Consider the following 57671-nt stretch of genomic DNA (forward strand, 5'->3'; position numbering starts at 1 on the left):
GGTGTTCTTCCTCAACGGCGCGCTGCTCCTCGTCGCACTGCGCCTGAACCCCGCCGAACGCGGCGCGGTCGAGCCGGAGACCGCGGTGGTGGTCGCCGCCGCGATGTCCGCCGTCGCCTCCGCCACCGGCGCCGCCCTCGCCGTCCGCGACGACGACGCCTACCGGCGCCGCCTGTACCGCCTCGCCGACCGGCGCCACCGCGCCCTGCCACCCGGCCCCGTCACGCCCGGCACCGTCTTCGTCCAGCTCGACGGCGTCGGGCACGACGTGCTGACGGCGGCCGTCGGCAAGGGGCTGATGCCGACCGTCGCCCGCTGGCTCGGCTACGCAACCGCCGACGGCCCCGGCCGCCCCACCCACCGCCTCACCCCCTGGCGCACCGACTGGTCCAGCCAGACCGGCGCCAGCCAGCTCGGCATTCTGCACGGCAGCACGTTCGACGTCCCCGCCTTCCGCTGGTACGAGAAGGACACCCAGGAGGTGATGGTCAGCAACCGGCCGACCAGCGCCGCCGAACTCCAGCGCCGCGCCGTCGAACGCACCGGCGACGGCGGACTGCTCACCGTCGACGGCGCCAGCCGCGGCAACCTGTTCAGCGGCGGCGCCGACGAACAGGCCCTCGTGCTGTCCATCGCCACCCGCCGCCGCAGCCGTGAGAACCGCTCCCGCGCGGGCTACTTCGCCTACTTCTCCGACCCGGCCAACGCCGTGCGCACCGCCCTGTCCTTCGTCGCCGAGGTCGGCCGCGAGATCTGCCAGTCCACCCGGGCCCGCCTGCACAAGGTCCGTCCGCGTGTCTCCCGCGGCGGCCTCTACCCGTTCGTCCGCGCCTTCGCGACCGTCGTCGAACGGGACGTCGTCGTCGCCGCGGTGATGGGCGACCTGCTCGCCGGGCGCACCGCCGTCTACGCCGACCTGGTCGCGTACGACGAGGTGGCGCACCACTCCGGGCCGACGAGCCGGGACGCCGAGAAGGTCCTCGAACGCCTCGACCGGGCGCTCGCGCTGATCGAGAAGGTCGCCGAGCACGCTCCCCGCCCGTACCGGATCGTCGTCCTGTCCGACCACGGCCAAAGCCCCGGCGAGACGTTCCGCGCCCGTTACGGCCTCACCCTCGGCGACCTGGTCCGGGCCGGCTGCGGGCTGCCCGTGCCACGCCGGGCCCGCCGCACCCGCAGCGGCGCCGAGGCCCGCGCGGCCGTCCGGGCCGCCCTGCACAGGCCGGTGGAGGAGGAGCACGAGCAGCGCCGCCCCGCGCGCCGCTCGGAGCCGATCGTGCTGGCCTCCGGCAATCTGGGCCTGATCTCCTTCCCGGACGTGCCCCACCGGATGAGCAGAGAGGAGATCGACGCCCGCCACCCTGCGCTGCTGCCGACCCTCGCCAACCACCCCGGCATCGGCTTCCTGCTCGTGCGCAGCGAGGAGCACGGCGGGGTGGTGCTCGGCGCGAACGGCGCCGAGGTCCCGGTCGACGAGCTCGACGACGAACACCCCGGGCCGCTCGCCGGGTTAGGGCCCGGTGCCGCCCGGGCCGTGCGCCGGACGCACTCCTTTCCGCACACCGCCGACATCATGGTCAACTCCTTCCACGACCCCGCCGACGGCGAAGTCCTCGCCTTCGAGGAGCAGATCGGCTCGCACGGCGGACTCGGCGGCGCCCAGGCCAAACCGTTCCTGCTGTCGCCGCTGGCCTGCTCCGCGCCCGTGGACGAGGGGGAGGAACTGGTGGGCGCCGAGCAGGTGCACCGCGTGCTGCGCCGCTGGCTGCGTGAGACGGCGGGGCCGCAGGTGCCGATCGAGGCGGAGCCGGAGGAGCGGGCGGCCTGAGAATCGGCTGCGCCGCCGCAGTCGTACTGAACCCCTGCTTTGCAGGCTGCCGTCACCGTCACACCCGCCCGCATACCCGAACTGCTGCTCGGTCTCGCGACCGTGCGGCCGGTGCGGGAGTTCGCGCGAGTCGCTGGGTCTGCAGTGCGTGGGCCTGCTCGGTACGCAGCCGGCGCCCGAGGACCTGATCGGCGTGCCGCAATCCGCGACGGACGGTCGGTGTTCTGCCCACCGGAGGCGATCGCCCGCGACGAGCCGTACTGCCTGTTCCTGACGAGCTGAACGCGGCCACACCGGATGCGCAGAAGGCGTTCTACTCGCTGATCCTGGACCGCCGGACCGGCCCCGAAGGACGGGCTGGTGTGGGCGGCCAACAACGGGATCCACCCGTGGATCCTGGACCACCTCACCGACCGGCCCGATCACTCGTACGCCGACGCCCGTGACGTACCGGCCGCGCGGGTCGTCCTCTGCGACGCGGTCGCACACGACGCGGGCCATCTGCCCGTCACCGGGATCGCCGGGAGGGTACGGGTGCACGGGCGCGGCGGTACGGTCCTGCAGCCCGGATCGATCTGCTGCACCGGGCGGAGGACTTCCCGCCGGGCGCGCCGGTGCTGGTGATCACCGACGGCTGGTGCGAGGCACTGCGAGTGCGGCGCGAGCACGCGTATCTGATTCCCCAAGGCGCCCGGCTCCCGTTCATCGCGCGTGGACCGGTGTTCCGCGTGCGGTGAGCCGGAATGTGATCGGATAGGGGCCGAGAACCCCGGAGACGGGGTCGCATCCAGAGCATGCGAAAGGAACAACCGTGGCAACCACGCGCTCCGCACACACCGTCTGGGAAGGCAACCTGCTCGAGGGCAGCGGCGTCGTCACCTTCGACTCCTCCGGCATCGGCCAGCAGCCGGTGTCATGGCCGTCGCGCGCCGAGCAGGCCAACGGCAAGACCAGCCCCGAGGAGCTGATCGCCGCCGCCCACTCCAGCTGCTTCTCCATGGCGCTGTCGCACGGTCTGACCGGCGCCGGCAACCCGCCCACCAAGCTCGTCACCTCGGCCGACGTGACGTTCCAGCCCGGTGAGGGCATCACCGGCATCCACCTCACCGTCGAGGGCACGGTTCCCGGCCTGGACAACGACGCGTTCGTCGCCGCCGCCGAGGACGCCAAGGCGAACTGCCCGGTCAGCCAGGCCCTGAAGGCCGTCCCGATCACCTTGTCGGCGAAGCTCGCCTAGGCGCTCCGCTGGGGTGCGGCGATGAAAGTGCCGCCCAGGGCCCGTCTCTGGTCCGCCGCACCCCTTCCGCCCGGCAGCCTCCACGGACTGATCGGGCCCTGCCCGGGTATGTACCTGAATGACCAAGGGCCCCATTGACAAGAGCCCACTCAAGTTTTGTGCTGGACATCGAGAGGCTCCCTGGCGGAAGGGGACAGCGATGGCACGCGCGGTCGGTATCGATCTCGGGACCACGAACTCGGTGGTGGCCGTCCTGGAGGGCGGCGAACCCACGGTCGTCGCCAACGCGGAGGGGGCCAGGACCACACCATCGGTCGTGGCCTTCGCCAAGAACGGCGAGGTACTCGTCGGCGAGGTCGCCAAACGGCAGGCCGTGACGAACGTCGAGCGCACCGCGCGCTCCGTCAAGCGGCACATGGGCGACCCGAACTGGCGGTTCCCCGAGGAGGGCTCCATCGACGGCACCCGCTACCGGGCCCAGGAGCTGTCGGCACGGGTGCTGCAGAAGCTGAAGCGGGACGCCGAGGCCTATCTCGGCGAGGACGTCACGGACGCGGTGATCACCGTGCCCGCCTACTTCGACGACGCCCAGCGGCAGGCGACGAAGGAGGCCGGGGAGATCGCGGGCCTGAAGGTGCTGCGGATCATCAACGAGCCCACCGCCGCCGCCCTCGCCTACGGCCTCGACCGGGGTGAGGAGCAGACCGTCCTCGTCTTCGACCTCGGCGGCGGCACCTTCGACGTCTCGCTCCTGGAAATCGGCGACGGCGTGATCGAGGTGAAGGCCACCAACGGCGACACCCACCTGGGCGGCGACGACTGGGACCAGCGGATCGTCGAGTACCTCGTCAAGCGCTTCAAGGGGCAGTACGGCATCGATCTCGGCAACGACAAGATGGCGCTCCAGCGGCTCCGCGAGGGCGCCGAGAAGGCCAAGATCGAGCTGTCCAGCTCGTCGGAGACGTCGATCAACCTGCCGTACATCACCGCCTCCGCCGAAGGCCCCCTGCACCTGGAGGAGAAGCTCACCCGCGCCCAGTTCCAGGAGCTCACCGCCGACCTCCTCGACCGCTGCAAGACCCCCTTCCACCAGGCGGTCAAGGACGCCGGCATCAAGCTCTCCGCGATCGACCACGTCATCCTCGTCGGCGGCTCCACCCGGATGCCCGCCGTCACCGACCTCGTCAAGGAACTCACCGGCAAGGACCCGCACAAGGGCGTCAACCCGGACGAGGTGGTCGCCGTGGGCGCCGCCCTGCAGGCCGGCGTCATCCGCGGCGACGTCAAGGACGTGCTGCTCCTCGACGTGACCCCGCTGTCCCTGGGCATCGAGACCAAGGGCGGCATCATGACGAAGCTCATCGAACGCAACACCACGATCCCGACCCGGCGTTCGGAGATCTTCACCACCGCCACCGACAACCAGCCCTCGGTCGGCATCCAGGTCTACCAGGGCGAACGCGAGATCGCCGCGTACAACAAGAAGCTCGGCACCTTCGACCTCACCGGCCTGCCGCCCGCACCGCGGGGCGTGCCGCAGATCGAGGTGGCGTTCGACATCGACGCCAACGGGATCATGCACGTCTCCGCGAAGGACCTGGCCACGGGCCGCGAACAGAAGATGACGGTGACCGGCGGCTCGGCCCTGCCGAAGGAGGACATCGACCGCATGATGCGGGAGGCCGAGCAGTACGCCGAGGAGGACCGCAAACGCCGCGAGGCCGCCGAGACCCGCAACCAGGCCGAGCAACTCGTCTACCAGACGGAGAAGTTCCTCCGCGAGAACGAGGAGCGCGTCCCGGCCGACACCAAGTCGGAGGTCGAGTCGGCGATCACGGACCTCAAGCAGTCGCTGGAGCGCAACGCCGAGACCAGCGAACTGCGCACCGGCGTCGAGAAACTCGCCACCGTCAGCCAGAAGATGGGCCAGGCCATGTACGCGCAGGCCCAGCAGCCCCCGACGGAGGGAACCACCGGGGAGCGCACCGCACCGCAGGACGAGGAGGGCGTGGTCGACGCGGAGATCGTCGACGACGAGAAGGACACCAAGGGCGGGGCGGCGTAGACCCCGCCCACCGGTCGGGGCTTGCGTTCCGCCTGGCGGCCGGGCCTGCGGGCGCCGCTTGCGCGTCCCGCCTGCCGGTCAGGGCGTGTGGGCCCGCGCCCGCGGCTTCCGGCTGGCGGTCAGGCCTGGGTGTGCTGCGCGTCCCGCCTGCCGGTCAGGGCGTGTGGGCCCGCGCCCGCAGGTCCCGCCTGGCGGTCGGGGCGTGCGAGCGTCGCCCTCAGGTCGGGGCTTGTGAGTGATGCTCGCGGGCCCCGCCCACCGATCGAGGCTTGGGGCCACTTCCGCGAGCCCTGCCCACCGTCAGAGCTTGCGGGCCACGCCCGCGTACACCGGTACGATGCCCTCCGCCTGCGTGGCGACATCCTCCGGCTCCGGTCGCCAGCCGTGGACGGGGATGATGCCGGGGCCGAGCAGTTCGAGGCCGTGGAAGAAGCGCGCGAACTCGGCGAGTGAGCGGGGGAAGAACGGCGTGCCGGCGCGCCGGGTCTCCTCGTCCTGTGTCAGGGGGTGCTGAGGGTGTGCGTCAGAAGTTCCCGCGGCACTCCCGCAGGATCTTCTTGGTGCGCTGCGCCGACGCGGCGTGCGCGGTCATGTGGTCCAGCACCTCCAGATGCGCGGAGACCTCGCTGCGGGAGTCGAGGTACAGCGCGCCGGTCAGGTACTCGGTGAAGACCATGTCCGGCAGTTCCGGCTCGGCGAAGCGGAACAGGCAGAAGGGCGCGTACGTCCCCGGATGCGGGCCCCTGGCGAACTCGGCGACCTGGAGCGTGACCCGGTCGCTCTCGGCGGCCTCCAGCAGCCGGTCCAACTGGGCGCCCATGACCTCGGGGCGGGTGCTGACCGGGCGGCGCACGACCGTCTCGTCCATGATCACCCACAGGTGCGGCGGGTTGGGGCGGCGCAGCAGCTCCTGCCGGGCCATGCGCAGGGAGACGTGCCGTTCGATCATCTCCTGGCCGCCCGACTGCCCGATCGTCCCCGCCTCCAGTACGGCACGGGCGTAGTCCTCGGTCTGGAGCAGTCCGGGCACGAAGTGCGGCTCGTAGGAACGGATCAGCCGGGCGGCGCCCTCCAGGCTGACGAACAGGCTGAACCAGTCCGGCAGCACATCGCTGAACCGCTGCCACCAGCCCGGCTGGTTCGCCTCCTCGGCCAGCGCGACGAACGCCGCCACCTCGTCCTCGGGGACGCCGTAGGCGGGCAGCAGGATCTGCAGGTACGGAATCCTCAGCGTGACCTCGGCCGTCTCCATACGCCGTACGGTCGCCGGGGCCACCCGCAGGACCCGTGCGGCCTGCTCCCGCTTGAGACCGGCTGCCTCCCGGAGCTCCTGCAGCCGCTTTCCGAGCACCACCTGCCCCACGGTGGGCGCGGCCCGCCGTTCACTCACGCCACGCCTCCCCTACGCGCCGAAAGCACGCGTGCAGTGTGTCATGTTCCGCTTACGGTCTCACGGGTTCGGCGATGCGGCCTGCGCCACTCGAGTCAGGGCAGCAGTGAGTGAAGTACTCGGCCGTCGCCGGGTCGGCCGGGAGCAGCGTCTCGATGGCCGGCTCGGCGACGGTCACGTCCATGGGGGTGTCGAACGTGGCGACCGACGAGATGAAGGACAGCGTGCGGCCCCGTGCTCGACCCGCATCGGCAGCGCGAAGTAGGGGATGCGCTCGACCGGTTCGCCGCCGGCGCCGACTCGGGAACCGGGTACGCGGCAACCTCCTCGTACCACTCCCGCAGCGCCGCCGAGCGGTGGAGCGCGAGCTGCCGCTCCATCTGGGCGCGCAGGTGATGGAGCGCGTCCCGCTGCCGTGGGCCGAGCTCGGTCCGCCCGGGCCGGTCAACCCCGACTCCAAGGGGTGCGGTGCCGTCGTGCGGTCGGCGCCCTTCGGGCTGACCGGTGCGCCCGCCGACCGGGCCTTCGGGCTCGCCGCGCGCTGTGCCCAGATCACCCACGGTCACCCGACCGGCTACTACGCGGCCGGTGCGCTGGCCGCGATCGTGACGTACGTCGTGGCGGGCGACTCCGTCGAGGGCGCCGTGCTCCGCGCCCTGCGCCTGCCCGCCCGCCACCCCGGCCACGAGGAGACCACGGCCGCCCTGGAGGGCGCGCTCACCCTGGCCGACGAGGGCAGTCCGAGCGCGGAGACGGTGGAGCGGCTCGGCGCGGGCTGGGTCGCCGAGGAGGCCCCGGCCACCGGCGTCTGCTGCGCGCTGGCCGCGCACCGCGTCGAGGACGCCCTGCTGCTCGCCGTCAACCGCTCGGGCGACAGCGACTCCACCGGCTCTCTCTGCGGCAACATCCTCGGCGCCCGGTACGGCGACGTGGGCCTGCCGCACGCGTGGGTGCGGCGGATCGAGGGCCGGGACCGGATCGCGGTGCTCGCGGACGACCTCGCGGCCGGTGCGTCCCCCTCCGGGGGACATGTCCTCTTTTGGCCGCTCCCGATCAGGGACCCTTCTGACCAGCGCCGCGCCGCCCGCCTGTGGCACGCTGAGCGGGTACGCGACATCCACGAAGGGAGCGAGCTCATGCCCGTCGAACCGCTGTCGCAGAAGGAGGTCGAGGACCGGCTGGCGGGGCTGCCCGGCTGGTCGCTCGACGGGGACCGGCTCACCCGCTCCTACCGGCTCGGCTCGCACCTCGCGGCGACGGCCCTGGTCGTGCACATCGCCCAGGTCCAGGAGGAGCTCAACCACCACTCCGACCTGACCCTCGGCTACAACACCGTCTCCCTCACCGTCACCACGCACAGCGTCGGCGGCAAGGTGACGGAGCTGGACCTCGGGCTCGCCGAGCGGGTGGAGGCCCTCGCCCCGGCGCACGGCGCCGGCTGAGCGCACGGTGCTGGACTACACCGCCGAGGCCGAGTGCTACGACGCCTCCCGGGGCGGCGAGCCCAGGGCGGCGGCCGCCGCGGAGGGCGTGCTGAGCCTCGTACCGCGGCAGACGCGCAGACTGCTCGACGTGGCCTGCGGGACCGGCATCGTGACCCGGCGGCTCGCGGCGGCCCGGGCCGGGATGCGGGTGACGGGCGTCGACCTGACGTACGCCATGGCCCGGCACGCCGCCGCCCGGCTGCCCGGTGCCGTCGTCCTCGCCGACTGCCGCCGACTGCCCTTCCGCGACGGGGAGTTCGACGCCGTCACCAGCGTGTGGCTGCTGCATCTGCTGCAACGGCCGGAGCACGTCAGGGCCGCCGTCGGCGAGTGCGCCCGCGTGCTGCGCCCCGGTGGCGTCTATGTCACGACGGTCGACAAGGCCGCCGCCCACAACGTCGGCAGTGACATCGACGCCATCCTCGCCTCCCGCCCCCGCAGCCCCGCGGTGGACACGTCGTCGGCCGTCGAGTCGTACGCCGCCGCACACGGCCTGCTGCCCGCCGGGCTGACCCGCTTCCCCGGCCGGGGCCAGGGCCGCAGCCCCCGCCGCACCATCGCCGACCTGCGCCGCGGCTGGTTCGTCACCCTGCCGCCCGGCCACCCCCTCGCCGACGGCTTCGCCACCCGCCTCGCCGAACTCCCCGACCAGGACCGCCCGCGCCCGGACCCGTGGTTCACGCTCCGCGCCTTCCGGAAGGCCGCCTGAGTACGCCTCCAAGTCCGGCACGTGAGCTGCCAACAGGACGACGAAGGCCCCGGGCGCGGCGCGGTCCGGCATCGAGGTCCTGGCGCCCGCCGAACCGCGCGACAGGATCGCCCGGACCCACGGCAACGCACGACCCCCCGGCGGCGACTGAAAGACGACAACCCGTCCGCCCTCACCGGGAGGCATGGCGCATGACGCACCCGCACAGGCACCGCAGACGCCGTACCACCGCCGCCCTCGCCACCACGGCCGCCGCCCTCACCCTGGTCGGCGGTGGACTGACCGTCCTCGGCACGGACTCCGCCGAGGCCGCCACCGCCCGTCAGGTGGAGCAGCTCGACCGGGGCGTGGTCAGCGTCCACACCGGCAGCGGCAACCTGGTCAGCTGGCGCTGGCTCGGAACCGATCCCGGCAACGTCTCCTTCAACGTCTACCGCGCCGGTACCAAGGTCAACGCGACCCCGATCACCGGCTCCACCAACTTCTTCCACTCCGGCGCCCCGTCCCACGCCGACTACACGGTCCGCGCGGTGGTGAACGGCGTCGAGCAGGGCGACTCCGTGCACGCCGTCCAGTTCCGCGGCGGCTACAAGGACGTGCCCCTGACCCCACCCGCCGGCGGCACGACCCCCGACGGGGTCGCCTACACCTACGAGGCCAACGACGCCTCGGTCGCCGACCTCGACGGCGACGGCGCCCTCGACTTCGTCCTCAAGTGGCAGCCCACCAACGCCAAGGACAACTCCCAGTCCGGCTACACCGGCAACACCATCGTCGACGGCATCAAGCTCGACGGCACCCGGCTGTGGCGCATCGACCTGGGCCGCAACATCCGCTCCGGCGCGCACTACACGCAGTTCCAGGCGTACGACTACGACGGCGACGGCAAGGCCGAGGTCGCCATGAAGACCGCCGACGGCACGCGGGACGGCACGGGCGCGGTGATCGGCAGTTCCTCGGCCGACCACCGCAACTCGTCGGGCTACGTGCTGTCCGGGCCCGAGTACCTGACCATGTTCAACGGCCAGACCGGCAAGGCCATGCAGACCGTCGGCTACGTCCCGGCCCGCGGCAATGTCTCCTCCTGGGGCGACTCCTACGGCAACCGCGTCGACCGTTTCCTCGCCGGAACCGCCTACCTGGACGGCGCCCGGCCGTCGCTGATCATGGCACGGGGCTACTACACGCGTACCGTCATCGCCGCCTGGGACTGGCGCGACGGGTCCTTCACCCGTCGCTGGACCTTCGACACCAACTCCTCCACCAACGCGGGCAAGGGCTACGACGGCCAGGGCAACCACAGCCTGTCCGTCGCCGATGTGGACGCCGACGGCAGGGACGAGATCGTCTACGGCGCGATGACCGTCGACGACAACGGCTGGGGCCTGTGGACGACGAAGCTCGGCCACGGCGACGCGGGCCACGTCGGCGACCTCAACCCGGCCCGCCCGGGCCTGGAGTACTTCAAGGTCTCCGAGGACTCCTCCAAGCCCGGCTCCTGGATGGCCGACGCCCGCACCGGCCAGATCCTGTGGCAGACCGCGTCCGGCGGCGACAACGGCCGCGGTGTCTCCGCCGACGTCCACGCGGGCTCGGCGGGCGCCGAGTCCTGGTCGGCCAGGGACACCACCCTGCGCTCGGCGACCGGCGCCTCGCTCGGCCGCGAGCCGTCCAGCATCAACTTCGTCAGCTGGTGGGACGCCGACCCGGTCCGCGAGCTCCTCGACGGCACCCGCATCGACAAGTACGGCACCTCCTCCGACACCCGCCTGCTGACCGGCTCCGGCGTCTCGTCGAACAACGGCACCAAGTCGACCCCGGCCCTCTCCGGCGACATCCTGGGCGACTGGCGTGAGGAGGTCGTCTGGCGCACCAGCGACAACCGGGCGCTCCGGATCTACTCCACCCCGCACCACACGAACACCAGGATCACGACCCTGCTGCACGACACCCAGTACCGCGTGGCCCTGGCGTGGCAGAACACCGCCTACAACCAGCCGCCCCACCCGAGCTTCTTCATCGGGAGCGGGATGCCGACGGCGCCGAGGCCTGCCGTCCATACGCCCTGACCCGGCGGGGTGCACGGACGGCGACCTCGGGTGAGTTGGACGAACGCTGTCCGTTCGCTGTGTCTGCGCTGGGCGTGCGCTGCACCTGGCTTCGGCAGGTTGGACACGTCGAAAGACGGACAACCTGAAGGTGGAGGACGCCATGAAGCGCACCATCGTCGCTGCTGCTGTCGCGGCCGCCCTTGTGGGCGGGCTGACCGCCTGCGGCGGGACTGCCGACGAGCAGGAGCCGCAGGTGGTACCGACGACCAGTGTGGGCTCCGGCACGGACGACGATGCCCAGGAGGACGAGCAGGACGTCGACCTGACCGACGATCAGGAGAACACGCCCAACGGCCAGGAGTGCGCCGACGACGACGCGCAGGACGACCGCGACGACCGGGACGACAGCAACGACGACCGCGACGACAGCAACGACGACCGCGACGACAGCAACGACGACCGGGACGACCGGGACGACGACCGGGGCGGCGAGTGCGACGACCGGGACGACGACCAGGACGACCAGGACGACCGCGACGACGACCGGGACGACCGTGCCGGAACCGTGCCGGCGATGCCCCAGCTGATCAGGGGCTGAGCTCGGGCAGAGAGCCCGGAGGGCGCGTGCGGTATGCACGCGCCCTCCGGTTCGCCCTGCGCGGAGCGTCAGACCACCGTGCAGGAGCTTTCACCGAGCTGGAAAGCCGTCGGATTGCCGTTCGTGCCCGACCAGCTCCCCGTGAAGCCGAAGCTCACCGACGAACCGGGCGCCACGTTGGCGTTCCAGCCGACGTTCTTCACCGTCACGGCCGCTCCCGACTGTGTGAAGTCGGCGTTCCACAGCTGCGAGATCTTCTGCCCGTCCGCGAAGGACCAGCCCAGTGACCAGCCACTCCAGCCGCTCGATCCCGAGTTGGTGAGCTGCACGTCCGCCTGGAAGCCGCCCGACCACTGGTTGGTGACCTTGTACGTCACCGTGCACGCGCCGGTCGGCGCCGGCGGGGGGTCGGTACCGCCGCCGCTGTCGGAGGTGTCGCCGTAGATCACCCCACGGCCGTTGGTCGCCACGTACACCCGGCCGTACACCCGCGGATCACCCGTGATCGCCGCACCGGTCCAACCCCACTGATGGGCGTCGTCGTTGATCCGGGTCCAGGACGCGCCCTGGTCGGTCGACCGGAAGATGCCCCGCACGCCGCCGATCTTCGCGCTGGTGTAGAGCGTCTGGTACGAGGCTCCGGGCGCCGCCTTGCCGAAGCCGACGGTGTCGGCCTGCTCGACGTTCGGCAGCTTGGTGAAGCTCGCCCCGCCGTCGGTGGACCGCCACAGTCCGTACGCCCCGTCCAGTGCGCCGCCCGCCAGCCAGATGTCGCCCTCGGTGCCGGGCAGCGCCTTGAAGCGGACGCTGTCACCGCTGGGCAGGCCACTGGCCGACGACGCCGTGAAGGTCGCGCCGCCGTCCGTGCTGACGTAGAACTTCCCGGACTTGAAGCCGTAGAAGGTCTTCGGGTCCACCCGGTCGGACTCGACGATCGCGCCCGCCGGGATGCCGCTGGACGCGGCCCAGGACGAGCCGAATCCGGTCGCGTAGTGCACGCCCGCACCCTCCGGGCTCCACACGAACCGGCTCCCGTCGGCCGCCGCCGCGACCGTGCCGCCGCCGCTCACGCCCGAAGGGTCGGTCCCGGCGAACCAGTTGGCCCCGTTGTCCGTCGAGAAGGCGACGTGCGGCCCGGAGTCCAGGTTGCCGACCCGCACGACCGTGTTCGGGTTGCTCTCGGCGAAGTCCAGGCTGGTCGTCGAGGTGAAGTTGGGGGAGGTGTACATCATCGGCGGGACCTTGGTGAGATCCGTGTGCCGGAAGCCGCCGATGTCGCCCAGGGCGCTGAGCAGGGGTGCGCCCGACGGGGGAGAGGCGAGGTCGAGGACCGCCGTCTCCTCCAGCCCCTGCACCATGGGTTTGATGGTGAAGGTGCTGCCGCTGTCCCAGTTCGTGAGGTTCTCCGTGCCGTAGATCGTCGCACCCGTGCCGTACATCATGCGGTCGGAGTCGAACGGGTCGATCTCCAGCGCCTCGGTCATCCAGCCGAGTTTCGGCGTCTGTTCCGGCGGCGAGGGGTTCGCGCCCCAGGTCAGCCACGGGGAGGACGAGACGTCCATCGTGTAGCGGTTCGAGCGGTTGGGGTACGACGTGTAGTCCCAGGCCCTGGTCCAGGTGCCGCCGCTGTCGGTGGAGCGGAAGATCTGGGTGTCCGGCCACCAGGAGCTGTACGCCGTCGCCATCACCGTGCCCGGGTTCTGCCGGTCGACGGTCAGACCGCTGAAGCCGTAGTACGTGTCGGCCTCCGCGACCGGGCTGATGTCGGTCCAGGCGCCGGTCGCGGTGGCGTACCGCCAGAGTCGGCCCTTGCCGCCGTCGTAGGGGCCGCCCTTGTCGCTGTAGGCGAGATACAGGTAACCGTTCTCGGCGTCCAGGACGCCCTTGTGCGCCAGATACCCGGTCGGCTGACCGGCGAGCCGCTGCCAGGTCGCGCCCGCGTCCGTCGAGCGGTACACGGCGTTGTCCTTGTCGGCGACGCCGACGTAGACGGTCCGGGTGGCGTTGCCCGCCGTACCGGTCGACTCGTCGAACGTGACCCAGGCGATGCCCTGGTTGTCCGACGCGTAACCGCTGGTGTCACTCGGGTCCTGCACATAGTTCCCGGGGTTCGGGAAGCTCGTCACCTGCGACCAGGTCACCCCGGAGTCCGTCGACCGCCACAAGCCCTTTCCGCTGGGCGCGCCCAGGTACAGCACGCTGTTCCGGTTCGGGTCGATCGCGAGGCGCTCACCCATGCCCCGGCCGGGCATGTTGCCGCCCAGCTTGAACGGCAGGTCGGTCTTCTGCCAGCTGGCGCCCCGGTCCGAGGAGCGCAGCACCGCCCCGTTTCCGGGATCCCAGCTGTTGGTGTACGTGCCGACCGCCGCGTACACCCTGTCCGGATCGACGGAGTCGGACGCGAGACTCACCACGCCCGTGTGGCCCCAGTCGTCCCAGCCGACATGGTCCAGCAGCGGGGTCCAGGTCTTCGACGACTCGGCCCAGCGATAGGCGCCGCCGATGTCCGTGCGGGCGTAGGCGAGGTTCTTCTCGGTCCGGTTGAACACGATGCCGGGGACGAAGCCGCCGCCGTCGATACGAGCGTTCTTCCAGGTGTAGGTGTCGGCGGACAGGGCGACCTTTTCGCTCTCGGCCGCGAGTGCGGGCGGGCCGCCCGCGAGGAGCCCGGCCGTGAGCGCAAGCACGGCCGTGAGGATACGGGTTCTGCGCACGAAGGGTCCCTTCTTCAAAAGGGGTGGTGACAACGCCCCTGAAGGGGCGCGGGAACTGCGCGACCAGCCACAAACAACCCGCAGCCGCCGTACGCCCCGCGCCCCCACAACGCTCTGCGAACCGCTACTCCAGCAACTCCGCATACGAGCCCATGGCCAGCGCGATGTCCGCCTGAGCCCAGAACCGGTGGTACGTGAACGAGGGCGCCGCACCACCCGCCAGATAACTCTCGATCTTCGACCACGCAGGATCGTCCTCGTAGAACGACCGGATCGACTCGAAGGTCGACGACGAGTTGATCACGTCACCGTTCGGCATGGTGCCGCTCCACCCGCTCGGGACGTACACGGCGTCGTCGAAGCGGTTGTAGTCGGCGCGGGTCTCCGGCACGGCGATGCCGAGCGCGTCCTGGTGGTTGTCCCACATGCCGTCGAGCAGCGCCTTCGCCGTTGCCGCCGCCTCGGTGTCGCCGGAGCGGTCGGCGTAGTACGTCAGGGTCTTGGCGTACGCGGCCGCCACACCGACGTCGTTGGTGTAGTCGGCGACGGTGACGTGCAGCCCGTTGTTGGCGCCCGGGTTGGCCGCGTTCCAGGTGTCGGGCTGGCCCGACCACTGGAGGGTGGACGGGATCAGGTAGGTGCCGTCCGGGTTGACGGTCGTCTCGGACAGCGCCCAGTCGACCCACTTGTCGAGCACCTCCTTGGCGTCCGCGTCACCCGACTGCTGGTAGTACTCGGCGACGCGTTCCATCGACCACGCCTGGAAGCCGAACCACTGGTTGGACGGCGGGTCGTGGTAGACGGGCTTGTCGTCGTAGTACATGCCGTAGAAGGTCGACTTGCCGGCCGGTGGGGTGGCGTACCGCCCCTGCCAGCTGTTGGTCGCCCCGCCCGCGATGGCGCCCTCCGCCGACTGCAGCCAGCGGTAGAACTCCAGCTGCCGGTCGAGGGACTTCGCCCAGTCCGCCTGCCCGGTCGCCGACTTGGGCTTCAGGTCGGGATACTCGCTGAGCGCGTACGCGGCCATCGGGTTCTGGTAGCCGCCGTGCGCGTGGCTGGAGCCGATGCGCCAGGCCCAGCCCGCCGAGGTGTCGGTGGCGCCGCCCCAGGCGTAGTACCAGGACAGCAGGTAGTGCGAGGAGTCCTTGCCGGTGCCCGCAGGGCAGGCCGAGGCCCCCACGCAGTTGCCGATCTTCTTGAAGTACTTGTCGTACATGGCGTAGCGCAGGTAGTCGCCCATCTTCGCGGCCTTGGCGACGGTCCCCGCCACCGCGGAGCCCTGCCCCTGCTCCTCGGCCCACAGGTCCGCCCAGTACGCCGCCTGCACCGCGCGCGCGTCGGCGTCCGGGGCGTTGGTGAACTTCCACTGCTTGGCGTAGGAGGCGTCACGGGTGAACAGGTCGAGGTACCCGTTCGGGCCGCCGTACTTGAAGGCGTCGCAGGTCGGCTGCGGGATGGTCTCCCACACCGACTCCTGCGGGCCGCGCTGGAAGGTGTTGATGTACGACGGTCCGGTGTCCGCCGGGCCCGCCTCGCACTTGCCGGGCGAGTTGCCGTACCCGTAGACGTTGTCGACGTCCTGCAGCCAGTGCATGCCGTAGACGTCGTCGGTGCCGTACGCGCTCTCCAGCTCGGCCGCGATCGGGTCCTGGCCGACGGAGACGCCGGCGTCGAGCTGGGCCGGGTACTGGCTCGGCAGATCGTGCTCGGGCGCGTAGGTGGCCGGCTTGGACGGGGTGTAGAAGGAGTTGGTCGGCTGGTCGGCGTGGGTCGGGATCATGTACGTCTCCATCAGATCCCAGGCGCCGTTGAAGCGGGACCAGTCGCCCGTCACCTTGCCGTACATGGCCTGCAGCCACAGCAGGTAGCTGTATGCCTCCGACGTGGTCTCGTGGCCGTGGTCCGGCGCCTCGACGATCAGTGTCTCCACCGAGTGGTAGGGGATGCCCTCGGGGGAGAAGTAGCCGTTCGCCGGGTCGGTGATCTTCCCGTAGAGCTCCAGGAAGCGGGCGTCGTACTCCTTGGTCGCGGCGATCTGCGTGGCCGTGACCGTGGCCTTGCCGTGCCCGGGCGCCGTCGACTCGAAGGTGGCCGCGCCGGTGCCGGAGGAGTCGGCGGTGATGGTCACCTTCTGCGCGGTGTCCCAGTTCGACGGCGTGAAGGTGAGCGAGGCTCCGCCGGTGACCGACAGGCCGGTGTTCCCGTCCGTCCGCGCGGTCGTGACGGTGACGTTCGACGACGGCTGGGTCGACAGCTTCACGTCGAACGTCGCCGACTGGCCCTGCCGCACGGGCAGTTGGGCCGGTGTGGCGACCACGGCCGGTCCCGAGGCGACCGTGATGCCGACCGGTGTCGACGACGCCGAGGCGCCCAGGCTGTCGTACGCCTTGGCCACCAGGGAATGACTGCCCACGGTCAAACTTGAGACCGAGAGCGAGTACGGCGAGGTGGTGTCCGTGCCGAGCAGGGTGGTGTCGTCGTAGAACTCCACCTTGGTGATGGTGGCGTCGTCGGCCGCGGCGGCGGTGGCCGCGAGCGGCACCGCGCTGCCCTGCGTGTACACGGCGCCCGGCTCGGGGCTGGTCAGCACCGTGATGGGTGGCTGGTGCGCGCCCGTGCAGGTGGTGCCGTTGATCGCGAAGGAGGTGGGGGCGGCGTTGGTGCCGCTGTAAGCGAACTGGGCGCCGGTCGAGACGGCGGCGCCCGCGGCGATCCGGCCGTTGTACGAGGCGTTGTGCACGGTGACCGTCGGGCCGGACTGGGACCAGGTGCCGTTCCAGCCGTTCGTCAGCTTCTGGTTGCCCGCGTAGGAGTACGTCAGGGTCCAGCCGTCGATGACGTCCGTGCCGCGGTTGGTGATCGTGAGGTCGGCCGTGAAGCCGGAACCCCAGTCATTGGTCTTGTAATCCACACTGCACTGAACTGACGCTGCCTGCGCGGGAGTCGGATTCGCCGCCAGCATCGACAAGGGGACCGCGAGGGCCGCCACGACAGCGGTCCACAACCGCCGCGCTGGGCGTCTGTTTCTCGGGGGCATCGTGCTGGTTCCTCCTTGCGGCTCGGAGAAGTCAAGGCTTGAACCAGTGGGAGCGCTCCCATAGTGAGGACGGGCTCGAAGGGGGTCAAGATGCTTGAAGAGTCGAAAAGATTCGACGAAGAATCGTTGAGGAAAAGTCAGCGACTCCCCTGTTCTTTACCATCACTTGGCGCTACCTTCGGCAACACCAGTGGGAGCGATTCCATCAGTCGACGCGTCCGTCACGACGCGCCCGAACTGCAAGGAGTCGCTCATGCGACACCCCTCGCGTTCAGCTCTTTTACTCGCCGGTGCCGCCGCGCTCGCCCTCGTGGGCACCGCGGTCGCACCGGTCGTCACGGCGTCCGGGGCCACTCCGGCCTGCGTGGTGGAGTACTCCGTCACCAGCCAGTGGGACACCGGCTTCCAGGGCGGCGTGCGCATCACCAACAACTCGGCCGCGCTGACCGGCTGGACCCTCACCTTCGACTTCGCCGACGGCCAGCGGGTCAGCCAGGGCTGGAACGCCAAGTGGACCCAGTCCGGTACGACGGTGACCGCCGGCAACGAAAGCTGGAACGGCTCGCTCGCCACCGGTGCGAGCGTCAGCGCCGGGTTCCTCGCCTCCTGGTCCGGGAGCAACGCCGTACCGACGTCGTTCAAGCTCAACGGCACCACGTGCAATGTCGACAGCGAGCCGACCCCGACGCCCACCGAACCGACGAATCCGCCGGACCCGGGTGACGGGCCACCCGCGCTGAGCGTGTCCGGGAACAAGCTGGTGGACGCGTCCGGCACCACCCGGCGGCTGCTGGGCGTGAACCGCTCCGGCGGCGAGTTCGCGTGTGTGCAGGGCTACGGCATCTGGGACGGCCCGGTCGACGACGCGTCCGTCAAGGCGATCGCCGACTGGAACGCCAACACCGTCCGCATCCCGCTCAACGAGGAGTGCTGGCTCGGCACCTCCAACATCAAGCCCGAGTACGCCGGCGCCAACTACATCGCCGCCGTGCAGGACCTGGTGGCCAAGGTGAAGGCGCACGGCATGACGCCGATGCTCGAACTGCACTGGTCCTGGGGCCAGTACACCGGCAACTCGGCCGGCTGCGCCGACGTGCACGCCACCTGCCAGAAGCCGATGCCCAACATGCAGTACACCCCGTCCTTCTGGACATCGGTGGCGAGCACCTTCAAGGACGACCCGACCGTCGTCTTCGACCTGTTCAACGAGCCCTACCCGGACCGCGCCACCTCCACGGCCGCCCAGGCCTGGACCTGCTGGCGCGACGGCGGCACCTGCCCCGGCATCGGCTACGAGGTCGCCGGTATGCAGGACCTGATCGACGCGATCCGGGCCACCGGCGCAAAGAACGTGATCCTGGCCGGTGGGCTCGCGTACTCCAACGACCTCAGCCAGTGGCTGACGTACCAGCCCGACGACCCGACGGGCAATCTCGCCGCCGCCTGGCACGTCTACAACTTCAACACCTGCTCCAACGAGAGCTGCTGGGACTCCACGCTCGCACCTGTCGCCGCGCAAGTGCCGCTGGTCGCGGGCGAGATCGGCGAGAACACCTGCGCGCACTCCTTCATCGACCGCGTCATGGCGTGGTTCGACGCCCGCGCGCTCTCGTACCTCGGCTGGACCTGGAACACCTGGAACTGCTCCTCCGGTCCGGCCCTGATCAGCAGTTACGACGGGACTCCCACGTCGTACGGAATCGGGCTGCGTGATCACCTGCGCGCCCTCGACGGATAACCCACCTGTGAGAAGAGATGAGGAACCCGCACTCATGAGCCGTACCAGAACGAGAACGGCACTGCTCGCCGCGCTGGCGCTCGTGGCCGGTGCGACCGGGACCGCCATGGCGGCGGTGCCCGGCGACGCAGGCGCCGCCGCCGTCCCCTGCACCGTCGACTACCAGGTGCAGAACCAGTGGGACACCGGCTTCACCGCGTCCGTGACGGTCACCAACAACAGCGCCGCGAAGTCCGGTTGGTCGGTGGCGTGGTCGTACGCCGGCAACCAGCGGATCACCAACGCCTGGAACGCCAAGGTCACCCAGAGCGGGGCCGCCGTCACGGCCGTCAACGAGAGCTACAACGGGACGCTGGCGACCGGCGGTTCGGTGAGCTTCGGCTTCAACGGCAGCTACAGCGGCACCAACGCCCCGCCGACCACGTTCACCCTCGACGGGGTGACCTGCAACGTCGACGACGGCGGCGGCGGGCCGACCGACCCGCCGGGCCCCGGCGGCCCGGGCACGCGGGTCGACAACCCGTACACCGGCGCCAAGGTGTACGTGAACCCGGAGTGGTCCGCGAAGGCCGCCGCCGAGCCGGGCGGCAGCCGCATCTCCGACCAGCCGACCGGTGTGTGGCTGGACCGGATCGCCGCGATCAACGGCGTGAACGGCGGCATGGGCCTGCGGGACCACCTCGACGAGGCGCTCAGCCAGAAGGGCTCCGACGAACTGGTCGTGCAGCTGGTCATCTACAACCTGCCCGGCCGTGACTGCGCGGCCCTCGCCTCCAACGGCGAGCTGGGCCCGACGGAGATCGACCGGTACAAGACCGAGTACATCGACCCGATCGCCGCGATCCTCGCCGACCCGAAGTACGCCTCGCTGCGGATCGTCACCACCGTCGAGATCGACTCGCTGCCGAACCTCGTCACCAACACCGGCAGCCGCCCGACGGCCACCCCGCAGTGCGATGTGATGAAGGCCAACGGCAACTACGTCAAGGGCGTCGGCTACGCCCTGAACAAGCTCGGCGACGTGCCCAACGTCTACAACTACGTGGACGCCGGACACCACGGCTGGATCGGCTGGGACGACAACTTCGGCGCCTCGGCCAACACCTTCAAGGAGGCGGCGACCGCCGAGGGCGCCACCGTCAACGACGTGCACGGGTTCATCACCAACACGGCGAACTACAGCGCCCTGAAGGAGGACCACTTCAGCATCAACGACAACGTCGCGGGCAAGTCGGTCCGCGAGTCGACGTGGGTGGACTGGAACCGGTACGTGGACGAGCTGTCGTTCGCGCAGGCCTTCCGCAACCAGCTGGTCTCGGTCGGCTTCAACTCCTCCATCGGCATGCTGATCGACACCTCCCGCAACGGCTGGGGCGGCAGCGCCCGGCCCACCGGCCCGGGCGCCACGACCACCGTGGACACCTATGTCGACGGCGGCCGCTACGACCGCCGGATCCACGTCGGCAACTGGTGCAACCAGTCCGGTGCCGGGCTCGGCGAACGCCCGCAGGCCGCTCCCGCCGCCGGGATCGACGCCTACGTGTGGATGAAGCCGCCGGGCGAGTCCGACGGGGCCAGCCGGGAGATCCCGAACGACGAGGGCAAGGGCTTCGACCGGATGTGCGACCCGACCTACGAGGGCAACGCCCGCAACGGCTTCAACATGTCCGGTGCGCTGCCGGACGCGCCGCTGTCCGGGCACTGGTTCTCCGCGCAGTTCCAGCAGCTGATGGCGAACGCCTACCCGCCGCTGTCCTGAGCTGAGCCGCCTCCGCCGGGGTCAGGCGTCGTGCGACTCCAGACCCCGGCGGATCGCGAACTCCACCGCCGAGTAGTCCCCGTCGGCCCGCTCCAACCGGAGCTGCTCGGCGGGGTGCAGCGGCGGCTGCGCCATGAATCGGGGGCGCGTGCCGTGATGCGGCTGGGCGGCATGGACCAGGAACGGATGACAGAGGTAGACGTCACCGGGACGGCCGGTGGCGTACGCGAGCGGGCGGTGCGCGGAGGCCGCGTCGACCTTCGGGCCGAGCTCGATGAAGGAGGCGCCCTCCTCGCCGTACGGCTCCAGGACCGGCGGTACGTCGAGATGCGAGCCGACCCTGATCCGGGTCGGGGCGTCCGCCTCGGTCACCTCGCTGAACAGGAACAGCATCAGCAGGGCCCGGTCCCTCGACCGCAGGTTGGTGTGCGGCAGCGTGGCGCCCTCCGGGACGTAGCTGCCCTCGATGTGCCAGCCCGCGTCGTCCGGCTCGTCCTCGTGCGGGAACCGCAGCGGGAAGCTGCCCAGCGAGTAGCGTGACATCCAGCGGTCCGCGCCGACCAGCGCGTCGAACGCCGCATGCAGCACAGGCGAGTTGACCGCGGCGGCGAACGGCCCCTGCGCCATGTCGTACACCCAGTGCACGGGGTCCTTCCAGGTGCCGGGGTCGGCGGGGTCGTACCCCGTCTCCCGCCACAGCAGCCGCGCGCAGTGCTCGGCGACGCGGGGCGGGAAGGCGCCCTCGATCCTCACGAACCCGTCCTTGAGGAAGCGCTCCACCAGCTCGTCGTCCATGGGGCCCATCGTGGGACAGCGGACCCGTTCCGGGCACCTCATTTTCGACGGCCTCGGTTTGCCGCTTCGGCAACGTCTCTTGCTCCTCCCCGGTGTCCCGTCGCACGCTGGCCGCACCCGGAGGAGAGGCTGACCATGGCACACGACCACCACCACACCCACCAGCACGAGCACCACCACGACCACACCGGGATCGACTGGACCGAGATGGCCCCGCTGCTGGAGGCGGGCGCCGAGCTGTTCGCGCCCCTGTACGAGCGGGCCCTGGCCTGGCTGGCGAAGCAGCAGACCGACCCCGGCCTGGTCGTCGACGCGGGCAGCGGACCCGGCGTCGTCTCCTGTCTGCTCGCCGAGACCTTCCCGGCCGCCCGGATCGTCGCCGTCGACGGCTCCGAGCCGCTCCTCGCCCGGGCCCGCGACCGCGCCGCCCGCCTCGGCCTCGCCGACCGGTTCAGCACCCTCGCCGGTGACCTGCCCGACGTCCTCGGCGACCTCGACTACCCCGCCGACCTGCTGTGGGCCAGCCGCAGCCTGCACCACCTCGGCGACCAGCGCGCCGCCCTGGCCGCCTTCGCCGAACGACTCGCCCCCGGCGGCACGCTGGCGATCGTGGAGGGCGGCCTGCCCACGCGGTTCCTGCCGCGCGACATCGGCATCGGCCGCCCGGGGCTCCAGGCCCGGCTGAACGCGGTCGAGGAGGAGCGGTTCGCCGAGATGCGCGCGGCGCTGCCCGGCACGGTCGACGAGACGGAGGACTGGCCCGCGCTGCTGACCGCCGCGGGCCTGGCCCACACCCGCACCCGCAGCTTCCTGCTCGACCTGCCCGCTCCGGCCCCCGACCGGGCCCGCGCCTACGTCGCCGCCACCCTCTCCCGCATCCGCGAGGCCCTCGCCGACCGCCTCGACGCGACCGACCGCGCCACCCTCGACCGCCTCCTCGACCCCGAGGACAAGGCGAGCGTCCACCACCGCCCGGACCTCTTCCTGCTGGCGGCGCAGACGGTGCATACGGCGAGCAGGGCCCTCTGAGGTGACGTGCCTCAGCAGCGCCCCGGCCGCGCGGACACCGCGATCCGCGCCCCCTGCACCCGCCACACCCGGCACTCCTCGAAGTACGTGTCCAGCACCCGCCGTTTGACCAGCTCCGGCCCGGTCCGGTCCAGCGGCTGCCCCTCCGGGTCGCCCACGGCGACGATGCGCGGAGTCGTCAGCACGCGGGCCCGGACCACGGAAGCGGTCACCTCCGTGCCGTACAGGGCGTGCGAGTCGGCCGGGGTGCGGTCCAGGGCGATGTCCCGCAGCCCGCGCACGGCCGTCGGGTCCGGCAGCGACCACACCCGCCGTCGCCGCGGCAGATAGAGGACCCCGTCGGCGTCGCGCCCGGCCTCGCGCACCGCCTGTGCGATGGCGGTGAGGTCGTCGGTGCGGCTGATGGGCGTGCGCAGGTGCGCCGAGCAGGGCAGCAGCGCGACGGCGGCGGCTCCGGCCGCGAGCAGCGCGGCGGCCCGGGCCCGGCCCAGACGGTCCAGCGCGGCGCCGATCAGCAGGGCGGTACCCGCATGGCCGTAGAGCACAGAGCGGTCCACGGACAGCGGCTCGACCAGCGACACCAGCATCAGCAGCAGCGCGGGCAGCGCCAGCAGGGCCAGCGCGAGCACCGGCAGCCGTACCGGCCCACCACCTCCCCGCAGCGGCGCGGCGCAGCACACGCCGAGCACCACCACCCCGGCAAAGCTCCCGACGGCACCCGCGCCGGGGCCGCCGACGACGGCCACGGGGTCTGCACACCATGACTGCACCGTGACCAGGGACGCACGCGAAACGCCCCGGGAACTGCTGTGGTTCCCGGGGCGCTTGCGTACGATCTTGAGGTTACGGCCCTGAGGTCAGCCCATCTCGAACGTGGCCGGGTCCGGGCCCAGGCGGCGGTCCTCGTTCAGGGCGCTGATCGCCGCGAGGTCCTCGGTGTCCAGGCTGAAGTCGAAGACGTCGATGTTCTCCTTGATCCGGGACGGCGTCACGGACTTCGGGATCACCACGTTGCCGAGCTGGAGGTGCCAGCGCAGCACGACCTGGGCGGGCGTGCGGTTGTGCTTCTGGGCGATGGCCACGATCGCCGGGACCTCCAGCAGGCCCTTGCCCTGACCGAGCGGGGACCAGGCCTCGGTGGCGATGCCCTGCTCCGCGTGGTACTCCCGGGCGGCGTGCTGCTGCAGGTGCGGGTGCAGCTCGATCTGGTTGACGGCCGGGATGACGGACGTCTCGGCGATCAGGCGCTCAAGGTGCTCCGGCAGGAAGTTGGAGACGCCGATCGCCTTGATCCGGCCGTCGGCGTGGAGCTTCTCGAACGCCTTGTACGTGTCGACGTACTTGCCCTTCGACGGGATCGGCCAGTGGATCAGGTACAGGTCCACGTAGTCCAGGCCGAGCTTGCCGAGGGAGACGTCGAAGGCGCGGAGGGTGGAGTCGTACCCCTGGTCGCTGTTCCAGAGCTTGGTGGTGACGAAGAGCTCCTCGCGGGGGAGGCCGGAGGCGGCGATGGCCTTGCCGGTGCCCTCTTCGTTGCCGTAGATCGCCGCTGTGTCGATGCTGCGGTACCCGGCCTCCAGCGCCGTGGCGACCGCCCGCTCCGCCTCGTCGTCCGGCACCTGCCAGACGCCGAAGCCCAGCTGGGGCATCTCGACGCCGTTGTTGAGGATGATCGGGGGGACCTTGCTGCTCACGAGCTCTTGATCCTTCGGTTGTCGTCAGGTGGTACTCCCATCGTCAACGATCACGGGCCCCGATGCATTCCTGACCGGAAAATGGGCCGGATGCGGCCTCACGTCCGGTACAGCGCCTCGACCTCTTTGGCGTACGCCTTCTCGATCGCCTTCCGCTTCAGCTTCAGCGACGGCGTGAGCAGGCCGTGCTCCTCGGTGAACGGCTGCGCCAGGATGCGGAAGGTGCGGATCGACTCGGCCTGCGACACGAGCGTGTTCGCGGCGACCACCGCCCGCCGCACCTCCGTTTCCAGGTCCGGGTCGCGCACCAGCTCGGCGGGGGCGAGCCGGGGCTTGTTACGCATCTGGAGCCAGTGCTCGACGGCTTCCTGGTCGAGGGTGACCAGGGCGGCGACATAGGGGCGGTCGTTGCCGACGAGGAGGCACTGGGCGATCAGCGGGTGGTCCCGGACGCGTTCCTCCAGGAGGCCCGGTGCCACGCTCTTGCCGCTCGATGTGACGAGGATCTCCTTCTTGCGGCCGGTGATGGTGAGGTAGCCGTCCTCGTCGAGGGAGCCCAGGTCGCCGGTGGCCAGCCAGCCGTCGTGCAGCGTCTCGTCGGTCGCCTTCGGGTTGTTGAGGTAGCCCTGGAAGACGTTCGGGCCACGCAGCCAGATCTCGCCGTCGTCCGCGATGTGCACGGTGACACCGGGGATGGGCTGCCCGACCGTGCCGTAGCGGGTGCGCTCGGGCGGGTTGGCCGTCGCGGCCGCCGTGGACTCCGTCAGGCCGTACCCCTCGTAGATCCGCACGCCCGCGCCCGCGAAGAACAGGCCGAGCCGCCGGTCCATCGCCGAGCCGCCGGACATGGCGTGCCGCACCCGGCCGCCCATCGCCTCGCGCACCTTGGCGTAGACGAGCTTGTCGAACAGCTGGTGCTGCACCCGCAGCGCCGCCGACGGGCCGGCCCCGATGCCCCACGCCTTCTCCTCCACCGCGTCCGCGTACCGCACGGCGATGTCGACGGCCTTCTCGAAGGGGCCCGCTCTGCCCTCCCGCTCGGCCTTGCGGCGGGCCGCGTTGAAGACCTTCTCGAAGATGTACGGCACGGCCAGGAAGAACGTCGGTTTGAACGCGGCCAGGTCGGGCAGGAGGGCGGCCGCGTTGAGCTGCGGCTGGTGGCCGAAGCGGACCTTGCCGCGGATCGCGGCCACCTCCACCATCCGCCCGAACACGTGCGCGAGTGGCAGGAAGAGCAGGGTGGCCGCCTCGTCGCCCTTCTTGGAGTGGAACACCGGCTCCCAGCGCTCGATGACGGTGTCCGCCTCGTACATGAAGTTGCCGTGCGAGAGGACACAGCCCTTGGGGCGGCCGGTGGTGCCGGAGGTGTAGAGGACCGTGGCGACCGAGTCCGGGGTGACGGCCTTGCGGTGCCGGTGCACCACCTCGTCGTCGAGGTGGGCGCCGGCGTCGTACAGCTCCTGGACCGCGCCCGCGTCGAGCTGCCACAGCCGGCTCAGTCTCGGCAGCCGGTCGACGACGGTGGCGACGGTCATCGCGTGGTCCTCGTGCTCCACGATCGCGGCCGTCACCTCCGCGTCGTAGAGCATCCAGTAGCACTGCTCGGCCGAGGAGGTCGGGTAGACCGGCACCACCTGGGCGCCGATCGTCCACAGCGCGAAGTCGAACAGCGTCCACTCGTAGCGGGTGCGGGACATGATGGCGACCCGGTCGCCGAACCGGACGCCCTCGGCGAGCAGGCCCTTGGCGAGGGCGAGCACCTCGTCGCGGAACTCGGCGCAGGTCACGTCCCGCCAGCGCCCGGCGTCGTCCTTGCGGCCGAGCGCGATGTGCAGCGGGTCGTCCTGGGCGTGCTCGAAGACGACGTCGGCCAGACCGCCCACCGGGGGTGCCAACGTCAACGGAGGATTGGTGAACTCGCGCAAACCCGTTCCCCGCTCTCTGTGACGGCTCCCTGTGATGCCCGCACAGGCCGTGAAAGCTACCCCACGGGCAGTCGTGACGGGAGGGGTGCGAAAGCGGAGCGGCGCTCAGGGATGCGCTGGTCAGCGGGGAAAATGCGCGCACATGGGGAAGGGTCGGACAGATTCCTGACGGTGGAGTAAGTTTCGGCGCCGTAATCTCCACCGAATCTGTACGACCCGGTCACCCTAACGCCGGTGCAGCCGGTCGCCCGCCGCCAGGATGGCCGTCGCCAGGGCGTCCGCCGGGCCCTGGGCGGCGGGGCGGCGGCGGCCGTGCACCAGGACGAAGTCGACCTGGCCGAGTTCGGGCAGGCCGAAGCGGTCCGGGACACGGACCAGGCCCGGCGGGATGAAGCCCCGGGAGTGGGCCATCACGCCCAGGCCCGCACGGGCGGCGGCGATCAGGCCGTTGAGGCTGCCGCTGGTGCAGGCGATGCGCCACTCGCGGCCCTGACGCTCCAGTGCCTCCAGGGCGAGGGCGCGGGTGATGCCCGGCGGGGGATAGACGATCAGCGGGACCGGACGGTCGGGGTCGAGGCGGAGGCGTTCCGCGCCGATCCACACCAGGCGGTCGTGCCACACCAGTTCGCCGTGCGGGTCCTCGGGGCGCCGTTTCGCCAGGACCAGGTCCAGATTTCCGGCGGCCAGGTGTTCGTGCAGGGTGCCGGACAGCTCGACCGTGAGCTCCAGGTCGACCTCGGGGTGGTCGTGCCGGAAGCCCTCCAGGATCTCCGGGAGCCGGGTGAGCACGAAGTCCTCCGAGGCGCCGAAGCGGAGCCGGCCGCGCAGCCGGGTGCCGGTGAAGAACGCCGTGGCCTGCTCGTGCACCTCCAGGATCCGGCGCGCGAAACCGAGCATCGCCTCACCGTCCTCCGTCAGCTCCACGGAGTGCGTGTCCCGGCTGAACAGCTGGCGTCCGGTGGCGTCCTCCAGCCGCCGTACGTGCTGGCTGACCGTCGACTGGCGCAGCCCGAGCCGCCGCGCGGCCTGCGTGAAGCTCAGCGTCTGGGCGACCGCCAGAAACGTGCGCAGGTGGGAGGGGTCGTACACGAGGGCCAGGCTATCGCGATCCGTGATGGCAGTCAGAGTGGTATGCCGGATTCACGATCGGCGGGTGAGGGAGCAGGATGGAGCGGGGACTCGTGACCCCGTACAGGCCCTCAGATCCGAGCCTCATGTTCCAGCCTCATGTTCAAGCAAGTGGAGCACCGTGAAACGCCTGCGTTGGCCCTCCTGGATGCCGATCGACCCGTACATCCTGCTGTTGCTCGGGACGGTGGGCCTCGCGGCGCTCCTCCCGGCCCGGGGTACGGCCGCCGACGTGGCCTCCGGCGCCTCCACCGCGGCGATCGCCTTCCTCTTCTTCCTCTACGGCGCCCGGCTGTCCACGCGTGAGGCGCTGGACGGACTCAGGCACTGGCGGCTCCACGTCACCGTCCTGGCCTGCACCTTCGTCGTCTTCCCGCTGCTCGGGCTGGCCGCCCGCGGACTGGTCCCGGTGTTCCTGACCCACTCCCTGTGGACCGGCCTGCTCTTCCTCACCCTGGTCCCCTCGACCATCCAGTCGTCGATCGCGTTCACCTCGATCGCCCGCGGCAACGTGCCCGCCGCGATCTGCGCCGGCTCCTTCTCCTCCCTCGCGGGCATCGTCATCACCCCGCTGCTCGCGGCGTCGCTGCTGGGCGGCGGCGCGGGCGGGTTCAAGGCCGACTCGATCATCAAGATCGTGCTGCAGCTGCTGGTGCCGTTCCTGGCCGGGCAGCTGCTGCGCCGCTGGATCGGCGGTTTCGTCGCCCGCCACAAGAAGGGCCTCGGGTACGTCGACCGCGGCTCGATCCTCCTCGTCGTGTACACCGCATTCAGCGAGGGCATGGTCCACGGCGTCTGGCACCAGGTCAGCCCCGCCCGGCTGGCCGGGCTGCTCGGCGTGGAGGCGGTGCTGCTCGCCGTGATGCTCGCTCTGACCTGGTACGGCGCCAAGGTCCTCGGCTTCAGCCGGGAGGACCGTATCGCCATCCAGTTCGCCGGGTCGAAGAAGTCGCTGGCTTCCGGGCTGCCGATGGCGAGTGTGCTGTTCGGCGCGCAGGCCTCGCTGGCCGTGCTGCCGCTGATGCTCTTCCACCAGATGCAGCTGATGGTGTGCGCGGTGATCGCCAAGCGCCGCTCCCACGACCCGCGCGAGCAACTCACTCCACCGGCCTCAGCCGCAGCGTCACAAACCGCGGTCGGTACAGGGCCACGTTCCCGCTGATCGCCGCCGCCGCGCCCGTCGTCTCCAGCCAGTTGACGTCGTAGCTGAGGACCAGGCGCCGGTCGCCGCCGACGGCGGGGTGCGCCTGCGGGTTGTACGCGGCCACCCCGCCGGACGGCAGGGGCGGGCTGAAGCCGCGCGCCGGTCCGTGCCACGGCCCGGTGGGGGAGCAGGCCCAGTACGACGTCACCGTGCTCAGCCCGGCCGCGCCCGCCGCCATGGTGAACAGCACGTACGTGTCCCCGTCCCGCACCACCGAGAACGCGCTGCCCACCCCGGTGCGCCGCTCGTCGCCGAGCACCGCGGCCGGGCGGGTCCCGGTGACCCAGGCGGAGCCGTTCCAGAACTCCCAGGCGGCCGGATCCGCGAGCCCGCCGTCCGGCACCCGCGCCACATACGCCGACGAGGCCGGGCGGGACACGGCCTGCCCGTCGTCGCCGCCGAAGACGTAGGTCCAGCCGTCCTCGGCCACCAGCGTCGTACCGAACAGCACCCGCCGGGACGGATCCGGCACCGACTGCTGGTCGAACACCTTGGTGATGGACTCGACCCGCAGCTCCGGCAGCGAGAGCGTGGCGACCTCGGTGGCGAGCGGCACCCCGTAGATCCACGGCGACTGGCCGGCCGCGCGCGTCCACAGCAGCACCCGCACGACCTGTTCCGCCGAGCCGGGGGAGCGCGGCTCGACCCGGGCCGCGACGGGCCAGCGCCACTGGCTGGGGGCGGGGTCGGGGAAGAGGGGCGCCGGGAGCGTCGAGCGCAGACGGCCCCCGGCCATCACCACCGCCGAGTTGCGCACCATCGGGGCGGTGGTGTCGCGCCAGGCGTACGACTCGCCGGACGGGTTGGGCGGGGGATGCACGGGGCCGAGGAAGGTGTCGGAGAACAGCCACAGCACCCGGCCGTCCGGCAGCCTCAGCGAGTGGGTGCCGTCGCCGCCGGTCCAGTCGTCGGTGCGCGTGGCGTCGTCGCCGTAGCGGGCGAACTCGCCGGTGAGCGCGTCGGCGGCCGACCAGGAGGCGACGGTGCGGCCCGTGCACGCGCCGCCGCCCTCCCGGTCGCCGTCCGGGAGGGCGGTGAGCAGCACGGCCGCGAGAACCAGGGCCAGCAGCAGTCCGACCCCGGTTCCCGTGCGCTGTCGTGCTCGTCGCTCGTCGGGCACGCTCCGGGACGTTAGCGGGCGGCGGTCACCTGGTCCATGGGGAGCCACAGGACGTTGTTGGACCGGGGGCCGGTGTGGGTGGTGCGGACCTGGTCGATCTCCGCGTCGGACAGGGCCATGTCCCAGACGCGGACCTCGTCGATCGCGCCGGTGAAGAAGGCCCGGCTGTCCACGCGCTGGCCGATGTGCACCCCGAACGGCGAGTTGCGGCTCACCGAGCCGGGCACGTCCTCGGTGCTGACCGCCGTGCCGTCGAGGAACAGGGTCAGCTGTCCGCCGCCGCGGCGCAGCGCGAGGTGGTGCCACCTGCCGTCGTTGTGGGCGCCGGTCGCCTGCACGATGGCCGTGTTGACGGTCCGGACGCCCTCCCGGGCGGTGATCAGGCCGCGCACCCGGTTGCTCGCGGGCTCGGCGCGCAGCCAGACCTGCGGCTGGCTGGTGCCCACCCCGCCCATCCACAGCAGCGGCTGCTCACCGCTCGCGGCGGTGTAGCGGAACCACAGGGAGGCGGTGAAGTCCCCGCTGCCCAGCAGGAGTTCGTCGCGGTACGGCAGGCGTACGGCGTCGTCGCCGCCGTCGAGGGCGAGGGCGTTGTCGAGCACGCCGGTGGTGGTCGAGGCGCCGCCCAGGACGTTCGCCCCGGGGGCGAGCAGGGCGCGGTCGGGTGTGGTCGGGTCGGCGCCGCGGCGGGGCGTGAGCCACTCCTCGTTGAAGCGGGCGAAGCGGATCTCGTCACGGGCGTCGGCCGTGCCGCCCTCGTACATCAGGCCGACGGTGGTGCCGGAGATGTGCACCAGGTCGGAGTAGCCGGACCAGTCGCGGGTGACGACCGTGCCGCGGTCCACGCTGTCCCAGGTCTCCCCGCCGTCGTAGGAGGAGCGGATCATCATGGTCCGGCGGCGGTCGGGGTCGCCCGGGCAGGACAGCAGGATGCGGTCGCCGAGGCGCAGGGTGGAGCCCTGGACCTGGGGGGCGTAGAGGTCGGGGAGGGCCGCGAAGGGCGCCGCGAAGCTCTGGCCGCCGTCGCGGCTGACGGCCTGGGAGCGGTGGCCGATGTCGGTGCCCTCCTGCTCGCGGCCACTGACCAGGATCGTGCCGTCGGAGCGCTCGGTCATGGAGATCTCGGACGGCTTCTGGCGGAAGGTGCCGTCGGCCGCGAGGGGCCAGGCGTCGGTGGCGCCGACCCGCCAGGTGGTGCCGCCGTCGTCGCTGAGGATGAGGGCGGCGTGGTTCGCGGTGACCCGGTTGCCGTCCCAGGTCTCGGCGTTGACGCCGAAGACCAGCCGTCCGGCGTGGGCGCCCTGGGTGAGCTGGATGCCGTGCACCGGGCCGGTGGCGTACCAGGAGTTCCAGTGCGAAGGCAGGATCTGCGGGCTGAGGTCGCGCGGGGCGGACCAGGTGACGCCGTCGTCGTCGCTGTACTGCAGATGGGGGGTGCGGTCGCAGGGGACGTCACAGTGCTCGCTGTCGGCACGGCCCGTGTTGTACGTCTGCGCCAGCAGGATCCGGCCGGTGTCGCGGTCGACGACCGGGGTCGGGTTGCCGTGGGTGTCACCGCCGCCGTCGTTGACCACCTGCAACGGGCCCCAGGTGCGGCCGCCGTCGGTGGAGCGCTTCAGCACGATGTCGATGTCGGTCGCGTCGCCGCAGTTGAGGACCCGCCCCTCGGCGAACGCGAGCAGGGTGCCGTTCGTGCTCTGCACGACCGCCGGGATCCGGAAGCAGGCGTAGCCCGGGTCCTGCGAGGCCTTGAAGAGGACCTGCTCCTCGAACAGGGGTGCGGCCAAGGCGGGTTGGGCGCGGGCGGGGGCCGGTAGGACGGCGGCGGCCGTCAGGACGACGCCCGCGGTGAGGGTGTTTCTCAGACGTGCGCGGAGTCTTGACGGCATATATGATCCCCATTTTGTCAGAACATCTGGACATCCCACGTCCAACGTATGCGCCACAGACGGTAGTTGGCGGCAGCGACACACCGCAAGAAGCGTGCGGGGACAACAGGGGTGGTGGTGCTCCAGCGGCCTGACGTGTTGTCACGGGATCGTTTGAAGGATCCAATGACAAATCAGGTGATGATAAATCAGGTCATAGGGAAAGTTGCGCAGCGGCCCGCGGGCGATGTGAGAGGGCGGCCCGCTGAGGCGGGGCCCCCGCGGCGCAGGGGGCGCTCCCCGCCGGTCGGGGCCCCGCCGCCGTGCCGCGGGGAACCGTCAGCCCTGGGCGGCCGCGGCCCGCAGGGCGATCCGGTCCTCGCCCGCGTACACGTTCATGGAGCTGCCCCGCAGGAAGCCCACCAGGGTCAGCCCGGTCTCCTGGGCCAGGTCCACCGCCAGCGACGAGGGCGCCGAGACCGCCGCCAGCACCGGGATGCCCGCCATCACGGCCTTCTGTGCGAGCTCGAAGGACGCCCGGCCCGAGACGAGGAGGATCGTCCGGGACAGCGGCAGGCCGCCGTTCTGCAGGGCGCGGCCGACCAGCTTGTCGACCGCGTTGTGCCGGCCCACGTCCTCCCGTACGTCCAGCAGCTCGCCGTCCTCGGCGAACAGCGCCGCCGCGTGCAGCCCCCCGGTCCGGTCGAAGACCCGCTGGGCCGCGCGCAGCCGGTCGGGGAGGCTCGCGAGCAGCTCGGGCTTCACCCGGACCGGGGGAGTGTCGGCGATGGGCCAGCGGGCCGTCGTGCGCACCGCGTCCAGGCTCGCCTTGCCGCACAGTCCGCAGGACGAGGTGGTGTAGACGTTGCGTTCGAGGGTGATGTCCGGGATCACCACCCCGGGGGCCGTCTGCACGTCCACCACGTTGTACGTGTTCGAGCCGTCCACGGTGGCGCCCGCGCAGTACACGATGTTCCGCAGGTCGCCCCGCTCGCCCAGCACCCCCTCGCTCACCAGGAACCCGGCCGCGAGCGCGAAGTCGTCGCCGGGGGTGCGCATGGTGATCGCGAGCGGTTTGCCGTTCAGGCGGATCTCCAGGGGTTCCTCGGCGACGAGCGTGTCCGGGCGGGTGGAGACCGCGCCGTCCCGGACGCGGATCACCTTGCGTCGTTCCGTGACTCGTCCCATGTCCTGATCAGCCCCGGTTCTGTACGTGCTGGTAGCCGAAACGGCCCTTGATGCAGAGGTTGCCGTGGGTCACCGGGTTGTCGTGCGGCGAGGTGACCTTGACGATCTCATTGTCCTGCACATGGAGCGTGACGTTGCAGCCCACTCCGCAGTAGGCGCACACCGTCGTCGTCTCCGTCTGCTGCGACTCGTCCCACGTACCCGCCGCCCGCATGTCGAACTCCGACTTGAACGACAGTGCCCCCGTCGGACAGACCTCGATGCAGTTGCCGCAGTACACACACGCCGAGTCGGTGAGCGGGGCGTCGTGCTCGACCGCGATCCGGGCGTCGAAGCCCCGGCCCGCGACGGAGATCGCGAAGGTGTTCTGCCACTGGTCGCCACAGGCGTCGACGCACTGGTAACAGAGGATGCACTTGGCGTAGTCGCGGACGTAGAGGTCGTTGTCGATCTTCGGTTCCTCGTTGATGCGGGCGGCCTCGGGGCCGAAGCGGTCCGGTTTCGCCTCGTACTCCTTAATCCACCCGGCGACCTGGGGCGTGGTCGACAAGTCGACCGAGGAGGCGAGGAGTTCGAGGACGACCTTGCGGCTGTGCCGGGCGCGTTCCGTGTCCGTGCGGACGGTCATGCCCGGTTCCGCCGTGCGGGAGCAGGCCGGGACCAGGGTGCGCGAGCCCTCGACCTCCACCACGCAGACCCGGCAGGCGTTCTTCGGGGTGAGGGTGTCGCCGTGACACAGGGTCGGGATGTCCTTTCCGGCGGCCCGGCAGGCGTCGAGGACGGTCGAGCCCTCCGGGACCCTGGCCTCCTGCCCGTCGATGGTGAACTCGACCAGCCGGCGCGGCACGCCCAGCGGTATCGCGGTCATTCGTACGCCCCCAGACGGTCGATGGCGGATTCCACGGCATTCCACGCGGTCTGCCCCAGACCGCAGATCGAGGCGTCCCGCATCGCGCGGCCGACCTCCCTCAGCAGGGCGATGTCGTCGGCGGCAGCGGCACCCGTGCGCTCCACGATCCGGTGCAGCGCCTCCTCCTGCCGCACGGTCCCGACCCGGCACGGCACGCACTGCCCGCACGACTCGTCACGGAAGAACTCGGCGATCCGCAGCAGCAGCCGGGGCAGCGCAACGGTGTCGTCGAAGGCCATCACGACGCCCGAGCCGAGCGTCGTACCGGCCTCGCGGGTGCCCTCGAAGGTGAGCGGGATGTCCACCTCGTCCGGCCGTACGAAACCGCCCGCCGCGCCGCCGAGCAGCACCGCCCGCAGACCCCTGCGCACCCCCGCCAGCTCCAGCAGCTCCCCCAGCGTCGCGCCGAACGGCAGCTCGTAGATGCCGGGACGCGCCACGCTCCCCGACACGCAGAACAGCTTCGGACCGGTCGATGCCGCCGTGCCGATCGCCGCGTACGCCGGGGCGCCCATCGTCAGGATCGGCAGCACGTTGACCAGCGTCTCGACGTTGTTCTCCACGGTGGGCTTGCCGAACAGGCCCTTCTCCACGGGGAAGGGCGGTTTCGAACGCGGCTCGCCCCGGTAGCCCTCGATCGAGTTGAACAGGGCCGTCTCCTCGCCGCAGATGTACGCGCCCGCACCCCGCCGGACCTCGATGTCGAAGGCGTAGCCCTGCCCCAGGACGTCGTCGCCGAGCAGGCCACGCGCGCGTGCCTGGCCGATGGCGTGCTCCAGACGGCGCTGGGCGCGCGGGTACTCGCCGCGCAGGTAGAGATAGCCCAGGTGCGCGCCGGTCGCGTATGCCGCGATGGTCATGGCCTCGATCAGCGCGTACGGGTCGCCCTCCATGAGCACCCGGTCCTTGAAGGTGCCCGGCTCGGACTCGTCGGCGTTGCAGACGACGTAGTGCGGGTGGTCGGGCTGGGACGCCGTGGCCTGCCACTTGCGGCCGGTGGGGAACGCCGCGCCGCCGCGCCCGACCAGGCCGGAGTCGGTGACCTCGCGGATGACTCCGGCGGGGCCGAGCTCGAAGGCCCGGCGGAGGGCGGTGTAACCGCCGTGGGCGCGGTAGTCGTCGAGGCTGGAGGGGTCCACCACGCCGACGCGACGCAGGAGGATCAGGTCGTCGCCGCCCGCCTGGGGGACCGCCAGCACGGCCGGGGGCTCCTCGGGCGCGGAGTCCGGTGCGGTCGCGGCGAGCAGGGCCGCTTCGACGGTCGCCGGTGCCGAGACCGCCGTACGGACCGGATCCCCCGCCTTGACGGCGAGCGCGGCAGGGGCGCGTTCGCACAGGCCGAGGCAGGGGCTGCGCTCGATGTGGGCAGCGGGGCCGCGTGCCTCGATGCCCGCGCACAGTTCCGCCGCCCCCGCCGCCTGGCACGCCAGGTCCGTGCAGACATGGAGCACGGTCGCCGGGCGCGGCCTCACCGAGAACATCGCGTAGAACGTGGCCACCCCGTACGCCTCCGCCGGTGGCACGGTCAGCCGCCGGCACAGGTAGTCCAGGGCGCCCTCGCTGATCCAGCCGACCCGGTCGTTGATCGCGTGCAGCCCCGGCAACAGCAGGTCACGGCGGTCCCGGGCCTGACGCCCGCCGCGCGCCCACCTCAGATCGGCGGCCCTCATTTCATCGCGGGCGGCACCCTCCCACGAGGATTCCGGGGGGCCGAGCAGCGCGTCGACGGCCGCCCGCTCGTCGTCCGTCGGTTTGCTGTCGCCGAAGTGCAGGTCCACTTGCGTCACCTCACGATGGTCGCGACGGGAAGCTTCTCGATCCGGATCGCCGACGCCTTGAACTCCGCCGTTCCGGCGATCGGGCAGTTCGCCTCGATCGTCAGCTGGTTGGTGTCCACCTCGTCGGGAAAGTGCATGGTCATGAAGGCGAGCCCGGGCCGCAGCGCCGGGTCGATCCACACGGGTGCGACCACGGACCCGCGCCGGGAGGTCACCTGCACCTCCTCGCCCACCACGACCCCGTACCGCTCGGCGTCCTCCGGGCACAGCTCGACGTACTCGCCGCGCCTGAGCGGGGAGGCGAAACTGCCGCTCTGCACACCGGTGTTGTAGGAGTCGAGCCGACGGCCGGTGGTGAGCCGGATCGGGTACTGCTCGTCGGTGAGGTCCACCGGCGGATCGTGCTGCACCAGCCCGAAGGGCGCGAGCCTGCCCCGCCGGGCCGGGTCCGTCTCCCACAACCGGCCGTGCAGATAGGTCGGTTCGAGCCGCTCGGTGCTCGGGCACGGCCACTGGATGCCCTGGTGCTCCTCCAGACGGTCGTACGTCATCCCGTAGTGGTCCGGCGAGACCGAGCGCAGCTCGTTCCAGACGGCCTCGGCGTCGGCGTACTTCCAGTCGTGACCGAGGCGTGCCGCGAGATCGCAGATGATGTCGATGTCCTCGCGGGCCTCGCCGGGCGGGGCCACGGCCTTGCGCACCCGCTGGACCCGCCGCTCGCTGTTGGTCGTCGTGCCGTCGGTCTCGGCCCATCCGGCGGTCGCGGGCAGCACGACGTCCGCCAGCTCGGCGGTCTTCGTCAGGAAGATGTCCTGCACGACGAGGAAGTCGAGGGCCTTCAGCCGTCGTACCGCCTGTTCGCTGTCCGCCTCCGACTGGGCCGGGTTCTCGCCGACGCAGTAGACGGCCCTGAGGGTGCCCTCCTCCATCGCCTCGAACATCTCCGTCAGGTTCAGCCCGTAGTGCGGCAGGATGACGGTGTCCCAGGCCGACTCGAACTTCAGCCGGACGTCCGCGTCGAGGATGTCCTGGAAACCGGGGAGGCGGTTGGGGATCGCGCCCATGTCGCCGCCGCCCTGCACGTTGTTCTGGCCGCGCAGGGGTTGCAGGCCCGAGCCGTAGCGGCCGACGTGGCCGGTCAGCAGGGCCAGGTTGATGAGCGCGCGGACGTTGTCCGTGCCGTTGTGGTGCTCGGTGATGCCGAGGGTCCAGCACAGCTGGGCGCGCTCGGCGCGGGCGTAGGCGTGGGCCAGGTCCTTGATGGCGGCGGCCGGTACGCCCGTCACCTTCTCGGCGAGCGACAGCGTCCACGGCTCGACGAGCGCCCGGTACTCCTCGAAGCCGGTCGTCGCCCGCTCGATGAACACCTCGTTGGCGAGCCCCGCGCGGATGATCTCGCGGCCGATCGCGTGCGCCATCGGGATGTCGGTGCCGACGTCGAGGCCGAGCCAGCTCTCCGCCCACTCGGCGGTGGAGGTGCGGCGCGGGTCGACGGCGTACATCCGGGCGCCGTTCCTGATCCCCTTCAGCACGTGCTGGAAGAAGATCGGGTGGGCGAAGCGGGCGTTGGAGCCCCACATCACGATGACGTCGGTGTGCTCGATCTCCTCGTACGAGGACGTGCCGCCGCCGGAGCCGAAGGCGGCGGACAGGCCCGCGACGCTCGGGGCGTGGCAGGTGCGGTTGCAGGAGTCGACGTTGTTGGTGCCCATGACCACGCGGGAGAACTTCTGGGCGACGTAGTTCATCTCGTTGGTCGCGCGGGCGCAGGAGAACATGCCGAACGCACCCCGGTTGCGCTCCAGGCCGCGGGCGGCCCGGTCCAGGGCCTCGTCCCAGCTCGCCGGGCGGAACGGCTCGTCGCGGGAGTCCCTGACGAGGGGACGCGTCAGCCTGGTGTAGGTCTTCGGTTCACGTTTCCTCATGCGGCGCTCCTCAGCGCGAGCAGGTCCGAGATGGCGTGCACGGTGCGCAGGGTGGGCACGTCGACGCCGGTGATCTCCGCCAGCTCGACGACGGCGGCGAGCAGGACGTCGAGTTCGAGCGGTTTGCCGCGCTCCAGGTCCTGGAGCGTGGAGGTGCGGTGGTCGCCGACCTTCTCGGCGCCCGCGAGGCGGCGTTCGATGGAGACGCCCACCTCGCAGCCGAGGGCCTCGGCGACGGCGAGCGTCTCGGTCATCATGATCTCGATGACCCTGCGGGTGCCGCCGTGCAGGCACATCTGCCGCATGGTCGCGCGGGACAGCGCACTGATCGGGTTGAAGGAGATGTTGCCGAGCAGCTTCAGCCAGATGTCGTTGCGCAGCTGCGGTTCCACCGGGCACTTCAGGCCGCCGCCCCGCATGGCCTCGCTGAACGCGAGACACCGCTCGGACACGCTGCGGTCGGGCTCGCCGATGGAGAACCGGGTGCCTTCCAAGTGCCGTACGACACCGGGTGCTTCGAGTTCGGTGGCCGCGTAGACGACGCAGCCGATGGCCCGGTCGGGCGCGAGCACCGCACTGACCGTGCCGCCCGGGTCCACGCTCTCGACGCGGTGACCGTCGTAGGGGCCGCCGTGGCGGTGGAAGTACCACCAGGGGATGCCGTTCTGCGCGGCGATCACCGCCGTGGTGCCGTGCAGCAGCGGCTCGATCAGCGGCCCGCACGCCGCGTACGAGGTGGCCTTCAGGCCCAGGAAGACATAGTCGACCGGGCCGACTTCGGCCGGGTCGTCGGTGGCGTCGGGGTGCGCGGTGAAGTCGCCGCGCGGGCTGAGCACCTGTACTCCGTGCCGCCTCATGGCCGCGAGATGCGGTCCACGGGCGATGAGGTGCACATCGGCGCCCGCGCGGTGGAGCGCGGCACCGACGAAGGCGCCGATCGCTCCGGCGCCGAGGACTGCGACTTTCACGGAAACACTCCGTTCGGTTTGAGGGATACCGCGGAGGTGACGGCCGTACGGCCTGTGTCGACGAAATATTGTCTACAGTATGGAGGTTGGGCCGACAAGGGTCCGTACCATGACCGTTCGGCGCAGGTTGGATACCGCTCATCGCATACGGTCGACCCGCCGTCTTCTCAACTCCCTTGATCCTTCCTACCGTCCGGGTCCCATGAGTCCCCCCGTCGCACCCCCGGGATGGAGCCGCTGGCTGGTGCCGCCCGCCGCGCTCTCCGTCCATCTCTCCATCGGGCAGGCCTACGCCTGGAGCGTGTTCAAGCCACCCCTCGAATCCGCGCTCGGCCTCAGCGGCACCCAGAGCGCGCTGCCCTTCCAGCTCGGCATCGTCATGCTCGGCCTGTCGGCCGCGTTCGGCGGCACGCTCGTGGAGCGCAACGGGCCGCGCTGGGCGATGACCGTGGCGCTGGTGTGCTTCTCGTCGGGCTTTGTGCTGTCCGCGCTCGGCGCGGCGACGGAACAGTACTGGCTGATCGTCCTCGGCTACGGCTTCGTCGGCGGGATCGGCCTCGGCATCGGCTACATCTCACCGGTCTCCACGCTGATCAAGTGGTTCCCGGACCGGCCCGGCATGGCCACCGGCATCGCCATCATGGGCTTCGGCGGAGGCGCGCTGATCGCCTCACCGTGGTCGGCGCAGATGCTGGAGTCGTTCGGCTCCGACAGCTCCGGGATCGCGCTCGCCTTCCTGGTGCACGGGCTGTCGTACGCCGTGTTCATGCTGCTCGGCGTGGTGCTGGTGCGGGTGCCGCGATCCGAGAAGCCGGTGGCGTCCGGGCCGAGCGTGGTCGAGGGCGTACAGGTGTCGGCGAACAGCGCCGTGCGCACACCGCAGTTCTGGTGTCTGTGGGTCGTGCTCTGCATGAACGTGACCGCCGGCATCGGCATCCTGGAGAAGGCCGCGCCGATGATCACGGACTTCTTCGCGGACACCTCGACACCGGTCTCGGCGACGGCGGCCGCCGGGTTCGTCGCGCTGCTCTCGGCGGCGAACATGGCGGGCCGCATCGCCTGGTCGTCGACGTCCGACCTGATCGGGCGCAAGAACATCTACCGCGTCTATCTGGGCGTGGGCGCGCTGATGTACCTGCTCATCGCGCTGTTCGGCGACTCGTCCAAGCCGCTGTTCATCCTGAGCGCGCTGGTCATCCTCTCCTTCTACGGCGGCGGCTTCGCGACGATTCCGGCATATCTGAAGGACCTCTTCGGCACCCACCAGGTCGGTGCGATCCACGGGCGGCTGCTCACCGCCTGGGCCACGGCAGGCGTGCTCGGGCCGCTGATCGTCAACTGGGTCGCCGACCGGCAGGAGGAGGCCGGCAAGCACGGCGCGTCCCTGTACGGGCTGTCGTTCACCATCATGATCGGGCTGCTGGTCGTCGGCTTCGTCGCCAACGAACTCGTCCGCCCCGTCCACCCCCGTCACCACATCCCCGCACCCCGTCAGGAGGCCGTCGATGTCGAACGACAACAGCCAGAGTCCGCCTGACCGGCGGCCACTGATCGCGTTCGCCTGGCTGTGGGTGGGCGCGCCGCTCGCGTACGGCCTGTACGAACTCGTACGGAAGGCGACACAGCTGTTCACCGGATGAGGGGCCGTTCACCGAAGCTGCGGGAAACCGACAACCCCGGGTTCCCATTCCTGTGCCTTTGCCTGCACTGTTACTCGTGAGTCGCTGACCAGACTGGTGGATCCCGCATCCGGCAGCAACGAGGGGACCGCCCATGAACGGCTCGCGCATCGCCGCCGTCGGCCACTACCAGCCCGCCAAGGTGCTCACCAACGCGGACCTGGCGGGCATGGTCGACACCAGCGACGAATGGATCAGAACCCGGGTCGGCATCCACACCCGGCACATCGCCGGGCCCGACGAACCGGTCGACGAACTGGCCGCGCACGCCGCCGCCAAGGCGCTGGCGACGGCCGGGCTGGCGCCGGGGGACATCGACCTGGTCCTCGTCGCCACCTCGACGGCGGTCGACCGCTCCCCGAACATGGCCGCCCGGGTCGCGGCACGGCTCGGCGTCCCGCGGCCCGCCGCGATGGACGTCAACGTGGTCTGCGCCGGTTTCACCCACGCCCTCGCCACCGCCGACCACACCGTACGGGCGGGGGCGGCGAGCCGGGCGCTGGTCATCGGCGCCGACAAGATGTCCGACGTCACCGACTGGACCGACCGCACGACGTGCGTGCTCGTCGGCGACGGGGCGGGGGCCGCCGTCGTGGAGGCCTCGGACGAACCGGCAGTGGGGCCGGTGCTCTGGGGGTCGGTGCCGGACATGGGGCACGCGGTGCGGATCGAGGGTGTGCCCGCGCGGTTCGCCCAGGAGGGGCAGAGCGTCTACCGGTGGGCGACCACCCAACTGCCGCCGCTCGCCCGGCAGGCCTGCGAGCGCGCCGGGTACGCGCCCAAGGACCTCGCCGCGGTGGTGCTGCACCAGGCCAACCTGCGGATCATCGAGCCGCTCGCCGAGAAGCTGGGCGCGGTCAACGCGGTCATCGCACGCGATGTCGCCGAGTCCGGGAACACCTCGGCGGCCAGCATTCCGCTCGCGTTCTCCAAGCTGGTGGAGCAGGGGGTGATTTCGACGGGGGATCCGGTGCTGCTGTTCGGGTTCGGCGGGAACCTGTCGTACGCGGGGCAGGTCGTCCGCTGTCCGTGAGGGTGTGACGAGGCCAACTCCCTGATCCGGTAGCCATTGTGCACCGTAGACTGTAGACAAAAGGCAATTGATACTGTCTTTTCCAGGGCTTTACGGCTCCGAGGTTGCTCTGGCGTTGAAGTCTGCTGTGCCCGGCCCTGCCCAGGAGGGGGACCGATGTTGTCGACAGGACTGCCGCAAGGTGCGGTGCCCAAGCTCGAACGTCCCGGCCCGCTGCGCGACCGCGTCTACGAGGCGCTGCTCGAACTCATCACCACCCGCGCCCTCCAGCCCGGCCAGCACCTGGTCGAGAGCGAACTCGCCGGGCACCTCGGCGTCTCCCGGCAGCCGGTGCGCGAGGCGTTGCAGCGGCTGAACACCGAGGGGTGGGTCGATCTGCGGCCCGCGCAGGGCGCGTTCGTGCACGAGCCGACCGAGGAGGAGGCCGACCAGCTGCTGACGGTGCGTACGCTGCTGGAGGCCGAGGCCGCCCGGCTCGCCGCCGCGAACGCGGGCAGCGCCGGAGTCGCGGTCCTGGAGGAGCTGTGCGTGGAGGGCGAGCGCGCGGTCGCCGCCGACGACGTGGACGGCGCGGTGGCGCTCAACGCCCGCTTCCACGCCAAGGTCATGGAACTGGCGGGCAACGCCGTCCTCGCCGAACTCGCCGCGCAGGTGGACCGCCGGGTCCGCTGGTACTACACGCCGGTCGCCCGGCAGCGCGGCAAGCAGTCCTGGATCGAACACCGGGAGCTGATCGCCGCGATCACTGCGCGTGACGAGCGGCGGGCCACGGAGATCATGCGCGCCCACACGGAGCACACACGCAAGTCGTACCACGAGCGGCCGCGCCCTTAGGGGCTGTGAGGGGTATGCGCAGGGCGCGTGATCGCACGATCTCCGTCGGGGGCTGTGGGGGCGTGCTGCGGGGTCGGGCCGGGGGCGTGCGGGCGTTGTGTTCAGCGCGTCGCCTCCTCCAGGCTCAGCCCCAGCTCCCCGGCGAAGGGGACCGCGGCCAGCTGGGCGTCCGGGCTGGTCAGGACGGTGTGGTCAGCCATGGGGGAGCACCTCCGGGGTGGGAGTGCGAACGGGTCACCACCCTCCGCCACATGCCGTCCGCGAGTCGATCACCCGCGAGGTAACGCCCCCGGCCACCGAACGTAAGGACGGCCTCGGCGCCCACCCTTTGTCCTGCGAGTGGAAAAAGTGCACGGCAATTCCCGCGCAGCTTCTTCCCACTCCCGGCAGCCGCTGCTACGTTCCCCCTCGAAAGCCGGACAGCGATGGCCGATTCGAGGCGGGGAGGGGCTCGTGAGACGAATGACCGCACGACCCGCGAACGCCCACCAGGCAAGGCTGCTGAAGCTCCTTCGCGACGGCGGGCCCAACTCCCGGGCCCAGCTGGGCGATCAGGTCGACCTCTCACGGTCCAAGCTGGCAGTGGAGGTGGACCGGCTGCTGGAGACGGGCCTGATCGTCGCCGACGGACTCGCCGCCTCCCGCGGCGGCCGCCGCTCGCACAACATCCGGCTCGCACCCAACCTCCGCTTCCTCGGCGTCGACATCGGCGCGACCTCCATCGACGTCGCGGTCACCAACGCGGAGCTGGAGATCCTGGGCCACATCACCCAGCCGATGGAGGTGCGCGAGGGACCCGTCGCGGTCTTCGAGCAAGTGCTGTCCATGGCCGCCAAGTTGCGGGCCTCCGGGCTCGCGGAGGGGTTCGACGGCGCCGGCATCGGCGTCCCGGGCCCGGTCCGCTTTCCCGAGGGCGTCCCCGTGGCGCCGCCGATCATGCCGGGCTGGGACGGCTTCCCCGTGCGGGAGGCGCTCAGCCAGGAACTCGGCTGCCCGGTCATGGTCGACAACGACGTGAACCTGATGGCGATGGGGGAGATGCACGCGGGCGTCGCACGCCCCGTGGGCGACTTCCTCTGCGTCAAGATCGGCACCGGCATCGGCTGCGGCATCGTCGTCGGCGGCGCGGTCCACCGCGGTACGACGGGCTCCGCAGGCGACATCGGGCACATCCAGGCCGTGCCCGACGGACGTCCGTGCGCCTGCGGCAACCGGGGCTGCCTGGAAGCCCACTTCAGCGGCGCCGCCCTCGCCCGCGACGCGCTGGAGGCCGCCCAGCAAGGGCAGTCGGCCGAACTCGCGGCACGCCTGGAGACGAACGGCACCCTCACCGCCGTGGACGTCGCCGCCGCGGCCGCCGCGGGCGACGCCACCGCCCTCGAACTGATCCGCGAGGGCGGCAACCGCACCGGCCAGGTCATCGCCGGCCTGGTCAGCTTCTTCAATCCCGGCCTGGTGGTGATCGGCGGCGGGGTGACCGGCCTCGGCCACACCCTGCTCGCCGCGATCCGCACCCAGGTCTACCGCCAGTCGCTGCCGCTGGCGACCGGCAACCTGCCCATCGTCCTGGGCGAGCTGGGCCCCACCGCCGGAGTCATCGGCGCGGCCCGGCTGATCAGCGATCACCTGTTCTCACCCGCGTAAGCACCGCGTACGCCGACACCACCAGCACAGCTCCCTGCTTCGCCCTGCCCTGAAACCGGCCCCGCACGCCAGCCAGGGGGAACCCACATGGCACCAGAACCACCGCTGCTCAGCATGTCCGGCATCACCAAGTCGTTCCCCGGCGTCCGCGCCCTGGACGGCGTCGACCTCGACGTCCAGGCCGGTGAAGTGCACTGCCTGCTCGGCCAGAACGGCGCCGGGAAGTCCACCCTGATCAAGGTTTTGGCCGGAGCGCACCAGCCCGACACCGGCACGATCCGCTGGCGCGGCGAACCGGTCACCCTGCGCTCGCCGATCGCCGCGATGCGCCTCGGCATCGCCACCATCTACCAGGAACTCGACCTGGTGGAGCACCTGTCGGTCGCCGAGAACGTCCACCTGGGCCATGAACCCACGGCCGCGGGGTTCGTCGTACGACGTAAGACGGCGAAGGAGTCGACAGCCCGTCTGCTGAAGCGGCTCGGGCATCCGGAGATCGACCCCGGTCGGCTCGTCGGCGAGCTGTCGGCCGCCCAGCAGCAGATCGTCTCCATGGCCCGCGCGCTCTCCCACGACGTACGGCTGATCGTGATGGACGAGCCGTCCGCCGCCCTCGACCCCGACGAGGTCGACAACCTCTTCCGGATCGTCGGCGACCTCACCGCCGACGGCGTCGCCGTCGTCTACATCTCGCACCGCCTGGAGGAGATCCGCCGGATCGGCGACCGGGTGACCGTACTGAAGGACGGCCGGGCGGTGGCGGGCGGACTGCCCGCGAAGTCGACGCCGACGCGTGACGTCGTGGCGCTGATGACCGGCCGGAACGTCGAGTACGTGTTCCCCGAGCGCCCTGCTTCGCCGGGGCGCGGTGAGCCGCTGCTGGAAGTGCGGGGACTGGCCCGGGACGGCGAGTTCGAGCCGTTCGACCTGACGGTCCGCCCCGGTGAGATCGTCGGCCTCGCGGGACTCGTCGGCTCCGGGCGCTCCGAGATCCTGGAGACCGTCTACGGCGCCCGCAAGCCCACCGCCGGTCACGTCCTCGTCGACGGGCGCCCCTTGAAGCCCGGCAGCGTCCGTGCCGCCGTCCGCGCCGGACTCGGGCTCGCCCCCGAGGAACGCAAGGCGCAGGCCCTGCTGATGCTGGAGTCGGTCACCCGCAACGTCTCGATCTCCTCCCTGCCCCGTTTCTCGAAGGCGGGTTGGATCGACCGGGCCACCGAACTGGGCGCCGCGCGCTCCGCGACCCGCGAGCTGTCGCTGCGGCCCGACAACCCCACGGTGCCGGTCCGCACCCTCTCCGGCGGCAACCAGCAAAAGGCCGTCCTCGCCCGCTGGCTGCTGCGCGGCTGCCGCGTCCTGCTGCTCGACGAACCGACCCGCGGCGTCGACGTCGGCGCCCGCGCCGAGCTGTACGCGGTCGTCCGGCGCCTCGCCGACGAAGGCCTCGCGGTGCTGCTGGTCTCCAGCGAGGTGCCCGAGGTGCTCGGCCTCGCCGACCGCGTGCTGGTACTGCGCGAGGGCCGGGTCGTGCACACCGCGCCCGCCCAAGAGCTGGACGAACACCGCGTACTCGACCTCGTGATGGAAGGAAGCCCGGCGTCATGACGCAGCCCGTCTCCCCGCCGCGGGGCAGCACCGACAAGGTGCCGTCGGCCGTTCAACCCCCCGCCTGGCGCGGCCTGATGGCCCGCGCCGACGTCCGCACCCTGTCCCTGCTCGGCGTGCTCGCCGCCCTCGTCGTCATCGGCGGCATCACCAAACCGGACGAGTTCCTCGACACCCGCAACCTCCAACTCGTCCTCACCCAGGCCTCCGTGATCGGCGTCGTCACCGTCGGCATGACGTTCGTCATCACCTCCGGCGGCATCGACCTCTCCGTCGGCGCGATCGTCGCCCTCGCCTCCGTCTGGGCGACCACCGTCGCCACCCAGGAGTTCGGCTTCGGCGGCATCCTCTTCACCTCGGTGCTCGTCGGCCTGGGCTGCGGCCTGGTCAACGGACTGCTCATCGCCTACGGCGGGATGGTTCCCTTCATCGCCACCCTCGCCATGCTGGCCTCGGCGCGCGGACTGGCGTTGCAGATCACGGACGGCAGGACACAGATCGTCACGGTGTCCTCGGTCCTCGACCTGGGCGAGCGCGACGCGTACGTGCTCGGCGTCCCGCCGCTCGTCCTCGTCTTCGCGGTCGTGACGATCATCGGCTGGCTGCTGCTGAACCGCACCACCTTCGGCCGCCGCACGGTCGCCGTCGGCGGCAACGCGGAGGCGGCCCGGCTGGCGGGCATCGACGTACGCCGTCAGCGGCTGTATCTGTACCTGCTCTCCGGCCTGTGCTGCGGTATCGCCGCGTTCCTGCTGATCATCCTGTCCGGCTCCGGTCAGAACACCAACGGCAACCTGTACGAACTCGACGCCATCGCGGCCGCGATCATCGGCGGCACGCTGCTCAGCGGGGGCCGCGGCACGATCGTCGGCTCCGTGCTCGGCGTTCTGATCTTCACCACGATCACCAACATCTTCGCCCTGAACAACCTGCAGAGCGACGTCCAGCAGATCGCCAAGGGCGCGATCATCGTCGCCGCCGTGCTGGTCCAGCGCCGTACCGCGAGCACGACCTGAGGAAAGGGTTCACCGCCATGCCGCAGCAACTCACCAGTCGCAGAGGACTGCTCTTCGGGACCGCCGCCGTCTCGGCCGGTGCCCTGCTCGCCGGGTGCACCAGCAACGAGCCCAAGGAGCAGGAACAGGCCGCCGACACCCAACCCGCCGCCGACGACCAGCCCGGCAAGCAGGTCACCATCGGCTTCGCCGGACCGCAGGCCGACCACGGCTGGCTCAACGCGATCAACGAGAACGCCAAGAGCCGCGCCGAGAAGTACCAGGACGTGACGCTGGAGATCACCGAGGGCTCCAACGACACCGCCGCGCAGATCGGCCAGATCGAGACCCTGATCAACAAGAAGGTCGACGTGCTGGTCATCCTGCCCGCCGACGGCAAGGCGCTCACCCAGGTCGGGCTCAAGGCGATGCGGGCCGGGATCCCCGTGGTCAACCTGGACCGGATCTTCAACACCCCGCAGGCGTACCGCTGCTGGATCGGCGGCGACAACTACGGCATGGGCCTCAACGCCGGTCACTACATCGGCGAGCAGCTCAAGGACAAGCCCGACGCCCGGGTCATCGAACTGGCCGGACTGGACAACCTGGAACTGACCCAGCAGCGCACCCAGGGCTTCGACGACGCGCTGAAGAACTACCCCAACATCAGGAAGGTGGCCCGCCAGGCCGCCGAGTTCACCGTCGAGTCCGGGCAGGCCAAGATGGCCCAGCTGCTCCAGGCGCAGTCGCGGTTCGACGCGTTGTGGAACCACGACGACGACCAGGGCGTGGGCGCGCTGCGCGCCATCGAGCAGGCCGGCCGGGACGACTTCCTGATGGTCGGCGGCGCGGGCGCGCTCTCCGCCTTCCAGGCCATCAAGCAGGACGACGGCGTGCTGAAGGCGACCGTCCTCTACCCGCCCACCATGGCCGCCTCCGCGATCGACCTCGCCCGCGCCCTCGGCCAGGGCAAGGGCGTCGGCGGCCTCGCCGAGTACGAGATCCCGGCGTCGATCACGCTCTACTCGGCCGTCGTCGACAAGACCAACGTCGACCAGTACATGTCCACCGGCTTCGAGTGAGGCGCCCCGCCCGACGGGCCTGACCTCCCTCAAACCGGTCAGGCCCCACCCCCCACCGCGCCATGACGACGAGGAGGACATCCGTATGGCACAGCCGCAAGCGCTCGAAGGGACCGCGTCCGAGAAGCCCCCGCTGCGCATCGGCATGGTCGGCTACGCCTTCATGGGCGCCGCCCACTCCCAGGGCTGGCGCACCGCGGGCCGCGTCTTCGACCTGCCCCGGCAGCCGGTGCTCGCCGCGCTCTGCGGGCGGGACGAGACGGCCGTGCGCGCGGCGGCCCACCGGCACGGCTGGGCGGCGGCCGAGACCGACTGGCGGGCGCTGATCGCCCGGGACGACGTCGACCTGGTCGACATCTGCACACCCGGCGACAGCCACGCCGAGATCGCGATCGCCGCGCTGGCCGCCGGCAAGCACGTCCTGTGCGAGAAACCCCTCGCGAACACCGTCGAGGAGGCCGAGACGATGTCGGCGGCCGCCGAATCGGCGTACGAGCGCGGCCAGTTGGCGATGGTCGGCTTCAACTACCGCCGGGTGCCCGCCACCGCGCTGGCCCGCCGGATGGTCGCCGAGGGCCGCGTCGGCACCCTGCGGCACGTCCGGGTGTCGTACCTCCAGGACTGGCTGGTCGATCCGCAGGCCCCGCTGACCTGGCGGCTGCGCAAGGAGCTGGCCGGCTCCGGGTCGCTCGGCGACCTCGGGGCGCACATCGTGGACCTGGCGCAGTACCTGGCGGGAGAGCAGCTCGCGGGGGTGTCGGCGCTCACGGAGACCTTCGTACGGGAACGGCCGCTCGCCGGGGCGGCGCGTGGACTGGGCGCGGTCTCGGCGGGCGGCACCGGACAGGTCACCGTCGACGACGCCGCCCTGTTCACCGCCCGCTTCACCTCCGGCGCCCTCGCCTCCTTCGAGGCCACCCGGTACGCCACCGGCCGCAAGAACGCCCTGCGCATCGAACTCAACGGCGAGCGCGGCTCGCTCGCCTTCGACCTGGAGCGGCTCAACGAACTCTGGTACCACGACGGCACCGAGCCCGACGCCCGCTCCGGATTCCGCCGCATCCTCGTCACCGAACCCGACCACCCCTACCTCGACGCCTGGTGGCCGCCCGGTCACGGCCTCGGCTACGAGCACACCTTCGTCCACCAGGCCCGCGACCTGGTCCACGCGGTCGCCGAGGGCCGCCGCCCCGACCCCTCCTTCGCCGACGGGCTCCAGGTCCAGCGCGTCCTCGCGGCGGTGGAGGAGAGCGCCGAGAAGAACTCCGTCTACACCCCGATCGCGGCCTGAGGAGGCTTTGGCCATGCCCCGTACCTTCACGCTCTTCACCGGCCAGTGGGCCGACCTCCCCCTCGAAGAGGTCTGCCGCCTGGCCCGCGACTTCGGCTACGACGGACTCGAACTCGCCTGCTGGGGCGACCACTTCGAGGTCGACAAGGCGCTCAGCGACCCCTCCTACGTCGAGTCGCGGCGTCAGCTCCTCGACAAGTACGGCCTGAAGTGCTGGGCCATCTCCAACCACCTGGTCGGCCAGGCCGTCTGCGACGCCATCATCGACGAGCGGCACCGGGCCATCCTGCCGGGGAGGATCTGGGGCGACGGCGACGCGGAGGGCGTGCGGCAGCGGGCCGCCGCCGAGATCAAGGACACCGCGCGCGCCGCGGCCGCCTTCGGCGTCGACACCGTCATCGGCTTCACCGGCTCCGCCATCTGGCACCTGGTCGCGATGTTCCCGCCCGCCCCCGAGTCGATGATCGAACGCGGCTACGAGGACTTCGCCGAGCGCTGGAACCCGATCCTGGACGTCTTCGACGCGCAGGGCGTGCGGTTCGCGCACGAGGTGCATCCGAGCGAGATCGCCTACGACTACTGGACCACCCTGCGCACGCTGGACGCGGTCGACCGCCGTTCCGCCTTCGGGCTGAACTTCGACCCGTCGCACTTCGTGTGGCAGGACCTCGACCCGGTCGGGTTCCTGTGGGACTTCCGCGACCGCATCTACCACGTCGACTGCAAGGAGGCCCGCAAGCGCCTCGACGGCCGCAACGGCCGCCTCGGCTCCCACCTGCCCTGGGGCGACCCGCGGCGCGGCTGGGACTTCGTCTCCGCCGGGCACGGCGACGTGCCCTGGGAGGACGTCTTCCGGATGCTGCGCTCCATCGACTACCAGGGCCCCGTCTCCGTCGAATGGGAGGACGCCGGGATGGACCGGCTCCAGGGCGCCCCCGAGGCCCTGACCCGCCTGAAGGCCTTCGACTTCGAGCCGCCCAGCGCGTCCTTCGACGCCGCGTTCAACCACTGAACCACGCACCCGGCGACAGGCCGGGACGGGGGGCCGGAACAACCGCCGGTCCCCACCGTCCTTGAAGTGTTCAGGACACACACCTCCGGGGTGACGGCGCACCCCGGCGCCCGCACCGCACGTCTTCGCACCCATCCCGTACGGCCCACCCGTTCCCGGAGGGACTTCGTGCACGGAACCAGACTCAGAAGCATCCGCACCCCGAGGCGCCCCAGGCTTCGCACCACCGTCGCCCTGTTCACCGGCCTGCTTCTCGCCGTGGGCACCCCGGCGACCGTCGCCGGCGCCCACCCCGGCCACCCGGAACACGACGAACCGGCCGCCGCCGAGGGGCAGTTCCAGCAGGTGCCGCTCGCCAAGGGCGAGCCCGAGACGGGCGAGCCGATGTCGCTCGCCGTGCTCCCGGACCGCAGCGTCCTGCACACCTCGCGCGACGGCACGCTGCGCCTCACCGACCAGGGCGGCGTCACCAAGGTCGCCGGCAAGATCCCCGTCTACAGCCACGACGAGGAGGGTCTGCAGGGCGTCGGTATCGACCCGGACTTCAAGAACAACCGGGCGATCTACCTCTACTACGCCCCGCCGCTCGACACCCCCGCGGGCGACGCCCCGGAGACCGGCACCGCCGAGGACTTCGAGAAGTTCGACGGCGTCAACCGCCTCTCCCGCTTCGTCCTGAACCCCAACGGCACGCTGGACATGACCAGCGAGAAGAAGGTCCTGGACGTCGCGGCCTCCCGCGGCACCTGCTGCCACGTCGGCGGCGACATCGACTTCGACGCGGACGGCAACCTCTACCTGTCGACCGGCGACGACACCAACCCCTTCGCCTCCGACGGCTACACGCCGATCGACGACCGCCAGGGCCGCAATCCCGCGTTCGACGCCCGGCGCAGCTCCGGCAACACCAACGACCTGCGCGGCAAGATCCTCCGTATCAAGGTCGCCGAGGACGGCTCGTACACCGTCCCGGAGGGCAACCTCTTCGCCCCCGGCACGGAGAAGACCCGTCCGGAGATCTACGCGATGGGCTTCCGCAACCCGTTCCGGATGAGCGTCGACGACAAGACCGGCATCGTCTACGTCGGCGACTACGGTCCCGACGCGGGCGCCGCCGACCCGAACCGGGGCCCGGCAGGCCAGGTCGAGTTCGCCAAGGTCACCGAGCCCGCCAACTTCGGCTGGCCGTTCTGCACCGGGAACAACGACGCCTACGTCGACTACGACTTCGCCACCGGCACCTCCGGTGAGAAGTTCGACTGCGCCGCCCAGAAGAACACCTCGCCGCACAACACGGGCCTGGTCGACCTGCCGCCCGCGCAGGCCGCCTGGATCCCCTACGACGGCGGTTCCGTGCCCGAGTTCGGCAGCGGCTCGGAGTCCCCGATGGCCGGGCCCGTCTACCGCTACGACCCCGACCTCGACTCCAAGGTGAAGTTCCCCGAGTCGTACGACGGCGACTTCTTCGCAGGTGAGTTCGGCCGCCGGTGGATCAAGCGGATCGAGCAGAACGAGGACGGTTCGGTCGCGAAGATCAACGACTTCCCATGGACCGGCACCCAGATCATGGACATGGAGTTCGGCCCCGACGGCGCGCTCTACGTCCTGGACTACGGCGTCTCCTGGTTCCAGGGCGACGAGAACTCCGCGCTGTACCGGATCGAGAACGCCGAGGACGGCTTCTCCCCGATCGCCGAGGTCAGCGCCGACAAGACGTCCGGCGCGGCCGGCCTGAAGGTCGCCTTCACCGGCTCCGCCAAGGACGCCGACTCCTCCGACCTCACCTACAGCTGGGACTTCGGCGACGGCACCCAGGGCGAGGGCCTCAACCCCACCCACAGGTACAAGAAGGTCGGCACCTACACCGCGTCCTTCACCGCGAAGGACCCCGAGGGCAACACCGGTAACGCCAGCGTCCGGATCGTGGTCGGCAACACCGAGCCCAAGGTGAAGATCGACGTCCCGGGCAACGGCACCCTGGCCGCCTTCGGTGAGCCCGTCCCGTTCAAGGTGACCGTCACCGACCCCGAGGAGACGATCGACTGCTCCAAGGTCAAGGTCGTCTACAGCCTCGGCCACGACTCCCACGCCCACGAGCTGACCAGCGAGATGGGCTGTGAGGGCACTCTGAAGCCGCCCGCCGGTGACGGCGGTCACGACCCCAACGCCAACCTCTACGGTGTCGTCGGCGCCAGTTACACCGACGGCGGGGCGAACGGCCAGGAGGCGCTGACCGGCACCGCCCGCGCCGTGCTCCAGCCGCTGCACCGCCAGGCCGAGCACTTCACCACCCAGTCGGGCGTGTCGATCATCGACAAGGCCGGCGCCAACGGTGGCAAGACCGTCGGCGACGTCCACGACGGCGACTGGATCTCCTTCACCCCCTACCGGTTCGACGGGCAGAAGAAGATGACCGTGCGGGCCTCCTCCGGCGGCGCGGGCGGCTTCATCGAGCTGCGCACCGGCTCGCCCGACGGCAAGCTGCACGGCTCGGCGTACATCCCGCCGACCGGCAGCTGGGAGACCTTCCAGAACGTCGACGTGCCGCTGCGAGCCCTGCCCAAGCGCACCACGGAGATCTACCTGGTCTTCAAGGGCGGCGAGGGCGCGCTGTACGACGTGGACGACTTCGAGTTCTCCAAGGAGCCGTTCAAGGGCGGCAAGAGGGTCCTGGTGTTCTCCAAGACCGCCGGTTTCCGGCACGACTCCATCCCGGCCGGCATCGCGGCCCTGAAGGAGCTCGGCGCGCAGGCCGGCATCACGGTCGACGCCACCGAGGAGGCCCGGCAGTTCACCACGACCAACCTCGCCAAGTACGACGCGATCACCTTCCTGTCCACCACCGGTGACGTGCTCAACGCCGACCAGCAGAAGGCGTTCGAGAACTACGTCAAGAACGGCGGCGGCTACATGGGCATCCACGCCGCCGCCGACACCGAGTACGACTGGGAGTTCTACGGCGGCCTCGTCGGCGCCTACTTCGACTCCCACCCGGCCATCCAGAAGGCCACCGTCCGCGTCGAGGACCACGACCACCCGTCGACGTCGCACCTCGGCGACGCCTGGGAGCGCACCGACGAGTGGTACAACTACCGCACCAACCCGCGTGAGCAGGTCAAGGTCCTCGCCACCCTGGACGAGACGACCTACCAGGGCGGCACCATGAAGGGCGACCACCCGATCGCCTGGTGCCAGGACTACGGCGGCGGCCGCTCCTTCTACACCGGTCTGGGCCACACCAAGGAGTCCTACGCCGATCAGGCCTTCCGGGCCCATCTGCTCGGCGGTCTGCAGTACGCCACCGGCCAGGTCAAGGCCGACTGCAAGCCGAGCAAGGGCTACCGGAAGATCTTCAACGGCCAGACCCTGGACGGCTGGAAGCAGGCCGGCCCCGGCACGTTCAACGTCAAGGACGGCACCCTTGAGTCCGAGGGCGGCATGGGCCTGCTCTGGTACCAGGCCAAGGAACTGAAGTCGTACTCCCTCAAGCTCGACTGGAAGATGCGGGGCGACGACAACTCCGGGATCTTCGTGGGCTTCCCGGCCTCCGACGACCCCTGGTCCGCGGTGAACAAGGGCTACGAGATCCAGATCGACGCCACGGACGCGCCCGACCGCACCACGGGCTCCGTCTACTCGTTCAAGTCGGCGAACATCAAGGCCCGTGACCAGGTCCTGCGGCCGCCCGGGCAGTGGAACTCCTACGAGATCAAGGTCCAGGGCGAACGCCTCCAGGTGTTCCTCAACGGAGTCAAGATCAACGACTTCACCAACAAGGACCCCCGTCGGAGCCTGACCGACGGCCACATCGGCCTGCAGAACCACGGCGCCGACGACCAGGTCTCCTTCCGCAACATCCAGTTGAAGGAACTGCCCGTCAAGGGCGACTGAACGGCGGCGGGCGGGGGACGCCGGACCCCCGCCCGCCGTCTCCGTCCCTCCCCCCGGGTTCGCGCACGACAAGGAGGCTGCCCATGTCCGCGTCCCTTACCCGACCGCGTGTGGGGGTGTGGCTGATCGGCGCCCGAGGCTCCGTCGCCACCACCGTCGTCACGGGGTGCGCCGCCGTCACCGCGGGACTGCACCCGCCGACCGGCATGGTGACCGAGACGCCGGCGTTCACCGACAGCGGCCTGCCCGCGCTGTCCGACCTCGTCTTCGGCGGCCATGACACCGTCGACTGCCCCCTGCCCAAACGCGCCGAGACCCTGACCGCCGGCGGAGTCCTCCCGCCGGGCGTCGCGGCCGCCGTCGCCGCCGAACTCGCCGCCGCCGACCGGGAGATCAGGCCCGGCGGCCCCACCCCGGGGGACACCAGGAGCGAGGCCGAACTGATCACGGCCTTCGCCGACGACATACGCGACTTCGTGCACCGCCACGAGCTGGAGCGGGCCGTCGTGGTGAACCTCGCCTCCACCGAACCCGCGTCCCAGGGGCCCGACGCCCCGCTGCCGGCCAGCACCCTGTACGCGCTGGCGGCCCTGCGCGCGGGCTGCCCCTACGTCAACTTCACCCCGTCCGAGGGCATGCACCACCCCGTCGCCGCCCGCGAGGCCGAGCGGAGCGGCCTGCCGTACGCGGGCCGGGACGGCAAGACCGGACAGACGTTGCTGCGGGCCGTGCTGGGCCCGATGTTCGCGCAGCGGGCGCTGAACGTACGGGCCTGGTCCGGAACCAACCTGCTCGGCGGCGGCGACGGCGCGGCCCTCGCCGACCCGGCCGCCGCGGCGGCGAAGAACGCCGGCAAGGAACGCGTCCTCGCCGAGACCCTCGGCGCCGTTCCCGAGGGCGAGGTGCACATCGACGACGTCCCGGCCCTCGGCGACTGGAAGACCGCCTGGGACCACATCGCCTTCGACGGCTTCCTCGGCACCCGTATGATCCTCCAGACCATCTGGCAGGGCTGCGACTCGGCCCTGGCGGCACCCCTGGTCCTGGACCTGGCCCGCCTGACCGCCCGGTCCCACGAGGTCGGCCTGGCCGGGCCGTTGAGCGAACTGGGCTTCTACTTCAAGGACCCGGTGGGGGACGGACCGGCGGGCCTGGCCGAGCAGTACGCGGCGCTGGGCCGACTGGCGGAACGGCTCGCAGGTGCGGTTGCCTCCGCCGACCTCGGCAGGGGTGACGGTGCCGTGGCGGGCGGCGCCGGTGCGAAGACGGGTGGTGCCGTCGCGGACGTGGTCGCCGGGGCGGAGGCGTCCGCGCAGTCGGCCCAGGGCGAGGCGCCCCGGGGAGAGCGGCCATGAGCCGTAGCCGCGCCTGGGCCGAACTGCTGCGGCTTCCCGCGCTGTCCACCGTCCCCGGCGACGCCCTGAGCGGTGCCGTCGCCACGGGTGCCCGCCCCAACCCGCGGACCGTCCTCGCCATCGGTTCCTCCCTGTGCCTCTACGAGGCCGGTATGGCCCTCAACGACTGGGCGGACCGGGAGGAGGACGCCGCCGAGCGCCCCGAGCGGCCCTTGCCCTCCGGGCGGATCCGGCCGTCTTCCGCCCTCACGGCGGCCTGCGCCCTCACCGCAGCCGGGCTGGCCCTCGCGGCCCGCGCCGGCCGCCCGGCCCTGGCCGTGGCCACCCCCCTCGCGGCCACGGTCTGGGCGTACGATCTCGCGCTGAAGCACACCCCCGCCGGCCCCGTGGCCATGGCCGCCGCCCGTGGCCTCGACCACCTCCTCGGCGCCGCCGCCACCACCGGCCGTCCGTGGGAGGCACTGCCCTCCGCCGCCCTCCTCGGCACCCACACGCTCGCGGTGACGGCGGTCTCCCGCCGGGAGACCCAGGGCGGCTCGGCACTGGCACCGCTGGCGGCCCTCACCGCGACGGCCGTCCTCACCCGGCTCGTGGCACGCGGCACGCAGGGCGTGAAGGACGCCACGTCGAACGGCACCGGCGCCAGGAGCGGCGTCAGGAGCGGCATCAGGAGCGGCGCCAGCAGCGGCGCCAGGACCGGCGCCAGCAGCGGCGCCAGGATTGGCACCAGGGTCGACGTCAGGAGGGGCGCCGGGGTCGACGCCGGGATCGGCGTCAGGATCGGCGTCAGGAGCGGCGTCACGAGCGGCGCCAGGATTGGCATCAGGGTTGACGCCAGGAGGGGCGCCGGGGTCGACGCCGGGAGCGGCGCCAGGATCGGCGTCAGGAGCGACACCGGGGTCGACGCCAGGACCGGCGCCAGCGTCGGGTCGGGCACCGCCACCGGCATCGGCACCGCCACCGGCACCGGGCGCCGGAGGTCCGCGCACGACCGGGCCGGTCTCACACTCGACGGTGCCCTGCGTACCGCCCTGGCCACCGCCTACGCCGCCACCGCCGGGCGCCCCTACGCCCACGCCGCCCTCAACCCCTCACCCCCACTCACCCAACGAGCCGTCGGCGGCGGCATCCGCGCCATGATCCCGCTCCAGGCCGCGCTCGCCGCCCGCGTCGGAGGCGGCGTCACCGCCCTCGTCATCGCGGCGCTCGCCCCGATCGGACGGAAGTACGCGAGGAAAGTGAGCATCACGTGAGCCCCTGGCCCAACCCGGCACCGGACCACGGAGAACCGACCCCGCCGCACCACCCCCTCCGCTTCGGCTACGGCACCAACGGCCTCGCCGACCTCCGGCTCGACGACGCCCTCGCCCTGCTCGCCGACCTCGGCTACGACGGCGTCGGTCTGACCCTCGACCACATGCACCTCGACCCCCTCGCCCCGGACCTGTCCGCCCGTACCCGCCGAGTCGCACAGCGCCTCAGCGCGCTCGGGCTGAGCGTCACCGTGGAGACGGGCGCCCGCTATGTGCTCGACCCGCGCCGCAAGCACGGCCCCTCCCTCCTGGACCCGGACCCCGACGACCGCGCCCGCCGCGTCGACCTGCTGCTCCGGGCCGTCCGTGTGGCCGCCGACCTCGGCGCCCACGCCGTGCACTGCTTCAGCGGCACCCTCCCGCCCGGCACCGACGAGGACACGGCGTGGAAACGCCTGGCCGACAGCCTCGCTCCTGTCCTGGACGCCGCGACCGCCGCCGGTGTCCCGCTCGCCGTCGAACCCGAGCCCGGCCACCTCCTCGCCACCCTCGCCGACTTCCACCGTCTGCGCCGCACCCTCGGCGCCCCCGACCTCCTCGGTGTCACGCTCGACATCGGCCACTGCCAGTGCCTCGAACCCCTCCCTCCCGCGGACTGCGTACGCGCCGCCGCGCCCTGGCTGCGCCACGTCCAGATCGAGGACATGCGCCGCGGTGTCCATGACCATCTCCCGTTCGGCGAGGGGGAGATCGACTTCCCGCCCGTCCTGGCGGCCCTCGCCGCCACCGGCTACCAGGGCCTGACCGTCGTCGAACTGCCCCGCCACTCCCACGCGGGCCCGCACTACGCCGCACTCTCCCTCCGGTTCCTGCGCACCGCAGCGCCACCTCACGGGCCGGTCCCACCACCGACTCCGCCCGTCGCACCCCTCGGCGAGCCCTCCGCCACCCCTGAAGGGAGCACCCCGTGAAGCACCCCCACGCCACCCCGGCGACCCCGACGGCGAGAACCGACGACACGACGACACCCAGCGAGGCCGACGACAACACGACGGTCACGAACGCGGCCAGGGACAGCAACGCCACGTCAGCCGCCGATGCCGACACAACCACCGAGCCACCCAACCCTTCCCACACCCCTCTCAGATCCCTCCACGCCCACCTCAACACCCACCTCCCCGGAGCCGCCCGCGCCTGGCTCGACCAGGCCCTCGCCGAGGCCGCCGCCCACCCCGGCGCGCACGGCCCCATCTCCGTGTGGGAACTGCGCATCGCCGAGGCGGGCCGCCGCTGCGGGGACGAGTACGCCGACGCCGCCCGCGTGCTGATCCTCCACACCGCCGGAGCCGACGCGGCCGCACTCAGCCGTGTCTACCGCCAGGGCACCGCCGCCGAGCGCCGCGCCGTCCTGCTCGCCCTGCCCCACCTCGTGCCCGGCCCGGACGCCCTCCCGCTGATCGAGGACGCCCTGCGCACCAACGACACCCGGCTCCTCGCCGCCGCCGTCGGCCCGTACGCCGCCCGGCACCTCGACCCGCACAACTGGCGCCACGCCGTACTGAAGTGCCTCTTCACCGGCGTCCCCGTGGACAACGTGGCCGCTCTGGAGCGCCGCGCCCGCGCCGACGCCGAACTCGCCCGCATGCTCGGCGACTACGCCGCGGAACGCACCGCCGCGGGCCGTCCCGTACCGGAGGACCTGCACCGCGTCCTGGCCCTGACCGACTCCGCACCAGCGCCGCACGGATCGGACACCCCCCACGGCAAGGAGTCCTGATGCGCATCTTCGACCCCCACATCCACATGACGTCCAGGACCACCGACGACTACGAGGCCATGCACGCCGCCGGTGTCC

Annotated in this window: 42 protein-coding genes and 5 pseudogenes (2 of these 47 cut by a window edge); 30 read left to right on the forward strand and 17 right to left on the reverse strand. The window is 71.3% G+C overall.

All coding sequences use genetic code 11. The features are described from left to right. The 5 genes and pseudogenes from KWI83_RS00520 to dnaK form a co-directional block, all read left to right on the forward strand. Positions 1-1828, forward strand: the 3' portion of a protein-coding gene (locus KWI83_RS00520) for a phage holin family protein (protein ID WP_308121956.1). The gene continues 260 nt to the left of window position 1, outside the view; 1828 of the gene's 2088 nt are visible here — the last part of the coding sequence; its start codon lies beyond the left edge, outside the window; it ends in the stop codon at positions 1826-1828. A 39-nt stretch (positions 1829-1867) separates the two neighbouring features. Then, positions 1868-2263: pseudogene (locus KWI83_RS00525) on the forward strand (MoxR family ATPase); the annotation flags it as partial. Continuing rightward, a pseudogene (locus tag KWI83_RS00530) lies at positions 2255-2565 on the forward strand (hypothetical protein); the annotation flags it as partial. The pseudogenes KWI83_RS00525 and KWI83_RS00530, both read left to right, overlap by 9 nt. 74 nt (positions 2566-2639) lie before the next feature. Then, positions 2640-3065 (forward strand): OsmC family protein, encoded by a 426-nt coding sequence (locus tag KWI83_RS00535; RefSeq protein WP_218512218.1) that lies wholly within the window; start codon positions 2640-2642, stop codon positions 3063-3065. A gap of 199 nt (positions 3066-3264) precedes the next feature. Next, positions 3265-5130 carry a molecular chaperone DnaK gene (dnaK, locus tag KWI83_RS00540; protein ID WP_218512219.1) on the forward strand — a complete coding sequence of 622 codons (1866 nt, stop codon included), beginning with the start codon at positions 3265-3267 and terminating at the stop codon, positions 5128-5130. Positions 5131-5430: 300 nt separating this feature from the next. Here dnaK and KWI83_RS00545 read toward each other — a convergent pair. The 3 genes and pseudogenes from KWI83_RS00545 to KWI83_RS38010 all read right to left on the reverse strand — a co-directional run. After that, a pseudogene (locus KWI83_RS00545) lies at positions 5431-5622 on the reverse strand (SAM-dependent methyltransferase); the annotation flags it as partial. 31 nt (positions 5623-5653) lie between these two features. After that, a complete protein-coding gene (locus KWI83_RS00550; protein WP_218512220.1) occupies positions 5654-6520 on the reverse strand; it encodes a helix-turn-helix transcriptional regulator in 867 nt (288 codons plus the stop codon). Between the two features lie 52 nt (positions 6521-6572). Next, positions 6573-6915, reverse strand: a pseudogene (locus tag KWI83_RS38010) (hypothetical protein); the annotation flags it as partial. 9 nt (positions 6916-6924) lie between these two features. On the opposite strand from KWI83_RS38010, the pseudogene KWI83_RS00555 reads away from it, so the two are divergent. From KWI83_RS00555 to KWI83_RS00575, 5 genes and pseudogenes are all read left to right on the forward strand, one after another. Then, a pseudogene (locus KWI83_RS00555) lies at positions 6925-7527 on the forward strand (ADP-ribosylglycohydrolase family protein); the annotation flags it as partial. A gap of 129 nt (positions 7528-7656) precedes the next feature. Beyond that, positions 7657-7962 carry a 4a-hydroxytetrahydrobiopterin dehydratase gene (locus KWI83_RS00560; protein ID WP_218512695.1) on the forward strand — a complete coding sequence of 102 codons (306 nt, stop codon included), beginning with the start codon at positions 7657-7659 and terminating at the stop codon, positions 7960-7962. A 7-nt stretch (positions 7963-7969) separates the two neighbouring features. Continuing rightward, entirely contained in the window at positions 7970-8713 is a 744-nt protein-coding gene (locus tag KWI83_RS00565; protein ID WP_218512221.1) for a class I SAM-dependent methyltransferase, read from the forward strand. Positions 8714-8904: 191 nt separating this feature from the next. Beyond that, entirely contained in the window at positions 8905-10782 is a 1878-nt protein-coding gene (locus KWI83_RS00570) for a rhamnogalacturonan lyase (protein WP_218512222.1), read from the forward strand. A 142-nt stretch (positions 10783-10924) separates the two neighbouring features. Continuing rightward, positions 10925-11362 (forward strand): hypothetical protein, encoded by a 438-nt coding sequence (locus KWI83_RS00575; protein ID WP_218512223.1) that lies wholly within the window; start codon positions 10925-10927, stop codon positions 11360-11362. Between the two features lie 68 nt (positions 11363-11430). Here KWI83_RS00575 and KWI83_RS00580 read toward each other — a convergent pair whose 3' ends face one another. Both KWI83_RS00580 and KWI83_RS00585 read right to left on the reverse strand, forming a co-directional pair. Then, positions 11431-14076 (reverse strand): cellulose binding domain-containing protein, encoded by a 2646-nt coding sequence (locus KWI83_RS00580; RefSeq protein WP_218512224.1) that lies wholly within the window; start codon positions 14074-14076, stop codon positions 11431-11433. Between the two features lie 124 nt (positions 14077-14200). Beyond that, positions 14201-17113: a glycoside hydrolase family 48 protein gene (locus KWI83_RS00585; RefSeq protein WP_218512225.1), complete on the reverse strand. Its 2913-nt coding sequence runs from the start codon at positions 17111-17113 to the stop codon at positions 14201-14203. Positions 17114-17366: 253 nt separating this feature from the next. On the opposite strand from KWI83_RS00585, the gene KWI83_RS00590 reads away from it, so the two are divergent. Both KWI83_RS00590 and KWI83_RS00595 read left to right on the forward strand, forming a co-directional pair. Further along, a complete protein-coding gene (locus KWI83_RS00590) occupies positions 17367-18851 on the forward strand; it encodes a cellulase family glycosylhydrolase (protein WP_218512226.1) in 1485 nt (494 codons plus the stop codon). A 34-nt stretch (positions 18852-18885) separates the two neighbouring features. Then, complete coding sequence (locus KWI83_RS00595; protein WP_218512227.1) at positions 18886-20610, forward strand: glycoside hydrolase family 6 protein; 1725 nt, start codon at positions 18886-18888, stop codon at positions 20608-20610. 21 nt (positions 20611-20631) lie between these two features. Here KWI83_RS00595 and KWI83_RS00600 read toward each other — a convergent pair whose 3' ends face one another. After that, positions 20632-21405, reverse strand: a complete 774-nt coding sequence (locus tag KWI83_RS00600) for a phytanoyl-CoA dioxygenase family protein (RefSeq protein ID WP_218512228.1) — start codon at positions 21403-21405, stop codon at positions 20632-20634. A gap of 135 nt (positions 21406-21540) precedes the next feature. On the opposite strand from KWI83_RS00600, the gene KWI83_RS00605 reads away from it, so the two are divergent. After that, positions 21541-22434: a trans-aconitate 2-methyltransferase gene (locus KWI83_RS00605; RefSeq protein ID WP_218512229.1), complete on the forward strand. Its 894-nt coding sequence runs from the start codon at positions 21541-21543 to the stop codon at positions 22432-22434. An 11-nt stretch (positions 22435-22445) separates the two neighbouring features. Here KWI83_RS00605 and KWI83_RS00610 read toward each other — a convergent pair whose 3' ends face one another. The 4 genes from KWI83_RS00610 to KWI83_RS00625 form a co-directional block, all read right to left on the reverse strand. After that, on the reverse strand, positions 22446-23180 hold the full coding sequence (locus KWI83_RS00610) for a hypothetical protein (RefSeq protein WP_218512230.1): 735 nt from the start codon (positions 23178-23180) through the stop codon (positions 22446-22448). A gap of 111 nt (positions 23181-23291) precedes the next feature. After that, on the reverse strand, positions 23292-24128 hold the full coding sequence (locus KWI83_RS00615) for an aldo/keto reductase (protein ID WP_308121957.1): 837 nt from the start codon (positions 24126-24128) through the stop codon (positions 23292-23294). 98 nt (positions 24129-24226) lie between these two features. After that, the gene (locus KWI83_RS00620; RefSeq protein ID WP_218512231.1) at positions 24227-26053 is read right to left on the reverse strand and encodes a long-chain fatty acid--CoA ligase; all 1827 of its coding nucleotides are present in this window, start codon (positions 26051-26053) and stop codon (positions 24227-24229) included. Between the two features lie 225 nt (positions 26054-26278). Next, complete coding sequence (locus tag KWI83_RS00625) at positions 26279-27142, reverse strand: LysR substrate-binding domain-containing protein (RefSeq protein ID WP_218512232.1); 864 nt, start codon at positions 27140-27142, stop codon at positions 26279-26281. Between the two features lie 187 nt (positions 27143-27329). Here KWI83_RS00625 and KWI83_RS00630 point away from each other — a divergent pair, with 187 nt between their 5' ends. Then, a complete protein-coding gene (locus tag KWI83_RS00630; RefSeq protein WP_218512697.1) occupies positions 27330-28343 on the forward strand; it encodes a bile acid:sodium symporter family protein in 1014 nt (337 codons plus the stop codon). Here KWI83_RS00630 and KWI83_RS00635 read toward each other — a convergent pair. The 7 genes from KWI83_RS00635 to KWI83_RS00665 form a co-directional block, all read right to left on the reverse strand. After that, positions 28279-29505 (reverse strand): DUF4185 domain-containing protein, encoded by a 1227-nt coding sequence (locus KWI83_RS00635; RefSeq protein ID WP_218512233.1) that lies wholly within the window; start codon positions 29503-29505, stop codon positions 28279-28281. The two genes, KWI83_RS00630 and KWI83_RS00635, sit on opposite strands and share 65 nt — an antisense overlap. 11 nt (positions 29506-29516) lie before the next feature. After that, positions 29517-31394: a sialidase family protein gene (locus tag KWI83_RS00640; protein ID WP_218512234.1), complete on the reverse strand. Its 1878-nt coding sequence runs from the start codon at positions 31392-31394 to the stop codon at positions 29517-29519. A gap of 318 nt (positions 31395-31712) precedes the next feature. Beyond that, on the reverse strand, positions 31713-32561 hold the full coding sequence (gene fdhD, locus KWI83_RS00645) for a formate dehydrogenase accessory sulfurtransferase FdhD (protein WP_218512235.1): 849 nt from the start codon (positions 32559-32561) through the stop codon (positions 31713-31715). A 7-nt stretch (positions 32562-32568) separates the two neighbouring features. Next, complete coding sequence (locus KWI83_RS00650; protein ID WP_218512236.1) at positions 32569-33429, reverse strand: 2Fe-2S iron-sulfur cluster-binding protein; 861 nt, start codon at positions 33427-33429, stop codon at positions 32569-32571. Further along, the gene (locus KWI83_RS00655; RefSeq protein WP_218512698.1) at positions 33426-35249 is read right to left on the reverse strand and encodes an NADH-ubiquinone oxidoreductase-F iron-sulfur binding region domain-containing protein; all 1824 of its coding nucleotides are present in this window, start codon (positions 35247-35249) and stop codon (positions 33426-33428) included. Before KWI83_RS00655 ends, KWI83_RS00650 begins: the two co-directional genes overlap by 4 nt. Positions 35250-35254: 5 nt before the next feature. Continuing rightward, positions 35255-37174 carry a molybdopterin oxidoreductase family protein gene (locus tag KWI83_RS00660; RefSeq protein ID WP_218512237.1) on the reverse strand — a complete coding sequence of 640 codons (1920 nt, stop codon included), beginning with the start codon at positions 37172-37174 and terminating at the stop codon, positions 35255-35257. Further along, positions 37171-38142 (reverse strand): 2-dehydropantoate 2-reductase, encoded by a 972-nt coding sequence (locus tag KWI83_RS00665; RefSeq protein WP_218512238.1) that lies wholly within the window; start codon positions 38140-38142, stop codon positions 37171-37173. The genes KWI83_RS00660 and KWI83_RS00665 overlap by 4 nt, the downstream gene beginning before the upstream one ends. A 202-nt stretch (positions 38143-38344) precedes the next feature. Here KWI83_RS00665 and KWI83_RS00670 point away from each other — a divergent pair, with 202 nt between their 5' ends. From KWI83_RS00670 to KWI83_RS00740, 16 genes are all read left to right on the forward strand, one after another. Further along, positions 38345-39679 carry an OFA family MFS transporter gene (locus KWI83_RS00670; RefSeq protein ID WP_218512239.1) on the forward strand — a complete coding sequence of 445 codons (1335 nt, stop codon included), beginning with the start codon at positions 38345-38347 and terminating at the stop codon, positions 39677-39679. Further along, the gene (locus KWI83_RS38015) at positions 39648-39782 is read left to right on the forward strand and encodes a hypothetical protein (RefSeq protein WP_256361597.1); all 135 of its coding nucleotides are present in this window, start codon (positions 39648-39650) and stop codon (positions 39780-39782) included. Before KWI83_RS00670 ends, KWI83_RS38015 begins: the two co-directional genes overlap by 32 nt. A gap of 133 nt (positions 39783-39915) precedes the next feature. Further along, the gene (locus tag KWI83_RS00675; protein ID WP_218512240.1) at positions 39916-40854 is read left to right on the forward strand and encodes a beta-ketoacyl-ACP synthase III; all 939 of its coding nucleotides are present in this window, start codon (positions 39916-39918) and stop codon (positions 40852-40854) included. A 156-nt stretch (positions 40855-41010) separates the two neighbouring features. Further along, entirely contained in the window at positions 41011-41688 is a 678-nt protein-coding gene (locus KWI83_RS00680) for a GntR family transcriptional regulator (RefSeq protein WP_218512241.1), read from the forward strand. Between the two features lie 462 nt (positions 41689-42150). After that, on the forward strand, positions 42151-43332 hold the full coding sequence (locus KWI83_RS00685) for an ROK family transcriptional regulator (protein WP_218512242.1): 1182 nt from the start codon (positions 42151-42153) through the stop codon (positions 43330-43332). Positions 43333-43419: 87 nt separating this feature from the next. Then, positions 43420-44937, forward strand: a complete 1518-nt coding sequence (locus KWI83_RS00690) for a sugar ABC transporter ATP-binding protein (protein WP_218512243.1) — start codon at positions 43420-43422, stop codon at positions 44935-44937. Next, positions 44934-45953 carry an ABC transporter permease gene (locus tag KWI83_RS00695; protein ID WP_218512244.1) on the forward strand — a complete coding sequence of 340 codons (1020 nt, stop codon included), beginning with the start codon at positions 44934-44936 and terminating at the stop codon, positions 45951-45953. The genes KWI83_RS00690 and KWI83_RS00695 overlap by 4 nt, the downstream gene beginning before the upstream one ends. A gap of 17 nt (positions 45954-45970) precedes the next feature. After that, on the forward strand, positions 45971-47014 hold the full coding sequence (locus KWI83_RS00700) for a substrate-binding domain-containing protein (protein ID WP_218512245.1): 1044 nt from the start codon (positions 45971-45973) through the stop codon (positions 47012-47014). An 85-nt stretch (positions 47015-47099) separates the two neighbouring features. Continuing rightward, positions 47100-48305 (forward strand): Gfo/Idh/MocA family protein, encoded by a 1206-nt coding sequence (locus KWI83_RS00705; RefSeq protein ID WP_218512246.1) that lies wholly within the window; start codon positions 47100-47102, stop codon positions 48303-48305. 13 nt (positions 48306-48318) lie between these two features. Beyond that, entirely contained in the window at positions 48319-49317 is a 999-nt protein-coding gene (locus KWI83_RS00710; protein ID WP_218512247.1) for a sugar phosphate isomerase/epimerase, read from the forward strand. Between the two features lie 168 nt (positions 49318-49485). After that, positions 49486-53208: a ThuA domain-containing protein gene (locus KWI83_RS00715; protein ID WP_218512248.1), complete on the forward strand. Its 3723-nt coding sequence runs from the start codon at positions 49486-49488 to the stop codon at positions 53206-53208. 83 nt (positions 53209-53291) lie between these two features. After that, complete coding sequence (locus tag KWI83_RS00720) at positions 53292-54563, forward strand: inositol-3-phosphate synthase (RefSeq protein WP_256361598.1); 1272 nt, start codon at positions 53292-53294, stop codon at positions 54561-54563. Continuing rightward, the gene (locus KWI83_RS00725; RefSeq protein WP_218512249.1) at positions 54560-55816 is read left to right on the forward strand and encodes an SCO3242 family prenyltransferase; all 1257 of its coding nucleotides are present in this window, start codon (positions 54560-54562) and stop codon (positions 55814-55816) included. The genes KWI83_RS00720 and KWI83_RS00725 overlap by 4 nt, the downstream gene beginning before the upstream one ends. Further along, positions 55813-56787, forward strand: a complete 975-nt coding sequence (locus KWI83_RS00730) for a sugar phosphate isomerase/epimerase (protein WP_218512250.1) — start codon at positions 55813-55815, stop codon at positions 56785-56787. Before KWI83_RS00725 ends, KWI83_RS00730 begins: the two co-directional genes overlap by 4 nt. Beyond that, on the forward strand, positions 56784-57593 hold the full coding sequence (locus KWI83_RS00735) for an EboA domain-containing protein (RefSeq protein ID WP_218512251.1): 810 nt from the start codon (positions 56784-56786) through the stop codon (positions 57591-57593). The genes KWI83_RS00730 and KWI83_RS00735 overlap by 4 nt, the downstream gene beginning before the upstream one ends. Beyond that, positions 57593-57671, forward strand: partial view of a TatD family hydrolase gene (locus KWI83_RS00740; protein ID WP_218512252.1) — the 5' portion only. Its footprint extends 770 nt past the window's final position; 79 of the gene's 849 nt are visible here — the first part of the coding sequence; it begins with the start codon at positions 57593-57595; its stop codon lies off the right edge, out of view. Before KWI83_RS00735 ends, KWI83_RS00740 begins: the two co-directional genes overlap by 1 nt.

The sequence above is a fragment of the Streptomyces sp. TRM70350 genome, assembly GCF_019219825.1.
Taxonomy (GTDB): domain Bacteria; phylum Actinomycetota; class Actinomycetes; order Streptomycetales; family Streptomycetaceae; genus Streptomyces.

What these genes read in the sequence shown, in the direction of transcription:
- dnaK (WP_218512219.1), top strand. Translation starts at nt 3,265, where the DNA reads ATGGCACGCGCGGTCGGTATCGATCTCGGGACCACGAACTCGGTGGTG.
- KWI83_RS00560 (WP_218512695.1), top strand. Translation starts at nt 7,657, where the DNA reads ATGCCCGTCGAACCGCTGTCGCAGAAGGAGGTCGAGGACCGGCTGGCG.
- KWI83_RS00570 (WP_218512222.1), top strand. Translation starts at nt 8,905, where the DNA reads ATGACGCACCCGCACAGGCACCGCAGACGCCGTACCACCGCCGCCCTC.
- KWI83_RS00575 (WP_218512223.1), top strand. Translation starts at nt 10,925, where the DNA reads ATGAAGCGCACCATCGTCGCTGCTGCTGTCGCGGCCGCCCTTGTGGGC.
- KWI83_RS00585 (WP_218512225.1), bottom strand. Translation starts at nt 17,113, where the DNA reads ATGCCCCCGAGAAACAGACGCCCAGCGCGGCGGTTGTGGACCGCTGTC.
- KWI83_RS00590 (WP_218512226.1), top strand. Translation starts at nt 17,367, where the DNA reads ATGCGACACCCCTCGCGTTCAGCTCTTTTACTCGCCGGTGCCGCCGCG.
- KWI83_RS00595 (WP_218512227.1), top strand. Translation starts at nt 18,886, where the DNA reads ATGAGCCGTACCAGAACGAGAACGGCACTGCTCGCCGCGCTGGCGCTC.
- KWI83_RS00600 (WP_218512228.1), bottom strand. Translation starts at nt 21,405, where the DNA reads ATGGACGACGAGCTGGTGGAGCGCTTCCTCAAGGACGGGTTCGTGAGG.
- KWI83_RS00605 (WP_218512229.1), top strand. Translation starts at nt 21,541, where the DNA reads ATGGCACACGACCACCACCACACCCACCAGCACGAGCACCACCACGAC.
- KWI83_RS00630 (WP_218512697.1), top strand. Translation starts at nt 27,330, where the DNA reads ATGCCGATCGACCCGTACATCCTGCTGTTGCTCGGGACGGTGGGCCTC.
- KWI83_RS00640 (WP_218512234.1), bottom strand. Translation starts at nt 31,394, where the DNA reads ATGCCGTCAAGACTCCGCGCACGTCTGAGAAACACCCTCACCGCGGGC.
- fdhD (WP_218512235.1), bottom strand. Translation starts at nt 32,561, where the DNA reads ATGGGACGAGTCACGGAACGACGCAAGGTGATCCGCGTCCGGGACGGC.
- KWI83_RS00650 (WP_218512236.1), bottom strand. Translation starts at nt 33,429, where the DNA reads ATGACCGCGATACCGCTGGGCGTGCCGCGCCGGCTGGTCGAGTTCACC.
- KWI83_RS00660 (WP_218512237.1), bottom strand. Translation starts at nt 37,174, where the DNA reads ATGAGGAAACGTGAACCGAAGACCTACACCAGGCTGACGCGTCCCCTC.
- KWI83_RS00670 (WP_218512239.1), top strand. Translation starts at nt 38,345, where the DNA reads ATGAGTCCCCCCGTCGCACCCCCGGGATGGAGCCGCTGGCTGGTGCCG.
- KWI83_RS38015 (WP_256361597.1), top strand. Translation starts at nt 39,648, where the DNA reads ATGTCGAACGACAACAGCCAGAGTCCGCCTGACCGGCGGCCACTGATC.
- KWI83_RS00675 (WP_218512240.1), top strand. Translation starts at nt 39,916, where the DNA reads ATGAACGGCTCGCGCATCGCCGCCGTCGGCCACTACCAGCCCGCCAAG.
- KWI83_RS00680 (WP_218512241.1), top strand. Translation starts at nt 41,011, where the DNA reads ATGTTGTCGACAGGACTGCCGCAAGGTGCGGTGCCCAAGCTCGAACGT.
- KWI83_RS00685 (WP_218512242.1), top strand. Translation starts at nt 42,151, where the DNA reads ATGACCGCACGACCCGCGAACGCCCACCAGGCAAGGCTGCTGAAGCTC.
- KWI83_RS00690 (WP_218512243.1), top strand. Translation starts at nt 43,420, where the DNA reads ATGGCACCAGAACCACCGCTGCTCAGCATGTCCGGCATCACCAAGTCG.
- KWI83_RS00695 (WP_218512244.1), top strand. Translation starts at nt 44,934, where the DNA reads ATGACGCAGCCCGTCTCCCCGCCGCGGGGCAGCACCGACAAGGTGCCG.
- KWI83_RS00700 (WP_218512245.1), top strand. Translation starts at nt 45,971, where the DNA reads ATGCCGCAGCAACTCACCAGTCGCAGAGGACTGCTCTTCGGGACCGCC.
- KWI83_RS00705 (WP_218512246.1), top strand. Translation starts at nt 47,100, where the DNA reads ATGGCACAGCCGCAAGCGCTCGAAGGGACCGCGTCCGAGAAGCCCCCG.
- KWI83_RS00710 (WP_218512247.1), top strand. Translation starts at nt 48,319, where the DNA reads ATGCCCCGTACCTTCACGCTCTTCACCGGCCAGTGGGCCGACCTCCCC.
- KWI83_RS00720 (WP_256361598.1), top strand. Translation starts at nt 53,292, where the DNA reads ATGTCCGCGTCCCTTACCCGACCGCGTGTGGGGGTGTGGCTGATCGGC.
- KWI83_RS00725 (WP_218512249.1), top strand. Translation starts at nt 54,560, where the DNA reads ATGAGCCGTAGCCGCGCCTGGGCCGAACTGCTGCGGCTTCCCGCGCTG.